The organism is Streptomyces sp. NPDC012935, from assembly GCF_042900345.1.
Lineage (GTDB): Bacteria > Actinomycetota > Actinomycetes > Streptomycetales > Streptomycetaceae > Streptomyces.
In genome coordinates, this window is the sequence record NZ_JBIBBC010000006.1 from 392,871 (window position 1) to 449,466 (window position 56,596).

At 71.1% G+C, this 56,596-nt stretch carries 52 protein-coding genes and 2 pseudogenes (2 of these 54 only partly in view); 30 read left to right on the top strand and 24 right to left on the bottom strand.

The annotated features are described in order from the left end of the window. A protein-coding gene (locus ACFY5C_RS18205; protein WP_389445344.1) for a hypothetical protein crosses the window boundary here: on the top strand, positions 1–166 show its end. It extends 422 nt beyond the left edge of the window; the window shows 166 of its 588 coding nt (coding positions 423–588); its start codon lies beyond the left edge, outside the window; it ends in the stop codon at positions 164–166. A gap of 1 nt (position 167) precedes the next feature. Here ACFY5C_RS18205 and ACFY5C_RS18210 read toward each other — a convergent pair whose 3' ends face one another. From ACFY5C_RS18210 to ACFY5C_RS18230, 5 genes are all read right to left on the bottom strand, one after another. Continuing rightward, a complete protein-coding gene (locus ACFY5C_RS18210; RefSeq protein ID WP_389445345.1) occupies positions 168–542 on the bottom strand; it encodes a hypothetical protein in 375 nt (124 codons plus the stop codon). A 14-nt stretch (positions 543–556) separates the two neighbouring features. Next, entirely contained in the window at positions 557–1,054 is a 498-nt protein-coding gene (locus tag ACFY5C_RS18215; protein ID WP_389445347.1) for a roadblock/LC7 domain-containing protein, read from the bottom strand. Between the two features lie 88 nt (positions 1,055–1,142). Continuing rightward, entirely contained in the window at positions 1,143–1,925 is a 783-nt protein-coding gene (locus tag ACFY5C_RS18220; RefSeq protein WP_389445349.1) for a transcriptional regulator, read from the bottom strand. After that, entirely contained in the window at positions 1,922–2,314 is a 393-nt protein-coding gene (locus tag ACFY5C_RS18225; RefSeq protein WP_389445351.1) for a hypothetical protein, read from the bottom strand. The genes ACFY5C_RS18220 and ACFY5C_RS18225 overlap by 4 nt, the downstream gene beginning before the upstream one ends. Before the next feature lie 182 nt (positions 2,315–2,496). Further along, the gene (locus ACFY5C_RS18230) at positions 2,497–3,903 is read right to left on the bottom strand and encodes a diaminopimelate decarboxylase (protein ID WP_389445353.1); all 1,407 of its coding nucleotides are present in this window, start codon (positions 3,901–3,903) and stop codon (positions 2,497–2,499) included. A gap of 164 nt (positions 3,904–4,067) precedes the next feature. On the opposite strand from ACFY5C_RS18230, the gene hutU reads away from it, so the two are divergent. The 4 genes from hutU (at position 4,068) to hutI (ending at position 9,716) form a co-directional block, all read left to right on the top strand. Continuing rightward, a complete protein-coding gene (gene hutU / locus ACFY5C_RS18235) occupies positions 4,068–5,732 on the top strand; it encodes a urocanate hydratase (RefSeq protein WP_389445355.1) in 1,665 nt (554 codons plus the stop codon). Positions 5,733–5,869: 137 nt separating this feature from the next. Continuing rightward, positions 5,870–7,078 carry an allantoate amidohydrolase gene (locus ACFY5C_RS18240; protein ID WP_389445477.1) on the top strand — a complete coding sequence of 403 codons (1,209 nt, stop codon included), beginning with the start codon at positions 5,870–5,872 and terminating at the stop codon, positions 7,076–7,078. Then, positions 7,069–8,424 (top strand): formimidoylglutamate deiminase, encoded by a 1,356-nt coding sequence (locus tag ACFY5C_RS18245; protein ID WP_389445479.1) that lies wholly within the window; start codon positions 7,069–7,071, stop codon positions 8,422–8,424. The genes ACFY5C_RS18240 and ACFY5C_RS18245 overlap by 10 nt, the downstream gene beginning before the upstream one ends. Then, complete coding sequence (gene hutI, locus ACFY5C_RS18250) at positions 8,421–9,716, top strand: imidazolonepropionase (RefSeq protein WP_389445356.1); 1,296 nt, start codon at positions 8,421–8,423, stop codon at positions 9,714–9,716. The genes ACFY5C_RS18245 and hutI overlap by 4 nt, the downstream gene beginning before the upstream one ends. 61 nt (positions 9,717–9,777) lie before the next feature. On the opposite strand, the gene ACFY5C_RS18255 is transcribed toward hutI, so the two are convergent. Both ACFY5C_RS18255 and ACFY5C_RS18260 read right to left on the bottom strand, forming a co-directional pair. Beyond that, positions 9,778–11,367 carry an RICIN domain-containing protein gene (locus ACFY5C_RS18255; protein ID WP_389445358.1) on the bottom strand — a complete coding sequence of 530 codons (1,590 nt, stop codon included), beginning with the start codon at positions 11,365–11,367 and terminating at the stop codon, positions 9,778–9,780. Between the two features lie 254 nt (positions 11,368–11,621). Then, positions 11,622–12,575, bottom strand: a complete 954-nt coding sequence (locus ACFY5C_RS18260; RefSeq protein ID WP_389445360.1) for an RNA polymerase sigma factor SigF — start codon at positions 12,573–12,575, stop codon at positions 11,622–11,624. A 237-nt stretch (positions 12,576–12,812) separates the two neighbouring features. Between ACFY5C_RS18260 and ACFY5C_RS18265 the strand changes: the two genes are divergently transcribed. The 3 genes from ACFY5C_RS18265 (at position 12,813) to ACFY5C_RS18275 (ending at position 14,337) form a co-directional block, all read left to right on the top strand. Beyond that, positions 12,813–13,199, top strand: coding sequence for an STAS domain-containing protein (locus ACFY5C_RS18265; RefSeq protein ID WP_328881197.1), 387 nt, complete (start codon positions 12,813–12,815; stop codon positions 13,197–13,199). Between the two features lie 238 nt (positions 13,200–13,437). Further along, positions 13,438–14,058: an ATP-binding protein gene (locus ACFY5C_RS18270; protein WP_389445361.1), complete on the top strand. Its 621-nt coding sequence runs from the start codon at positions 13,438–13,440 to the stop codon at positions 14,056–14,058. 129 nt (positions 14,059–14,187) lie between these two features. Beyond that, positions 14,188–14,337: a hypothetical protein gene (locus ACFY5C_RS18275; protein WP_389445363.1), complete on the top strand. Its 150-nt coding sequence runs from the start codon at positions 14,188–14,190 to the stop codon at positions 14,335–14,337. A gap of 1 nt (position 14,338) precedes the next feature. Here the strand turns inward: ACFY5C_RS18275 and ACFY5C_RS18280 are convergent. After that, positions 14,339–14,570: pseudogene (locus ACFY5C_RS18280) on the bottom strand (hypothetical protein); the annotation flags it as partial. 131 nt (positions 14,571–14,701) lie between these two features. Here ACFY5C_RS18280 and ACFY5C_RS18285 point away from each other — a divergent pair. From ACFY5C_RS18285 to ACFY5C_RS18310, 6 genes are all read left to right on the top strand, one after another. Further along, positions 14,702–14,887 carry a hypothetical protein gene (locus ACFY5C_RS18285; RefSeq protein ID WP_389445365.1) on the top strand — a complete coding sequence of 62 codons (186 nt, stop codon included), beginning with the start codon at positions 14,702–14,704 and terminating at the stop codon, positions 14,885–14,887. 164 nt (positions 14,888–15,051) lie between these two features. After that, positions 15,052–15,741, top strand: coding sequence for an LPXTG cell wall anchor domain-containing protein (locus ACFY5C_RS18290; RefSeq protein WP_389445367.1), 690 nt, complete (start codon positions 15,052–15,054; stop codon positions 15,739–15,741). Between the two features lie 31 nt (positions 15,742–15,772). Then, positions 15,773–16,627 (top strand): hypothetical protein, encoded by an 855-nt coding sequence (locus ACFY5C_RS18295; RefSeq protein WP_389445369.1) that lies wholly within the window; start codon positions 15,773–15,775, stop codon positions 16,625–16,627. Beyond that, positions 16,624–17,733: a hypothetical protein gene (locus ACFY5C_RS18300; protein WP_389445370.1), complete on the top strand. Its 1,110-nt coding sequence runs from the start codon at positions 16,624–16,626 to the stop codon at positions 17,731–17,733. The genes ACFY5C_RS18295 and ACFY5C_RS18300 overlap by 4 nt, the downstream gene beginning before the upstream one ends. Before the next feature lie 86 nt (positions 17,734–17,819). Beyond that, a complete protein-coding gene (locus ACFY5C_RS18305) occupies positions 17,820–19,124 on the top strand; it encodes a hypothetical protein (protein WP_389445371.1) in 1,305 nt (434 codons plus the stop codon). A gap of 179 nt (positions 19,125–19,303) precedes the next feature. Then, complete coding sequence (locus tag ACFY5C_RS18310) at positions 19,304–19,669, top strand: hypothetical protein (RefSeq protein ID WP_389445373.1); 366 nt, start codon at positions 19,304–19,306, stop codon at positions 19,667–19,669. A gap of 71 nt (positions 19,670–19,740) precedes the next feature. Here the strand turns inward: ACFY5C_RS18310 and ACFY5C_RS18315 are convergent, their stop codons facing one another. Further along, complete coding sequence (locus ACFY5C_RS18315) at positions 19,741–21,279, bottom strand: peptide MFS transporter (RefSeq protein WP_389445375.1); 1,539 nt, start codon at positions 21,277–21,279, stop codon at positions 19,741–19,743. A gap of 42 nt (positions 21,280–21,321) precedes the next feature. Further along, positions 21,322–21,459 (bottom strand): hypothetical protein, encoded by a 138-nt coding sequence (locus ACFY5C_RS18320; protein ID WP_389445376.1) that lies wholly within the window; start codon positions 21,457–21,459, stop codon positions 21,322–21,324. Between the two features lie 307 nt (positions 21,460–21,766). Here ACFY5C_RS18320 and ACFY5C_RS18325 point away from each other — a divergent pair, with 307 nt between their 5' ends. Further along, positions 21,767–22,444: a response regulator transcription factor gene (locus ACFY5C_RS18325; RefSeq protein WP_107905766.1), complete on the top strand. Its 678-nt coding sequence runs from the start codon at positions 21,767–21,769 to the stop codon at positions 22,442–22,444. A 42-nt stretch (positions 22,445–22,486) separates the two neighbouring features. Next, the gene (locus tag ACFY5C_RS18330) at positions 22,487–23,761 is read left to right on the top strand and encodes an ATP-binding protein (protein WP_389445378.1); all 1,275 of its coding nucleotides are present in this window, start codon (positions 22,487–22,489) and stop codon (positions 23,759–23,761) included. 154 nt (positions 23,762–23,915) lie between these two features. Here the strand turns inward: ACFY5C_RS18330 and ACFY5C_RS18335 are convergent, their stop codons facing one another. Then, entirely contained in the window at positions 23,916–24,485 is a 570-nt protein-coding gene (locus ACFY5C_RS18335; RefSeq protein ID WP_389445380.1) for a GtrA family protein, read from the bottom strand. Between the two features lie 197 nt (positions 24,486–24,682). Here ACFY5C_RS18335 and ACFY5C_RS18340 point away from each other — a divergent pair, with 197 nt between their 5' ends. From ACFY5C_RS18340 to ACFY5C_RS18360, 5 genes and pseudogenes are all read left to right on the top strand, one after another. Then, the gene (locus ACFY5C_RS18340; RefSeq protein WP_389445382.1) at positions 24,683–25,876 is read left to right on the top strand and encodes a 5-(carboxyamino)imidazole ribonucleotide synthase; all 1,194 of its coding nucleotides are present in this window, start codon (positions 24,683–24,685) and stop codon (positions 25,874–25,876) included. Between the two features lie 20 nt (positions 25,877–25,896). After that, positions 25,897–26,400 (top strand): 5-(carboxyamino)imidazole ribonucleotide mutase, encoded by a 504-nt coding sequence (gene purE, locus ACFY5C_RS18345; RefSeq protein ID WP_389445480.1) that lies wholly within the window; start codon positions 25,897–25,899, stop codon positions 26,398–26,400. 5 nt (positions 26,401–26,405) lie between these two features. Next, positions 26,406–27,590, top strand: a complete 1,185-nt coding sequence (locus tag ACFY5C_RS18350; protein WP_389445384.1) for a dipeptidase — start codon at positions 26,406–26,408, stop codon at positions 27,588–27,590. 42 nt (positions 27,591–27,632) lie between these two features. After that, positions 27,633–27,984, top strand: a pseudogene (locus tag ACFY5C_RS18355) (MerR family transcriptional regulator). 145 nt (positions 27,985–28,129) lie between these two features. Beyond that, positions 28,130–29,257 carry a dipeptidase gene (locus tag ACFY5C_RS18360; protein ID WP_389445385.1) on the top strand — a complete coding sequence of 376 codons (1,128 nt, stop codon included), beginning with the start codon at positions 28,130–28,132 and terminating at the stop codon, positions 29,255–29,257. A 30-nt stretch (positions 29,258–29,287) separates the two neighbouring features. On the opposite strand, the gene ACFY5C_RS18365 is transcribed toward ACFY5C_RS18360, so the two are convergent. After that, on the bottom strand, positions 29,288–29,674 hold the full coding sequence (locus ACFY5C_RS18365; protein ID WP_389445387.1) for a VOC family protein: 387 nt from the start codon (positions 29,672–29,674) through the stop codon (positions 29,288–29,290). A 34-nt stretch (positions 29,675–29,708) separates the two neighbouring features. Further along, positions 29,709–30,068, bottom strand: a complete 360-nt coding sequence (locus ACFY5C_RS18370; RefSeq protein WP_389445389.1) for a VOC family protein — start codon at positions 30,066–30,068, stop codon at positions 29,709–29,711. A 116-nt stretch (positions 30,069–30,184) separates the two neighbouring features. On the opposite strand from ACFY5C_RS18370, the gene ACFY5C_RS18375 reads away from it, so the two are divergent. Then, positions 30,185–30,685 (top strand): CGNR zinc finger domain-containing protein, encoded by a 501-nt coding sequence (locus tag ACFY5C_RS18375; protein WP_389445391.1) that lies wholly within the window; start codon positions 30,185–30,187, stop codon positions 30,683–30,685. A gap of 469 nt (positions 30,686–31,154) precedes the next feature. On the opposite strand, the gene ACFY5C_RS18380 is transcribed toward ACFY5C_RS18375, so the two are convergent. Continuing rightward, entirely contained in the window at positions 31,155–32,498 is a 1,344-nt protein-coding gene (locus ACFY5C_RS18380) for a UDP-glucose dehydrogenase family protein (RefSeq protein ID WP_389445393.1), read from the bottom strand. Between the two features lie 189 nt (positions 32,499–32,687). Here ACFY5C_RS18380 and ACFY5C_RS18385 point away from each other — a divergent pair, with 189 nt between their 5' ends. Both ACFY5C_RS18385 and ACFY5C_RS18390 read left to right on the top strand, forming a co-directional pair. Beyond that, positions 32,688–33,845, top strand: coding sequence for an acyl-CoA dehydrogenase family protein (locus tag ACFY5C_RS18385; protein ID WP_389445394.1), 1,158 nt, complete (start codon positions 32,688–32,690; stop codon positions 33,843–33,845). Positions 33,846–34,064: 219 nt separating this feature from the next. Continuing rightward, positions 34,065–34,427 carry a four-helix bundle copper-binding protein gene (locus tag ACFY5C_RS18390; RefSeq protein WP_389445396.1) on the top strand — a complete coding sequence of 121 codons (363 nt, stop codon included), beginning with the start codon at positions 34,065–34,067 and terminating at the stop codon, positions 34,425–34,427. A gap of 64 nt (positions 34,428–34,491) precedes the next feature. Here ACFY5C_RS18390 and ACFY5C_RS18395 read toward each other — a convergent pair whose 3' ends face one another. Beyond that, positions 34,492–35,766: an LCP family protein gene (locus ACFY5C_RS18395; protein WP_389445398.1), complete on the bottom strand. Its 1,275-nt coding sequence runs from the start codon at positions 35,764–35,766 to the stop codon at positions 34,492–34,494. 119 nt (positions 35,767–35,885) lie between these two features. On the opposite strand from ACFY5C_RS18395, the gene ACFY5C_RS18400 reads away from it, so the two are divergent. Next, positions 35,886–36,443 (top strand): acyl-CoA thioesterase, encoded by a 558-nt coding sequence (locus ACFY5C_RS18400; RefSeq protein ID WP_389445399.1) that lies wholly within the window; start codon positions 35,886–35,888, stop codon positions 36,441–36,443. A 48-nt stretch (positions 36,444–36,491) separates the two neighbouring features. Here the strand turns inward: ACFY5C_RS18400 and ACFY5C_RS18405 are convergent, their stop codons facing one another. Further along, complete coding sequence (locus ACFY5C_RS18405; RefSeq protein ID WP_389445401.1) at positions 36,492–37,835, bottom strand: LCP family protein; 1,344 nt, start codon at positions 37,833–37,835, stop codon at positions 36,492–36,494. A gap of 252 nt (positions 37,836–38,087) precedes the next feature. Here ACFY5C_RS18405 and ACFY5C_RS18410 point away from each other — a divergent pair, with 252 nt between their 5' ends. After that, positions 38,088–39,140: a glycosyltransferase family 2 protein gene (locus ACFY5C_RS18410; protein WP_389445403.1), complete on the top strand. Its 1,053-nt coding sequence runs from the start codon at positions 38,088–38,090 to the stop codon at positions 39,138–39,140. Between the two features lie 21 nt (positions 39,141–39,161). Here ACFY5C_RS18410 and ACFY5C_RS18415 read toward each other — a convergent pair whose 3' ends face one another. The 4 genes from ACFY5C_RS18415 to ACFY5C_RS18430 all read right to left on the bottom strand — a co-directional run bounded on the left by ACFY5C_RS18415 (position 39,162) and on the right by ACFY5C_RS18430 (position 45,531). Further along, on the bottom strand, positions 39,162–40,739 hold the full coding sequence (locus ACFY5C_RS18415; protein ID WP_389445405.1) for an LCP family protein: 1,578 nt from the start codon (positions 40,737–40,739) through the stop codon (positions 39,162–39,164). A gap of 446 nt (positions 40,740–41,185) precedes the next feature. Then, entirely contained in the window at positions 41,186–42,991 is a 1,806-nt protein-coding gene (locus ACFY5C_RS18420; protein WP_389445406.1) for an LCP family protein, read from the bottom strand. A 223-nt stretch (positions 42,992–43,214) separates the two neighbouring features. Next, positions 43,215–44,369: an LCP family protein gene (locus ACFY5C_RS18425; RefSeq protein WP_389445408.1), complete on the bottom strand. Its 1,155-nt coding sequence runs from the start codon at positions 44,367–44,369 to the stop codon at positions 43,215–43,217. A gap of 406 nt (positions 44,370–44,775) precedes the next feature. Then, positions 44,776–45,531 carry a TIGR03089 family protein gene (locus tag ACFY5C_RS18430; protein ID WP_389445410.1) on the bottom strand — a complete coding sequence of 252 codons (756 nt, stop codon included), beginning with the start codon at positions 45,529–45,531 and terminating at the stop codon, positions 44,776–44,778. Between the two features lie 141 nt (positions 45,532–45,672). Between ACFY5C_RS18430 and ACFY5C_RS18435 the strand changes: the two genes are divergently transcribed. Further along, on the top strand, positions 45,673–47,175 hold the full coding sequence (locus tag ACFY5C_RS18435) for an N-acetylmuramoyl-L-alanine amidase (RefSeq protein ID WP_389445412.1): 1,503 nt from the start codon (positions 45,673–45,675) through the stop codon (positions 47,173–47,175). A 250-nt stretch (positions 47,176–47,425) separates the two neighbouring features. Further along, positions 47,426–48,508 (top strand): sugar phosphate nucleotidyltransferase, encoded by a 1,083-nt coding sequence (locus ACFY5C_RS18440; RefSeq protein WP_389445413.1) that lies wholly within the window; start codon positions 47,426–47,428, stop codon positions 48,506–48,508. Between the two features lie 630 nt (positions 48,509–49,138). Here ACFY5C_RS18440 and ACFY5C_RS18445 read toward each other — a convergent pair. The 4 genes from ACFY5C_RS18445 to ACFY5C_RS18460 all read right to left on the bottom strand — a co-directional run bounded on the left by ACFY5C_RS18445 (position 49,139) and on the right by ACFY5C_RS18460 (position 53,054). Then, the gene (locus tag ACFY5C_RS18445; RefSeq protein WP_389445414.1) at positions 49,139–50,140 is read right to left on the bottom strand and encodes a DNA-3-methyladenine glycosylase family protein; all 1,002 of its coding nucleotides are present in this window, start codon (positions 50,138–50,140) and stop codon (positions 49,139–49,141) included. 118 nt (positions 50,141–50,258) lie between these two features. Beyond that, entirely contained in the window at positions 50,259–51,569 is a 1,311-nt protein-coding gene (locus tag ACFY5C_RS18450; RefSeq protein ID WP_389445416.1) for a coenzyme F420-0:L-glutamate ligase, read from the bottom strand. Further along, a complete protein-coding gene (gene cofD, locus ACFY5C_RS18455; protein ID WP_389445418.1) occupies positions 51,566–52,525 on the bottom strand; it encodes a 2-phospho-L-lactate transferase in 960 nt (319 codons plus the stop codon). The genes ACFY5C_RS18450 and cofD overlap by 4 nt, the downstream gene beginning before the upstream one ends. A gap of 34 nt (positions 52,526–52,559) precedes the next feature. Further along, positions 52,560–53,054, bottom strand: a complete 495-nt coding sequence (locus ACFY5C_RS18460; protein WP_389445420.1) for a cysteine dioxygenase — start codon at positions 53,052–53,054, stop codon at positions 52,560–52,562. 647 nt (positions 53,055–53,701) lie between these two features. On the opposite strand from ACFY5C_RS18460, the gene ACFY5C_RS18465 reads away from it, so the two are divergent. Together ACFY5C_RS18465 and ACFY5C_RS18470 are read left to right on the top strand one after the other, a co-directional pair. Then, positions 53,702–53,965, top strand: a complete 264-nt coding sequence (locus ACFY5C_RS18465; protein WP_003975777.1) for a WhiB family transcriptional regulator — start codon at positions 53,702–53,704, stop codon at positions 53,963–53,965. A gap of 219 nt (positions 53,966–54,184) precedes the next feature. Beyond that, positions 54,185–56,596: the 5' portion of a glycosyltransferase family 2 protein gene (locus ACFY5C_RS18470; RefSeq protein ID WP_389445421.1), read on the top strand. 1,218 nt of this gene lie beyond the right edge of the window; only the first 2,412 of its 3,630 coding nucleotides appear in the window; it begins with the start codon at positions 54,185–54,187; its stop codon lies off the right edge, out of view.

The window sequence follows — 56,596 nt, forward strand, 5'->3', positions numbered from 1 at the left end:
GCTGGAGCGGGCCGACGGCACGCTGCTGTGGGTGCGGGTCGACTGGCTCGACGGCCGCGCCGGCCGTCCCGCGGGCAAGGCCGTGAAGGGCTACCGCACCACGGGTGTCGCCGCGGGCGACGCGGCCCCCGGAGGGGCCCGCCGCCGCGCCGCGGCGCTCGTGTAGGTCAGACCTCCAGGTCCTCCTCGATCTTCTTCAACTGGTGCCTGGCCATCGCCAGGTTGGCGCGCTTGGCGTCGAGGACCAGGTACAGGAAGAGACCGTTGCCCCCGCGCCCGGCGATCAGCCGGATCAGGTGGTACTGGTCGCTGAGGGTGATCAGGATGTCCTCGATGCCGCCCTTGAGGCCGAGGTGCTCCATCGTGCGCATCTTGGCGCGGACGACGTCGGTGTTGCCGGCGGCGGCGACATTGAGGTCGAAGCTCTTGCTGCCGCCGAGCGTGCCGAGCGCCATTCCGCTGGTGTAGTCGACGAGCGCGACCCCGGTCGCGCCCTCGATCGAAGCGAGGCATTCCTTCAGCGTGGTCTCGGTGTTGGCCATGACGTGTGTTCCTCTCAACCTTCGGTAGTGGTACGCGCGTTGGTGTTGGTGCGTGCGGCGCGCGCGGTTCTCGTACGAGTGGGCATGGGTTTGGCGGGCTCCTTGGCGGCGCTCTTGGCGGGGGTGCGGCGCACGGGCGCCGCTTCCGCGTCGACGAGCTCCCCGATCCGGGCACCCGCGCGGCGGCCCTCCAGGTGCAGCCGGCCGACGTTGACGCCGTCCTGGGCGAGCAGCGTCAGCACGGCGGTACGGCCCGCGGCGTACGTCGCCACATAGCCCTCCGTGCCGCGCATGAGCAGTTCGCGGAAGTCGCCGCGGGCGGTCGCGTCCGTCACCCGCACCGCGACGCCGAGCGCGGCGGCGGTGAGGGCGGCGAGGCCGTCCGGTTCGACGCCGGGGGTGTCGTGGGCGAGGACGAGGCCGTCCACACCGGCCGCGAGTGCTCCGGTCAGCTGAGGCACGCGGGCTCTGAGCCGGCGGAATTCGTCGAGTATCGGGGCCTCGGCCGCCATCAGGTGTCTCCTCTCGGCGCGGGACCGCTGCGGCGGGCGCCGCGGCTCGGGCGGCCCGGGCGGCTCGCGGTCCTCGAAGGGTTTGCGGTCAAAGGGCCTCCAGCGCATCCCTGACCCTCTTCAGCAGCGCGATGTAGGGATCGGCTGTGTCGGACGGGGGGTCTTCGGCGGCCGGTGGCGGTTGTGGGGCCACGAGCCCCGCCGCGGCCAGCCGACGTATGTGCACCAGCGTGTGGAACGCCGGTCTGCCCAGCTCCCTCGCGATGTCCGTGGCCCGCCGCACGCCGTCCACCCGGGCGAGTACGGCGGCCTGCCGGGGCGGCACCGCGGGCGCCGCGACCGGGTCGGCCCGGATCAGTGGGGCGCCGTCCGTCGCGGGGTCGGGCCAGATGTGGAGCAGCAAGGCCCGGCGGCGCAACGTCTCGCGCTCCACGGCGACGACCGGCACGGGATGCACGGAGGCGAGCCAGTGCGCGGTGCCGTAGCGGAAGCGGCCGGGCGTGCTGCTGGGGGCGAGCGCGAAGTACGCGGCGTCGTACAGCGCGCTCACCTGCGCCAGCTCCAGCGCCCCCGGCGTGACACCGTGCCGCAGCAGCTGCCCCTCGTCGGCGCTCTCCTCGGCGTGCCGCCATGCCTCGGCGCCGAGGACGCCGTGGGCGGTGAGGAGCTCGTCGAGACCGGGAGCGAGCGGGCTCTCGGCGTGTACCACCCGGCCCTCGGCGAGGTGGAGCGTGCCGTGCTCGCGGTCCAGGACGCCGGTGGCCCGCTCGTCAGCGAGGCGGGTCAGCATCGGGGAGACGCCGCCCGCTCGCTGGTGCGCCGTCTGCCGGTCCCGTACCGGCAGCTGCGGTGGTGGTGTGACCACGGTCATCTCAGCACCAGCCGTTCGGCCATCTCGCCGAGCCGGATGCGGGCCAGCGCGAGGTTGCCGTCCGCGCGGGCCAGCCACAGATACAGGAACACACTGCTGTCGAACGTCGTCGGCACGAACCGGAGCACGTGATAGCTGTCCCGGTTGCTGAGGATCACGTCCTCGACGGGCGGATCCGTGGCGTCGGAGCCGTCCTCCGGCCCGAAGGCGTGCTGCTCGGCGGCCAGCCGTGCCAGCTCCGCCGCCTCGGCGGCCGCCGTCTCGTGGTCGCCGCCCGGAGGTTCGCCCACCGTGCCCAGGGCCAGCCCGCTCGTCCAGTCGATCAATGCAGCACCACGCGCACCTGGCAGCCGCATCGTCTCCAGCAAGCACTCGTCGATTCCGGGCACCGTCGCTCCCCTCCCGCCTCGGGGTCCGGCTGAGTGACCGCCAAACTACGCAACGTGTGTGCGGCGAGTGAGCGTTCGGGCATTTTCCAGTGGAACATGCGCCGAGTGACTAGGGTGGGTCAACTGACCCTGTTTTCACGTGGCTTGATCGCATATGGCGTACTGCTGCGTGCTGACCTACGTCAACGGCGCCCCGGCGTGGCCAGGGTGGTGAGCGAGTCCGCGTGCGCCCCTCCCGATTCGGCCACGATCTCTTCGAGCGTCTGCGGCTCGCGCACGGTCGCGAAGGCGATGCCCCCGGCGCCGTCCGGCACGAAACCGTGGATGCCGGGCCGGGCCAGGGAGTTGTACGCGTAGTGGTGCGCGAAGTAGTACGCCCCCGTGTCCAGCGCCGCCGCGAAGTCCCCCTGCTCCAGCAACGGCAGTGCGGCCCCCTCGGCCAGCAGGTCCCCCGAGAAGCAGGCCGGGCCGGCCACGTCCTGCACCACGGCCGGACCCTCCTTCGGGCGCCCCTTGCCGTCGTACGCGGCGATCCTGAGCGGCCAGCTCCCCGGGGCGTACACCGTCCGCGTGGCGACCTGCACACCCGCGTGCGTGACCGCCACCGGCCGCCCGCCCGCGCTCTTGGCGTACTCGACCCGCGCCACGACCGTCCCGTGCTTGGCCAGCAGCGACCGGCCGAACTCGGTGACCAGCCCGTACCGCCCGCCGAACAGCCCAGGCACCGCCTCGCCCAGCAGTCGCACGTACTGCGCATACGTCGGTGCCGTCACGTCCGAGGCGAAGTTCACCGGCAGCCCGCCGCCGATGTCGAGCGTGTCGATCTGCCGCCGCCCGATCCGCCGGTTGATCTCCTCGGCGAGCGCATACGCCTTGGCGACCCCCTGCGCCATGAGCGACAGCGGGATGCCCTGCGAGCCGGTGTGCGCATGCAGCCGCGTCAGCCACGGGCGGTCCTGATACGCCCGTACGACCCACTCCCGAGCCCCCTCGTCGAGCAGCGCCACCCCGAACTTCGACGTCGCCGTGGCCGTGGACGTCGCTTCGATGGAACCCCCGCCGACCTGCGGATTCACCCGGATCCCGAGCGGCGAGCGGCTGGCCGCCGACTTCATCAGGGCGTCGATGCGGTCCAGCTCCTGAGGGTTGTCCGCGTTGACGGCGATGCCCAGCGCCAGCGCCTCCCGCAGCTCGGCCGGCGTCTTGGCGGGCGAGTCCAGGACCGTCATCTCCGGACCCAGCCCCGCCGCCCGCGCCAGCGCCAGCTCACCCGGACTCGCCACCTCCGCGCCGATGCCCTCCTCGCGCAGCAGCCGCAGCACCGCCACCAGCGGGGTCGCCTTCACCGCGAAGGCGTGCAGCACGGGCGTGCCCGGCGCCACCACCGCGTCGAAGGCCGCCCGCAGCGCCGCCGCGGACTCCCGGATGCCGGTGACGTCGAGCAGGCCGACGATCGGGGAGCCGGGCCCGAGCAGCCCCTGCTCCACGGCCGCCCGCACCGCCTCGTCCCGCCGTGCCACCCGCACGGCGTCCTGCTCCGGCATCCCGGCTCCGCCGCCCGTTCCGTTGCCCACAACATCCCCCGTCATGTCGTCGCCCCCTGTCACGTCGTCGTAGGAGCCCACGCATCCAGCCAAACATCCGGGACGCGCCGATGCTGGCGCACGGATGTATTGACTAGCTCTATTCAGACGTCCAGGATGTGAATAACCACCTCAACAGTTCGCAGTCACAGTCCGCTGGGAGGCAGACCATGTCAGGACCCCGCCCCGTCCGAGCACCGCGCGGTACGGAACTGAGTGCCCTGGGATGGCAGCAGGAGGCCGCCCTGCGGATGCTGCAGAACAACCTCGACCCCGAGGTCGCCGAGCACCCCGACAAGCTCGTCGTCTACGGCGGCACCGGCAAGGCCGCCCGCGACTGGCGCTCCTTCGACGCGATGGTGCGCACACTGAAGGGCCTCAAGCAGGACGAGACGATGCTCGTCCAGTCCGGCCGCCCCGTCGGCGTCATGCAGACCCACGAGTGGGCCCCGCGCGTCCTCATCGCCAACTCCAACCTCGTCGGCGACTGGGCCAACTGGGAGGAGTTCCGCCGCCTGGAGGCCCTCGGCCTCACCATGTACGGCCAGATGACGGCCGGCTCCTGGATCTACATCGGTACCCAGGGCATCCTCCAGGGCACCTACGAGACCTTCTCCGCCGTCGCCGCGAAGAAGTTCAACGGCACCCTCGCCGGGACGATCACCCTCACCGCCGGTCTCGGCGGCATGGGCGGCGCCCAGCCGCTCGCCGTGACCATGAACGACGGCGTCGCGATCTGTATCGACTGCGACCCGCGTGCCATCGAGCGGCGCATCGAGCACCGGTACCTCGACGTGAAGGCCGACTCCCTCGACCACGCCCTGCAGCTGGCCACCGAGGCCCGCGACGCCCGCCGTCCGCTGTCGATCGGCGTCCTCGGCAACGCGGCCGAACTGCTCCCGCAGCTCCTGTCGATGGGCGCCCCCATCGACATCGTCACCGACCAGACCTCGGCACACGACCCGCTGGCGTACCTGCCGCTCGGCGTCGACTTCGACGACATGGCCTCCTACGCGGCCAAGGACCCGGCCGGCTTCACCACCCGGGCCCGCGAGTCCATGGCCAAGCACGTCGAGGCCATGGTCGGCTTCATGGACGCCGGCGCCGAGGTCTTCGACTACGGCAACTCGATCCGCGGTGAGGCCCAACTCGCCGGGTACGACCGCGCGTTCGCCTTCCCCGGCTTTGTGCCGGCCTACATCCGTCCCCTGTTCTGCGAGGGCAAGGGCCCCTTCCGCTGGGCTGCCCTCTCGGGCGACCCGGCCGACATCGCCAAGACCGATAAGGCGATCCTGGACCTGTTCCCGGAGAACGAGTCCCTCGCCCGCTGGATCAAGATGGCCGGCGAGCGGGTCCACTTCCAGGGGCTGCCCGCGCGCATCTGCTGGCTCGGCTACGGCGAGCGGGACAAGGCCGGCGAGCGCTTCAACGACATGGTGGCTTCGGGTGAGCTCGCCGCGCCGCTGGCCATCGGGCGCGACCACCTCGACTGCGGTTCCGTCGCCTCTCCCTACCGTGAGACCGAGGCCATGCTCGACGGGTCCGACGCGATCGCCGACTGGCCGCTGCTGAACGCCATGGTGAACGTGGCGTCCGGTGCGTCGTGGGTGTCCCTTCACCACGGGGGCGGCGTGGGGATGGGACGGTCCATTCACGCCGGGCAGGTGACGGTGGCCGACGGCACGAAGCTCGGCGGCGAGAAGATTCGCCGGGTCCTCACCAACGACCCCGGGATGGGCGTCATCCGGCACGTCGACGCCGGGTACGACATCGCGGAGTCCGTTGCCGACGAGCGGGACGTCCGCGTCCCGATGCGCGAAGGTGACGACGCGTGACTCGGCATTCGGGCGGGCACGGCACTTCTGCGGTGGAGGCTGAGGTCTCGTCGCCGGGTGCGGGTTCGGCTGTGCCCACCGGCTCCGCCCTGCGGAACGACTGCCCACGGCCTGGCCATGGCCGCTCGTTCCACGACATGTGGCGCGACCTGCTCCCCATCGGCCGGCACCCCGCCTCCCGCGGGTACCGGCGTTTCGCCTGGACCGGTGTGGACCTCGAGTGCCGGGCCTGGTTCCAGGAGCAGGCCGAGGCGCGCGGGCTCGCCTACGAGGTCGACCGCAACGGGAACCAGTGGGCCTGGCTCGGGGACCCCGCCGCCGGGGACGCCGTCGTCACCGGCTCACATCTGGACTCGGTGCCGGACGGGGGCGCCTTCGACGGCCCCCTCGGTGTCGTGTCCTCCTTCGCCGCGCTCGATGAACTGCGCGGCCGGGGCGCCGACTTCACCAAGCCCCTCGCCATCGTCAACTTCGGCGACGAGGAGGGCGCACGGTTCGGGCTCGCCTGTGTCGGGTCCCGGCTCACCGGCGGGCAGCTCACCGTCGAGGGCGCCCACAAGCTGACCGACGGCGAGGGCGTCAGCCTGCCCCGGGCCATGGAGGCCGCGGGCTACGACCCGGACACCATCGGCGCCGATCCGGAGCGGCTCGCCCGCATCGGGGCCTTCGTCGAGCTGCATGTCGAGCAGGGCCGTGCCCTCGACCTGTCCGGCGACCGGGTCGGCATCGCCAGCGCCATCTGGCCGCACGGCCGGTGGCGGTTCGACTTCCGGGGCGAGGCCAACCACGCGGGGACCACCCGGCTCGTGGACCGGCGCGACCCCATGCTGTCGTACGCCGAGACCGTGCTCGCCGCCCGCCGCGAGGCCGAACTCGCCGGTGCCGTCGCCACCTTCGGCAAGATCGCCGTCGAGCCCAACGGCGTCAACGCCATCCCCTCCCTGGTGCGCGGCTGGCTCGACTCCCGTGCCGAGGACCAGGCGAGCCTGGACCGCGTCGTCGGCGGCGTCGAGACGGCGGCCCGCGAGTATGCGGCAGCCCACGGCATCGACCTCGACGTCGTCCGCGAGTCCTTCACGCCGGTCGTCGAGTTCGACCACGCCCTGCGCGACGAACTCGCCCGCATCCTCGGCCAGGAGAGGGAACCCGAGCTCAAGGTCCCCGTCCTGGGCACCGGCGCCGGACACGACGCCGGAATCCTGTCCGGGAGCATTCCGACCGCCATGCTGTTCGTACGCAACCCCACGGGCGTCTCGCACTCCCCGGCCGAGTTCGCCGCCGAGGACGACTGTGTGGCCGGAGTCATCGCCCTCGCCGACGTACTGGAAGGACTGGCCTGCACGTGACGCCCGCCCAGCAGACCCGTACCTACTGGCTGGAACACGCCTGGCTCGGCACCCACGTCGAGCCGGGGGTGGCCGTCGAGGTCGCGGACGGCCGCATCGCCGCCGTCCGCACGGGCACGCAAACCCCGCCTCCGGGCGCCGAGATCCTGCGCGGCCTGACGCTCCCCGGCCTTTCCAACGCCCACTCGCACGCCTTCCACCGCGCCCTGCGCTCCACGGTCCAGGTCGGCTCCGGCACCTTCTGGACCTGGCGTGAGGTCATGTACGCCACCGCCGACCGGCTGACCCCGGAGACCTACCGCGAGCTCGCCCGCGCGGTGTACGCGGAGATGGCGCTGGCGGGGATCACGTCCGTCGGCGAGTTCCACTACGTGCATCACGCACCGGGCGGCACCCCCTACGCCGACCCCAACGCCATGGGCGAGGCCCTCATGGAGGCCGCCGCCGACGCCGGCATCCGCATCACCCTCCTCGACACCGTCTACCTGTCCTCCGGCTTCGGACAGCCCCCCAACGCCCACCAGCTCCGGTTCTCCGACGGCAGCGCGGAGGCCTGGGCCGAACGCTGTTCAGTTCTCAAGGACCGGGATCACGCACGGATCGGGGCGGCGGTCCACTCCGTACGGGCCGTGCCCGCCGACCAGTTGGCGACCGTGGCTCGGTGGGCCGAGGAGCGGGGGGCCCCGCTGCATGTGCACCTGTCCGAGCAGACCGCCGAGAACGACGCCTGCCGGGAGGCCCACGGCTGCACGCCCACCCGGCTGCTCGCCGACCACGGTGTCCTCGGGCCGCGCACCACCGGCGTCCACAACACCCACCTCACCGACGAGGACATCGCCCTCATCGGCGGCAACGGCACCGGCACCTGCATGTGCCCGACGACCGAGCGGGACCTGGCGGACGGCATCGGACCCGCCGTCGCCCTCCAGCGGGCCGGCTCCCCGCTCTCCCTCGGCTCCGACAGCCACGCCGTGATCGACCTGCTCGAAGAGGCGCGCGCCATGGAGCTGAACGAGCGCCTGCGCACCCGGACGCGAGGTCACTGGACGGCGGCGGCCCTCCTGCGGGCGGCCTCCGCCGACGGCCACGCGGCCCTCGGCTGGGACGGCGCGGGCGCCATCGAGCCCGGCGCGCTCGCCGACCTCACGACGATCGCGCTCGACACGGTCAGGACGGCAGGGCCGCTTGCGCGGCTCGGGGCCGAGACGGCCGTATTCGCTGCGTCGGCAGCAGACGTGTCGCATACGGTCGTGGGAGGCCGGCACGTCGTACGGGACGGGGCCCACACCCTCGTGCCGGATGTGCCCCGAGCCCTCGCGGACGCCGTCGAAGCCCTGCGCGGATGACGCGGGGCCGCCGACCCGAGCGGCCCGCCTCCGCCCCCGAACCCGACCCCACCGCCGACCAGGCCACCAAGGACGCCATGAGCAACGCGACGACCGTCAGCCCCGCCCACTCCGCGAGCACCGCAAGCACGCTCATCACCAACATCGCCGCCCTGGTCACCAACGACCCCTCCCTCGGTGACAATTCCCCCCTCGGACTGATCCAGGACGCGGCCGTCGTCATCGAGGGCGACCGCATCGCGTGGACCGGTGATCAAAGCAAAGCACCCGCCACTGACAATCGGGTCGACGCCGGTGGCCGGGCGGTCGTCCCGGGCTTCGTGGACTCCCACTCGCACCTCGTCTTCGCGGGCGACCGGACGCAGGAGTTCAACGCCCGTATGTCGGGGAGGCCGTACAGCGCCGGCGGCATCCGTACGACCGTCGCGGCCACCCGGGCCGCGAGCGACGAGGACCTGGAACGCAATCTCACCCGCTACCTCGCCGAGGCCCTGCGTCAGGGCACCACCACCTTCGAGACCAAGTCCGGCTACGGCCTGACGGTCGAGGACGAGGCCCGCGCCCTGCGCATCGCCGCCGCCCACACCGACGAGGTCACCTTCCTCGGCGCCCACATCGTCTCCCCGGACCACGCCGACGACCCGGCCGCCTACGTCGCCCTCGTCACCGGCGAGATGCTCGACGCCTGTGCGCCGTACGCCCGCTGGATCGACGTGTTCTGTGAGAAGGGCGCCTTCGACGGCGACCAGGCCCGTGCGATCCTCACCGCGGGCAAGGCCAGGGGCCTGCACCCCCGCGTCCACGCCAACCAGCTCTCCTACGGCCCCGGCGTGCAACTCGCGGTCGAGCTGGACGCCGCAAGCGCCGACCACTGCACCCACCTGACGGACGCGGACGTCGACGCCCTGGCGAACGGCAACACGGTCGCCACGCTCCTCCCCGGCGCCGAGTTCTCCACCCGCGCCCAGTGGCCCGACGCCCGCCGCCTCCTCGACGCGGGCGCCACTGTCGCCCTGTCCACCGACTGCAACCCGGGCTCGTCCTTCACCTCCTCCGTCCCCTTCTGCATCGCGCTCGCGGTACGGGACATGGGGATGACCCCGGACGAGGCGATCTGGTCGGCCACCGCCGGCGGCGCGGCGGCCCTGAGGCGCGACGACATCGGCCGCCTCACGCCGGGCGCCCGCGCCGACCTGCTCCTGCTCGACGCCCCGAGCCATGTGCACCTGGCCTACCGCCCCGGCGTGCCGCTGGTCAGCGAGGTGTGGCGGCGGGGCGTACGCGAGGCCTGATCCCGAAGGGACGCCCGGCCAGGGGCCCTTGCGCCTGGGCCAGGGCCTGTTGAGGACCGGCCTAGGCGGCCCCCGCCTTCCAGCGCTGGCCGCCACCGCCACTCACCGACTCCAAAGACAGCCCGTCCCCGGCACCCCCCTCCGGGGTCACCGCAGTCCCGAAGGCGATGGCGGGGCGGATCACGCCGTCGCCGTCCACCACGAACATCAGGTTCTGACCGTTGCGCCCTTCCACCGAGTCGCACGTCCAGATTCCGACGCCCCGGTCCGTCGAACCCCGGCTGTCCAGGCAGTAGTCGGGGTCGGCGGAGGACTGGAGCACACCGCGATCCGCGTCGACCCGCCAGCGCTGGGTGCCGGACGACGTGCACGGAGCCGTGATCACATCGGTCCCCTTGAAGAAGGCGCCGCCCACGTCCAGGCACAGCCCCGTGGCGAGATTCACGACCTGGGCATACGCGCCGCTCGGCGGGTGCGTGGGAGAGGGCGGCGGCTTGGGACTGGCCGTCTTCGTCGGCGTCGCGCTCTTCGTGGGCGACGGCGACTTGGAGCTGCGTGACGGGGACGGGGACGGCGAGGGCGATGAGGCCGACGGCGTCGCCGACACGGTGGCCGTCACCGTGACCGCCACCGGCGGCACGCTCACCTCGGTGCCGACCGCACCCACGGGCTCCTGCGACGAGGTCCCTCCCTGGGCCACCAGGAAGGCCACCAGCGGCAGCAGCGCCACGCCGAGGGCCGCCGACACCAGCACCACCCGGCGACGGTCGGACGGCCATCCGGGCACCGGCCAGCTCCTCTTCGCGGGGACAAGGCGTGTCCCACGCCGGCGCCGCAAGTCCTCCCGCTCTCCCGGAGCGCCCGCCGCATACGCCGTCCCGCCCCACGGCAGCAGCCCCTCCGCCAGCGTCGTGCGCGGCGAGTCCCGCAGCGCCGACAGTTCCTCGTACGCCGTAGTGCAGTGCGGGCAGCGCGCCATGTGGGCGTGCAGATCGGCGCTGTCGCGGGGACTGTCCGGCCGTACGGACTCCTCGATGAGGCGGCCGAAGTCGGAGCAGTCGGGGTCGTCGGAGGCCGTGAGACGGGCGCGCAGGCAGGACCGGGCCAGCTGCTGAAGCGCCGGGTCCGTGCCGTACGTGACGTCCTCGCGGGTGAGGCCGAGCAGGCCCGCTGTCCGGTCCGCCGGCTCCTGCTCCACCAGGCCGTACCAGATCAGGCCCTGGGTCCGGGACGGCAGGGACTGGTACGCCGTCAGCATGGGCGGGACCGGGCCGGAGGGACCGGACGTGTTCAGCACGAGCAGCAGGCCCGCGTCGAGGCCCGCCGCCCGTTCGTCCGTGGCCCAGGTGCCGGCCAACCGGGCGGTCAGCATCAGCAGTTGGTGCCGCCAGGGCAGTCCGGGGTCGATGCCGCGCGCCGTCTGACGGGCCGCCAGAGTGAAGGCCTGCGCCGCCAGCTGCCGGGCCGTGGAGTCGTTCGGGGTGCACAGGCGGGCGTAGGCGAGGACGGGCGCGTGATGGCGGGAGCGCAGCTCCTGGAGCGCCGGATACGCGGTTGCCGTGTCGGCGCGCAGCAGTTCGGTGAGCCGTGCGTCGGACGCGCCCGCGTGCATCCCGCGGTCACGGTCCCCACCGTCGTCGGCCCGAGCCATCCGCCTGCCTCCTTGCAGCCGTGCGACCCGTCCGGAGTTCTGACCTACCGGCGGGTATGACGGCTCATAGTGGAGGAAGGGAGGCCGTGGGGAAAGGGTTTCTGTGGGTAACCCCGTGAGTCGCGCACGCTTGGTCGGGCGGCAGGACGCATCCGTTCCCCGAACGCGCTGTGCCCGGTGTCCCGCCGACGGAATTCGGCGGGACACCGGGCACAGCGCAGGTCAGCGCGGAGGAGACGCCACTCCTGGATCGGTCACTCCTCGACCGTCAGCCCCTTCCGGAGCCGGATCAACGTCCGCGACAGCAGTCGCGACACATGCATCTGCGAGATGCCCAGTTCTTCGCCGATCTCCGACTGGGTCATGCCCGCCACGAATCTCAGGGACAGGATCTTGCGGTCCCGGGGCGGCAGTTCGGCGATGAGCGGCTTCAAGGACTCGACGTACTCGATGCCTTCGATCCCGTGGTCCTCGTAGCCGATCCGGTCGGCCAGCGCGCCCTCGGCGTCGTCCTCCTCGGGCTGGGCGTCCAGCGACGAGGCGGTGTACGCGTTCGACGCCGCCATGCCCTCGACGACCTCGTCGTTGGTCAGGCCGAGGCGTTCCGCCAGTTCCGCCACGGTCGGGGCGCGGTCGAGCTTCTGGGCCAGTTCGTCCCCGGCCTTGGCCAGGTCGAGCCGGAGCTCCTGAAGCCGACGCGGTACCCGCACCGACCACGACGTGTCGCGGAAGAAGCGCTTGATCTCACCGATGATGGTCGGCATCGCGAAGGTGGGGAACTCCACGCCGCGGCTGAGTTCGAAGCGGTCGATCGCCTTGATCAGGCCGATCGTGCCGACCTGGATGATGTCCTCCATCGGCTCGCTGCGCGAGCGGAAGCGGGAGGCGGCGAACTTGACCAGCGCGAGGTTGAGTTCGACGAGCGTGTTGCGGACGTACGAGTACTCGTGGGTCCCTTCCTCCAGCGACTCCAGCCGCTCGAAGAGGGTCTTGGACAGGGCCCGCGCGTCCACCGGCCCCACCTCGTCGTACGGGGGGATGTCCGGAAGCCCGGCGAGCGCGTCGTCCTGACCGAACTCCTGAGCGAAGTCCTGATCGGGGCGTACGTCGTTGCCCAACTCGATGGGATCCAGATGTTCCGGTTGGGATGCCGACGTCGCGCTCTGGGTATGCGATGCGTCGAGCCGGGGTGACATGATGTCCTCCATCGTTCTCGGCATTCGGCTGCCGAAGCCTGCGTGCACTGCGGTGTGCGGCGCCTCCAAAGCCGGCCGAGTCGGTTACGTGTCTCTACTAGCCCTACCCGCTTTCAGGAGCCCACCGCAAGTGCGCTCTGGTCCGAAATGTCCGATTCTGGGTGGATGTTCGGGTGTTGGGGGGCGCAGGGAGGGCGTAGTGTTCGACAGCGTCAGTCAGCAGTCACGACGTCGGGAGTGAGAGACGGCATGGACCGCGGGACGGTCGGCAGCGCACAGTCTGGCCGACTTCTGGTCGAGGTGCGGGAAGAGGGCGCCAGCGCCGTCGTGACCCCGGCAGGTGAGTTGGATCACCACACCGCCGATTTGCTGCGTGAGCCACTCGAGGACTGCCTCGAGAAGGGCTTCAGTCGGCTGGTCGTCGACTGCTCGCGGCTCGAGTTCTGTGACTCCACGGGTCTGAACGTGCTGCTCGGGGCCCGGCTGAAGGCGGAGGCCGCCGGTGGCGGGGTGCATCTCGCGGGGATGCTGCCCGTAGTCGCACGCGTGTTCGAGATCACGGGGGCCGAGGCCGTCTTCACGGTCCACGACTCGCTCGACGCCGCCCTGGCCGATGAGGCCGACGGGGCGGGCTGACCGCTCGCGTCCGGCCCTGCATCAGGCGTCACATGATTCATGCCGAATACAGGGGTGTTCCCTCGGCTCGGTCGGGCAGGAGACATCCTGAAACCCGTCGGCTGTGATGTCGGCCACCGGGGGCGGGGGACTGTGACCGACGTATCAGGCAAGGACCGTGTACTGGCGTACTGACTCTACGTACTGACTTCTGAATCGTGTGAACGTTGAACTGGTGAATCGGTGAGGTGAAGCGCTGATGAGCACCACCCGGCCTTTCTCGCCGGGCGACCGCGGCCCTGAGCCCAGCGGCGCTTCGGGGGCGTCCGAGAGCGGCGTGCCGGCCACGGGGGGCTCCGATGAGGGCCCTGCGGCGGCTGGAGAGCCCGGCGGGGGCGCCATGCCGTCCCTAAGGCCCATGGAGCCCGTGGAGCCCGTGGAGTCCGCGGCGTCCGCCGAGGTGTCGGCGGGGCGGCAGGTCCGTCGGCTGGTCTTCGAGGGCCAGAGCGGCGTGGTCCCGCTCGCCCGTGACTTCGCCCGCCAGGCGCTGTACGCGTGGGGCTGGCTCCCCGCGGCCACCGCCGACCAGCGGGCCGCCGCGGAGGATGTGCTGCTCGTCGTGTCCGAGCTGGTCACCAACGCCTGTCTGCACGCCGACGGGCCGGACGAGCTGTGGATCGCCTGCGACAACAAGGTGATCCGCGTCGAGGTCTCCGACAAGGGCACGGGCCAGCCGGCCCCGCGCACACCGCACCGCGCGGGGCGTCCCGGCGGCCACGGCATGTTCATCGTGCAGCGGCTGTGTCTGGACTGGGGGGTCATGCGGACGCCGGGACTCGCGGGCAAGACGGTGTGGGCGGAACTGGGAGCACCGGCGTAGGTCACCCGTTCGGCCTGCCGTACGAGAAATTCGTTTCCGTACCGCCGAGGCGCCGCTCCAGGGCTGCACTATCGCGTCACCAAGCTCGCCGCCGGCGACACCAGCCCGGCGCAGGCCAAGACCTACGACGTGGAGGTCTGGCTGCCCAGCCTGGGCGCGCACGCAGAGGTCAGCTCGGTGTCGAGCGCCCGTGTCTACCAGGCTCGCCGCGGCGGCGTCCGGTACCGCCCGGCCGGCGGCGGCAAGGCGGCGTACGTCCACACCGTTCCTATTCATTGAGCGACGAGACGCCCGTCAGGTCCCGCTTGCTGGCCGCCCACGTCTCGGCGGGGCTTCCGGCCGTCAGCGCAACGCGCTTTGAGGTCCTTCGAGGCCAGCGAGCCCAGGTGCGCACCCACCAGGCGCAGAACCTTCTCATCCTCGGGCGTGAGGCCCCCCAGCCGGGTACGGACCGATACACCACAAGGGCCGAGAGCGACGAACGGCACCGCCACCTCACGCAGCCCGCCCATTCCCCCCACCCCGCCCGATGTCGTAGAACCCTCTACCGCACCCAACGAGCCTTTCCGGTCAAGGTCACGCATTCGATGCAAGAACTCCCGTTCCACCCCGAATCCGCACGCCGCAGCAGCAACACTCACGCATGCACGCTCCAACGCGCCTAGGCAAGGTCAAGCAACAGCAGTTCCCAACCCTCAACGCCTCGGGCCTCGCCACCAGCCGGCTGCTCCCCGCGATCCTGGAGCAGCACCAGCGGGCGGACGGGACGGTGCTCGTGCCGGAGGTGCTGCGGCGCTGGGGACTGCCCGAGCTGCTGCGCCCGGTCTGAGCCTGGGTTACCCAGGGTCACCCTGAGGGGTCGGCTCTCCACTCGAACCCCCTGCGGTGCACGCCGGATCGTCACAACTCCGGCGTGCGCCGTGTCTTCCCTCCTCAAGGCGCCGGGCGTACCTTGACGGCCGATCTGATGTGCCGTCAGGAAATGAGGGGACCGTGTCGAAGCAGAAGCGAACCGCCGCGCTCGCGACGGCCGCGGCCCTGGCCGGCTCGGCGGTGCTGATGGCCGCCCCCGCGGCCCGGGCCGAAGTCGTCGACGTCAACTACGCCTGCAAGACGCCGATCGGCGACAAGAGCGCCGTCTCGCCCATCGACATCAAGGGTGTCAAGAGCGGCAGCGGCTACAAGATCACCATGTCGTGGCAGAAGGGTGTCTCGTCCAGCCCGGTCGAACTGGGCAAGGGCGCGATGAACCCGAGCGCCACCATCAAGCTGGGCGGCGCCGACAGCGGCACCCTGGCGGTCACCGGCCCGGCCAACCAGGAGGCGATTCCCGCCAACACCCCCATCAAGATCAACGACTTGACGGGTACGTACACCCCGAAGAAGACCGGCAAGGTCACCTTCACGGCGGGCGTGCTCACCATCAAGGCGCTCGGCACGACGACCACCTGCACGCCCGGCAACAGCCCCGGCCCGTCGCTCACCCTCGACGTGACGGCGGCGTCCGGCGGCGGCAGCACGGGCGGCTCCGGCCAGGGCGGCTCCGACTCCGGCGCCGAACTCCCGCAGACCGGCCCCGAGGACTCGGCCATCGCCCTGGGCACTCTCGGCGGCACGGTGCTGCTCGCGGGCGCGGCAGGCGCGCTGTGGCTGACGCGCAGGGGCCAGGCGGTACGCCGCTGACCCGCACGCCTGATCACTGCTGGAGCCGCCGATGTCGTCAGCCGTCCGTGTCCTGTGCCTGTCCCTGCTGCTCCTCCTGGCGGCCGCTCCGGTGGCGACCGCCGCCGAGGCCTGGACCGTCGCGCCGTCCGGCGGCGGGCGCCCGTCCTTCTACGCCGAGGGTGCGCCCGGGACGGTCCAGCAGGACACGGTGTCCGTGACGAACAGCGGCGGCGAGCCGGTCACCGTACGGCTGCGCGGCGCCGGCGTCCCGCTCGCCTTCGCCGACAGCGTGGTACGCGTGCCGGCCCGCACCCGCGCCGAGGTTCCGTTCACGGTGACCGTCCCGCCGGGCACGGCCCCCGGCGACCGCTCCGGCGAGATCGTCGCGCGCGACGCCGACGGCCGCGCGCGAACGGTCCCGCTCCGCCTGCGCGTGACGGGCCCGGAGCTGTCCGCGCTGACGCTGGAACACGTCCGGGTGCACCCCGGCGGCATCACATACGAGCTGGTCAACCGGGGTACGACCGCGCTGGCCCCCAGCCTCGCGATCCGCGCCGACGGTGTCTTCGGCCGCCTCCTCGACCGTGCCCCGCGCCCCCTTTCAGTCGACCTGCCCCCGGGCAGCCGTACGAAGCTCACCGAGCCGTGGCCCGACCGGCCCGCGCTCGACGCGGTCGACGTGCGCCTGACGGTGACGGCGGCGGGCGGGGCGAGCGACACGGCCGGGGCGTCGGCGCGGTTCGTGCCGTGGGATGCGGTGGCCGCGGTCGCGGGGTTCGTGGTGGCGGCGGTGGGCGCCTTGTTCGTCGTACGGCGTCGAGCGCGCCGTAGGCCGGGCGGCGGCGCGTCGGCCGCAACGGAACAGCCCCACAGGCAAGTCGAGTTGACGGGAGCGGGGACGTGAACGCCACCAGGGTGCGGATTGCGGTGTCGGCGGCCCTGCTGGCGCTGCTGTCACCTGTGACGGCAGTGAACGTGTCGGCCGCGGACGACCCGCCCACCGTCAAGCTGTCCAAGTCGCAGGCGGGGACGGGTGGTTCGATCACCGTGACCGGCAGCGGCTGGCGGGACCGCACCCTGTTGATGATCCTGATCTGCGGTCAGTCCGTGCCGTCGACCGGTGTGAGCGGCGGCACCAACTCCTGCGCCAACGCGGAGGGCCGGGCCGTGACGACGGACGCGGACGGACGTTTCAGCCGGAAACTCCCGGTGGCCGAGCCGCCCGTGCCGTGCCCGTGCGTGGTGCACGTGGCGACGGTGACCGGAGCGAAGGCCGAGGCCGACGCGATCTTCCAGGTGGCCGGACACGCGGTCGAGCCGCTGCCCGCCGAGCCGGCCGGGGGACGCCTGTCGGTCCTCACGGACACCCGGCTGGACGGTTCGAGCGGCCTGCTCACCTGGTTCGGCGCGCCACCGGCGAGGACGCTGACGTTCACGGTCGGCAATGTCGGCACCGCACCCGTCAGGAACCCGGTCTTCCAGGTCGGCACCTCCCACGGCGTGTTCGCACCGCAGTGGCAGGAACAGCAGTGGCGCGGCACGATCCAGCCGGGCAGGAAGGCGCGGATCGAGCTGCCGGTGGAACTCGCGGCCGGCGCGCACGGCGACTACACGGTCTCCCTGAAGTACGGCGGCAAGGTGATGGCCGAACAGCCCTGGGGCGTGGGGCGGCCCTGGGGCGTGACGCTGTTCTGGACCCTCGTCTGTCTGGTCGTACCGGCGGCGGTGTTCCGCGTCGGGCTGGCGGTCGTCGACCGGGTTCGGCCGCGCCAGACCACCCGCCGGCGCAGGCTCCGGCTACCCGAACCGGCGCTGCGCCTGCCGGGGTTGAAGCCCCGCGAAGAGGCGAGGCACGCCCTGCCCTCTTCCTCCTCCTCGACCCTGCCGTGGTTCGCCCCGGACAGCGATCCGGGCACGGCCGGTCGGCTCTCCGCACCGCACGACGACAGCCCGACGAGTCCGACGGGCCCCACGACTCCGTCGACTCCGACCAGGAAGGGACCCCCGTGAGCAAGCGAAGGAGAGTCACACCGGCACGCCCGAGAACCCGCCCGCGAACACGCCCGGGAAGAGGAGGCGCGGCCGGCGTCGCGCTGATGCTCGGCGGCGCGGGCATCCTGCTCGGCGTGTCCGCCGCGCCCGCCCAGGCCGCGGAGGTGGCGTACGCGACCGAGTGCATCCCGCCCGCCATCTCAGGGCTGCCGCCGGTGCAGGGCACGACGAAGGTGGAGATCACCGCGCCCGCGGAGGCGAAGGTCGGCGACGAGGTGGAGGTCGTCTGGAAGTTCGTCCAGGCCGCGTCCAAGAACCCCGACATCCTTGACCTCCAGGCGAACACGGTCCAGCCGTCGGGAACGCTGAAGGCGGCCGGTGCGCAGACCGCGGACGTCGCCATGCAGGGGCCCCGGGAGAACCCGGCGATCCCCAAGGGCGGCGACATGAAGCTGTCCGACATGAAGGGCAAGCTGAAGCTGACGGCACCGGGTGAGGTGACCCTGACGCCGGGCGCGTACAACATCAACGTCAGCAAGCCGATCTCCACGGACACCAAGTGCGCGCCGGAGGAGACCGTGCAGAAGGCCGCGACGATCAAGGTGACGGACGGGGGCGGGACTTCGGGCGGTACGACGGGAGGCCTGCCGACGGTCGTCCCGACGCTGCCGACGAGCGTGCCGACCGGTCTGCCGACGGGCTCGTCGAGCCCTTCGGACCCGGCGCCGAGTGAGAGCGAGACGGGCGGGGACACCGGCGGTACGAGCACCGGGGGCGGCGACGGCGGCCAGACCGACTTCACGGGCAAGGAGGTCCAGGTCCCGTACAAGTGCAAGACGCCCATCGGTGACAAGGAGGCGACCTCGCCGGTCCAGATCAACGCCAAGAAGAACGGCGGGAGTTTCGATCTGACGGTGCAGTTCAAGAAGTCGGTGATGGACAGCCCCGCCGACATCCCCAAGGACTCGGTCAAGCCGTCGATGGAGGTCGCCCTGGGCGGCGCCGACAAGGGCACGGTCCACGTCGAGGGGCCCACCAACTCCGAGGCCATCAAGTCGGGCGACCCGATCGAGATCCCCGACCTCACGGGCACCTACAAGCCGGGCGCGAGCGGCGAGTCGACCCTCTCCCCGGGAGTGCTGACCATCGAGGCCCTCGGCACGACGACGACCTGCACACCCGCCAAGTCGCAGGTGTCACTGACGCTGGACACGAGCGAGCAGGCGAGCGGTGCGTCCGGCGGCGGCTCGGCGGGCGGTTCGGCGGGCGGCTCGTCGACGGACGGCGGTCTGGCGGCGACCGGCGCTCAGGGCCAGGGGTCCCTGAAGGCGCTGGGCCTGGTGGCGGGAACGGCACTACTGCTGGGAGGGGCGGTGTTCACGTTCATGCCGCGCCGCAACGTGCGCTGACGTCGTCCTCAGGCCCTCGTCTGGTCTGGTTCCAGCACGCATTTGCCGCAAGATCAAAAAACGCATAGTGTCCGCGCCGTTCGCGCAAGCAAGTGTGCGACGGTGTTGCGCGCCAGGCATTCGAGCATTTCAGAAACGACCAAACGGTGCTCGTTGCCCGGTGCGGGAAAGAGGAGCAAATGATCTGGGGGAAGAAGGCGGCCGTAGGCGCGCTGGCGGCTGTTCTCATGGCGACGGGGGTGGGCGTGGCCACCGCGGGTACCGCGCAGGCGGCCGGGGCCAGGTACAAGTGCACGTCTGAAGTGCACCTCGACCTCGGCCGTCCGACGGCGACGTCCAGCTGCAAGAAGTCGAGTTCGGGCAAGAAGGTGACCAAACACCGGGTCAAGCTCGTCTGCGATGTGATCCGTGGCACGGGGGCCGGCTCCGAGCACACGATCCCGTGGACCCTGTGGGGCCCGTGGAAGAAGCCCGGTGAGAAGTCGACTGTGAAGTGCGGACTTCGCAGCTTCACCCGCTCGTGGACGGTGGAGACTCGGGCCTGACCGGAGTCCCACATACGGCGAGGGCCGCCGCACCCCGGGTGCGGCGGCCCTCGCCGTTGTGCGAAGGGATGTCAGTGGACGTCGCCCATCAGCGCCTTGACCTTCTTCCGGTACATGTACACCGCGAAGCCCGCGAGTACGGCCAGCACCGCCTCGGCGGCGACCGCGCCGGTGCCGCTCAGGTCCACCCCACCGACCGCGGGGTTGGACAGCAGGCCCGTGACGGAGTCACCCGCGGTGACCGCGAGGAACCACACACCCATCATCTGGCTGGCGTACTTGGCCGGTGCCATCTTCGTCGTCACCGACAGGCCGACCGGCGACAGGCACAGCTCACCGACGGTCTGGATGAGGTAGATGCCGACCAGCCACATCGGGCTGACCAGGGAGCCGTCCGAGGCCACGCCCAGTGGCAGCAGGAAGAAGAAGAACGAGACGCCGATGAAGAACAGGGCGGCCGCGAACTTGGCGACCGTCGACGGCTCCTTGCCCTTGCGGTTCAGCCACATCCAGATCCAGGCGAAGACCGGGGCCAGCGCCATGATGAACAGCGGGTTCAGCGACTGGTACCAGGACGAGGGGAACTCGAAGCCGAGCAGCGAACCGGAGCCCTTGGTCTCGCCGAACGCCTGGACCGTGGAGCCACCCTGGTCGTAGATCATCCAGAAGGCGGCGGCCGCCACGAAGAACCAGATGTAGCCGGTCATCTTCGACTGCTCCGGCGCGGACAGGTCCTTGTCCCGCTTGATCCGCACGAGCACGCCGATCGGGATGATCAGGCCGATCAGGGTCAGCGGGATCATCGCCCAGTTCAGGGTGAAGTGGCCGGTGAAACCGACGACGCCGTAGAAGACGGCCGCGATGATGAGCCAGGTCAGGCCCTTGCGCAGCCAGGTGGTGCGCTCCTCGGCCGACAACGGCTTGGGCACGACGTCGCTCTGCGGGCTCAGGTTGCGGGTGCCGATGAGGAAGGCCGCGAGACCGATCGCCATACCGATGGCGGCCATGCCGAAGCCGAGGTGCCAGCTGACCTGCTGGCCGACGGTGCCGATGGCCAGCGGCGCGAAGAAGGCACCGGCGTTGATGCCCATGTAGAAGATCGTGAAGCCACCGTCGCGGCGCGGGTCCTCCGGGCCGTCGTACAGGTGGCCGACCATGGTGGAGATGTTGGCCTTGAGCAGACCCGAGCCCAGCGCGACGAGCGCGAGACCGGCGAAGAACGGGGCCTGACCGCCGGGCAGCGCCAGCACCAGGTGACCCGCCATGATCGTCACGGCGGCGATGGCCACCGTCTTGCGCGGACCCCACAGGCGGTCACCGAGCCAGCCGCCGGGCAGGGCGAGCAGGTACACCATCGACAGGTAGACGGAGTAGATCGCCGTGGTGGTGGCCAGGTCCATGCCCAGGCCGCCGCCCATGCTCCCCTCCTTGGCGTCCGGGCCGCCGGAGAGCAGATAGACGACTAGAAGAGCCCTCATGCCGTAGAAGCTGAAGCGCTCCCACATCTCGGTCATGAAGAGAGTGGCCAGTCCGCGGGGGTGGCCGAAGAAGGTCTTCTCGGTGCCGGGGGTGCCCGGGCGGCCCGAGTCCTTCGTCAGGCTGGACGCCATGGTCGTTCCTTGCTGGTCGGGACGCGCATCGACGTAGAACGGTCACGCGCCCGGTGGGGGGCGGCCGGCACCGGCGGACACGGCCGTCCGCCCCACGCCCAGGGGCAGTCCGCTCCGGGTCTCGGAGGGGAAGACGGCGACCGTCGGGATCCACGCCCCCGCCTTCGGGGGCCCGGCCACAGGTCATTCCTTGTGCAGTGCGCACACAAAAGAGACCCTCAGCGTCAAATGCGCCGAAGGTCCCCGCGTGCTAAAGGCGTGGAGTCACCATACGTCAGGACACCGCCTGAAATGGAAGGACTTGAGACAGGGATCACAGGTGTCGAGGGAACCGCAGGCACCCTTTCCAAGGTCCTTCCCAGGATCGCACTTCACAGACATGGTCTGTACCACTGCGGCCGAAGGTAAGAGATTCACCCGAGCCGGGTAAGAACCAAGGCGTCCGATCACACCCCGGCTCTTGTCATGGGCGGACTACCATCAGCTCATGACCCGTGTACTGCTCGCCGAGGACGACGCGTCCATTTCGGAGCCGCTGGCCCGCGCACTGCGCCGGGAAGGGTACGAGGTCGAGGTGCGGGAGGACGGCCCCACCGCGCTCGACGCGGGAATGCAGGGCGGGATCGACCTGGTCGTGCTGGACCTCGGCCTGCCCGGCATGGACGGCCTGGAGGTGGCCCGGCGACTGCGTGCCGAGGGCCACACCGTGCCGGTCCTCATCCTGACCGCCCGTGCCGACGAGGTGGACACCGTAGTGGGCCTGGACGCGGGCGCCGACGACTACGTCACCAAGCCGTTCCGGCTCGCCGAACTGCTCGCGCGGGTCCGGGCCCTGCTGCGGCGCGGTGCCGCCGAGCCGCAGCAGCCGCCGGCCACGCACGGGGTGCGGATCGACGTCGAGTCGCACCGCGCGTGGATGGGTGACGAGGAACTCCAGCTCACCGCCAAGGAGTTCGACCTGCTGCGGGTGCTGGTGCGCGACGCCGGACGGGTCGTCACCCGGGACCAGTTGATGCGGGAGGTCTGGGACACGACCTGGTGGTCCTCGACCAAGACGCTCGACATGCACATCTCCTGGCTGCGCAAGAAGCTCGGCGACGACGCGGCGAACCCCCGCTACATCGCGACCGTGCGAGGCGTGGGCTTCCGCTTCGAGAAGAGCTGAGCCACTGCCGTACCGGCATGGCACACAGGTAAGTAAGAGGACATGCGCCGCCGACTGATCCAGTCCACCCTCGCCGTGGTTCTCGTGGTGATCGCCGTCTTCGGCGTCTCGCTCGTTATCGTCGAGACCCGGACCATCACCAGCACTGCCCAGGAGCGGGTGGACACCGAGGCGGTGCGGCTGGTCAGCATCGTGGACAGCCGGCTGCTCGGCGACGAGACCGTGAACGCCGCGGTGCTGCGGGACCAGATCCAGGGGGACCGGTACGCCGAGATCCGCATCCCGGGCAAGCCCCTGATCGAGGTGGGCGAGCGGCCGACCGGTGACGTCATCAGCGCCAGTGAGACAGGCGAGGAGGGCGAGACGGTCACCGTGCAGGAGCCGCGCTCGTCGGTGACGCGCGAGGTCGGCCGTACCCTGCTGATCATCGGGGCGGTCGCCCTGCTGGCGGTGATCGCGGCGGTCCTGCTGGCGGTGCGCCAGGCGAACCGGCTGGCCTCGCCCCTCACCGACCTCGCCGAGACGGCGGAACGTCTCGGCTCGGGCGATCCGCGGCCACGGCACAAGCGCTACGGCGTCCATGAGCTGGACCGAGTGGCGGACGTCCTCGACTCCTCCGCCGAACGCATCGGACGCATGCTGACGGCGGAACGCCGCCTCGCCGCGGACGCCTCCCATCAGCTCCGCACCCCGCTCACGGCACTGTCCATGCGCCTGGAGGAGATCACCCTCACCGACGATCCCGACACGGTGAAGGAGGAGGCCACGATCGCCCTGACGCAGGTGGAGCGCCTCACGGACGTCGTCGAACGCCTCCTCACCAACTCCCGCGACCCCCGCACCGGCTCCGCCGTCACCTTCGACCTCGACGAGGTCATCCAGCAGCAGCTGGCGGAGTGGCGCCCCGCCTACCGCAGCGCGGGCCGGGCGATCGTCAGCTCGGGCAAGCGGCACCTGGAGGCCGTCGGCACGCCGGGCGCGGTGGCGCAGGTCCTGGCAGCCCTGATCGAGAACTCCCTCATGCACGGCGGCGGCACGGTCGCCCTGCGCACCCGGGTCACCGGCAACCAGGCCGTCATCGAGGTCACGGACGAGGGCCCCGGCATCCCGGCGGACCTCGGCGCCCGGATCTTCGAGCGCGCCATCAGTGGCCGCAACTCCACCGGCATCGGCCTTGCGGTGGCCCGAGACCTGGCCGAGGCGGACGGCGGCCGCCTGGAAATGCTCCAGACCAAGCCCCCGGTGCTGGCCCTGTTCCTCTCCCGCACACCCCCACCGAAGAAGCCGGGCCAGGAATCGGGCCCGACGGTCCGCTGACGACACCAGGGGGGCGGACGGTGCCGTTCATCGCCGGGCCAGGCAAACCCGGCCCGTCCGGCGTTTGAGGACGAAGCCCATTCAGGGCCGAAAGCGGGGGCTGGGGGACGGAGGTCCCCAGGGGCTGCCCAAGGAGGCCGGTGACGCGTCAGCGTCAGCCCACCCGCACCGGCGGCTTCTCCGGCTTCTGCGCGCGCCGCGCACCCCGCCGGGGCGTCTCCAGGAACGATTCCGCTCCGGCCACCGTCTCCTGCGAAGGAAGCGCGCGGAACACCCACGTCCGGTAGGACCAGAACCGGAACAGCGTCGCGATGCCGATGCCGAGGAACTTGAAGATGTTGCTCTGCAGCGGGCTGTCCCAGCCGAAGCCGTACGTCGCCGCGTACAGCACGCCGTTCTCGATCACCAGGCCGACCACGCTGAACAGCAGGAACAGGCCCAGTTCCTTCGTGCGGCGGCCCTTGTCGCGATCCCGGTAGGTGAAGTACCGGAAGCCGAGGTAGTTGAAGATGATCGCGACCACCGTCGCGATGACGCTCGCGCGCACCACCTGCAGGTCGGTCACATGCCGTACCAGGTTGAACACGAGCAGGTTGACCAGGAGTCCCGCTCCACCCACCGCACCGAACTTGGCGACCTCACGCACCAGCCGGTCGAAGCGTTGCCGCACGGCACTGCGGGGTGCCGGAGGCGCCGTATGAAGCCCCGAGGAACCACGTCCCATGGTCGTAAAGGCTCCTGTCGGTCGGTTTGTCGGTTGGTTTCGTCAACTCAGCCATGCTAACCACCCCCCTCGACGATTGCCTGTGCGCAAGCTCATAGGGCGGGAAGAGACCCGGAAAACTCGGGTCAGAAGCCCGGCGAGGGTCGGCGGCGGGGGACGGAAACCGGCCGCCGCGAAGTGGCCGATACCCTAGGGGCGTGACGTTCCCGGTAGTCGGCATGGTCGGCGGGGGTCAGCTCGCTCGTATGACACACGAGTCGGGCATCCCGTTGGGCATCAGGTTCAAGCTCCTCAGTGACACCCCTCAGGATTCCGCGGCGCAGGTCGTCAGTGATGTCGTCATCGGCGACTATCGCGACCTCGACACGCTGCGCGACTTCGCGAGGGGCTGCGATGTGATCACTTTCGATCACGAACACGTTCCCACCGAGCACCTCAGGGCTCTGGAGGCGGACGGCATCCCCGTCCGCCCGGGCCCCGACGCGCTCGTGCACGCCCAGGACAAGGGCGTGATGCGGGCGAAGCTCGACGCGATCGGCGTGCCGTGCCCACGGCACCGCATCGTGACCGATCCACAGGACGTGGTCGCCTTCGCGGCGGAGCTCGAAAGGGGCGGGCACGAAGTGCCCTCCGGCAAGGGCGGTGGTGGGCGACGGGCGGGCGGCTTCCCGGTCGTCCTCAAGACCGTCCGCGGCGGCTACGACGGCAAGGGTGTCTGGGTCGTCGACTCGGCCGAGGAGGCCGCGGACCCCTTCCGCGCCGGCGTGCCGGTCCTCGCCGAGGAGAAGGTCGACTACGTCCGCGAGCTCGCGGCGAACGTCGTCCGCTCCCCGCACGGCCAAGCGGTCGCCTACCCCGTGGTGGAGTCCCAGCAGGTGGCCGGCGTCTGCGACACGGTCATCGCGCCCGCCCCCGGCCTCGACCCGGCCCTCGCGCTCAAGGCCGAGGAGCTCGCCCTGACGATCGCCAAGGAACTGGACGTCGTCGGGCACCTCGCCGTGGAGCTGTTCCAGACCCGCGACGGCCGCATCCTCGTCAACGAGCTGGCGATGCGTCCGCACAACTCGGGCCACTGGACCCAGGACGGCGCCATCACGTCCCAGTTCGCCAACCACGTCCGGGCCGTCCTCGACCTCCCTCTCGGCGACCCGCGCCCGCGCGCCAGGTGGACCGTCATGGTCAACGTGCTCGGCGGCGACTACCCGGACATGTACTCCGCGTACCTGCACTGCATGGCCCGCGACCCCCAGCTCAAGATCCACATGTACGGCAAGGACGTGAAGCCCGGCCGCAAGGTCGGTCACGTCAACACCTACGGCGACGACCTCGACGACGTGCTGGAGCGCGCCCGTCACGCTGCCGGCTACCTGAGAGGGACCATCACCGAATGAGCCCTGTTGTTGGCATCGTCATGGGGTCTGACTCCGACTGGCCCGTCATGGAGGCCGCCGCCCAGGCCCTCGACGAGTTCGAGATCGAGTACGAGGTCGACGTCGTCTCCGCGCACCGGATGCCGCGCGAGATGGTCACGTACGGCGAGCAGGCGGCCGAGCGCGGTCTGAAGGCGATCATCGCCGGCGCCGGAGGTGCCGCCCACCTGCCCGGCATGCTCGCCTCGGTCACGCCGCTGCCCGTCATCGGCGTCCCGGTGCCGCTGAAGTACCTGGACGGCATGGACTCCCTGCTCTCCATCGTGCAGATGCCGGCCGGCGTCCCCGTGGCCACGGTCTCCGTCGCGGGCGCACGCAACGCCGGCCTGCTCGCCGCCCGCATCCTCGCCGTGCACGACGAGGACCTGCTCCAGCGGATGCGGGAGTTCCAGCAGGAGCTGAACGACCAGGCCACCGAGAAGGGCAAGCGCCTGCGCGCCAAGGTAGAGGGCGCAAACGGCTTCGGCTTCGGCTCGGGGAAGTGACGCCGATGACCTCCCTGGAGGCAGCCCGGGACCTCCTGCGTGAGTTCCCGGTCGTGGACGGCCACAACGACCTGCCGTGGGCCCTGCGCGAACAGGTCCGCTACGACCTCGACGCCCGCGACATCGCCGCCCACCAGGGCGCCCACCTGCACACCGACATCCCCCGCCTGCGCGAGGGCGGCGTCGGCGCGCAGTACTGGTCGGTGTACGTGCGCTCCGACTACGCCGGCGACAAGGCGGTCAGCGCCACCCTCGAACAGATCGACTGCGTACGGCAGTTGCTGGCCCGCCACCCGGCCGACCTGCGCCCCGCGCTGACCGCGGCGGACATGGAGGCGGCCCGCGCCGAGGGCCGTATCGCCTCCCTGATGGGCGCCGAGGGCGGCCACTCCATCGCCAACTCCCTCGCCACGCTGCGGGCGTTGTACGCGCTCGGCGTCCGCTACATGACCCTCACCCACAACGACAACATCGCGTGGGCCGACTCGGCGACGGACGAGCCCGGGGTGGGCGGTCTGTCGGCCTTCGGCCGCGAGGTCGTACGGGAGATGAACCGCGAGGGCATGCTCGTCGACCTCTCGCACGTGGCGGCGACGACGATGCGCGACGCGCTGGACACCTCCACGGCCCCGGTGATCTTCTCCCACTCCTCCTCCCGCGCGGTCTGCGACCACCCGCGCAACATCCCCGACGACGTCCTGGAGCGCCTGCCCGGCAACGGCGGCGTGGCGATGGTGACGTTCGTGCCGAAGTTCGTGCTCCAGGCGGCGGTCGACTGGACGGCCGCGGCCGACGAGAACATGCGCGCGCACGGCTTCCACCACCTCGACACGACCGCCGAGGCGATGAAGGTGCACCGCGCCTTCGAGGAGAGCAACCCGCGCCCCATCGCCACGGTGTCCACGGTCGCCGACCACCTGGACCACATGCGCGAGGTCGCCGGCATCGACCACCTCGGCATCGGCGGCGACTACGACGGCACCGCCTTCACCCCGGACGGTCTGAACGACGTCTCCGGCTACCCGAACCTGATCGCCGAGCTGCTGGACCGCGGCTGGTCGAAGCCCGACCTGGCCAAGCTGACCTGGCAGAACGCGGTACGGGTGCTGGGCGCCGCGGAGGACGTGGCCCGCGACCTTCAGGCCAAGCGCGGCCCGTCCAACGCGACCCTCGAGGCACTGGACGGCTGACCGTCGAGGGCGGGGTAGTCGGCGTAGCCGGTCGCCCCGCCCGTGTACATCAGGCACCTCTCCCGCACCGGCGTGAGCGAGCGGTCGCTGCGCTACTACGAGGCCCAGGGGCTGCTGCGTGCCGAGCGCCCGGCGGGCACCGTGACTACCCCGCGGCGGCCGTCGACCGGGTCGTCCGGATCCAGGAGCTGTTCGCCGCCGGGCTGCACAGCGGCAGGATCGCGCAGTCGCTGCCTGCATGCGGGACATCGACGGCGGGCCCTCCGCGATCGCCACGCCCCGCCTGGTCGAGGACCTCACCGCCGAGCGCGACCGCATCGACGGCATGATCGCCGGCCTGGTCCGCTCTCGCGACACCCTGGACGAGGTGATCCAGGCGGCGCGGGAGAGCTGACGCGCGCGATACCCCCGCCTGCGCCGTTCCATGCCCGTCGGCGCGCGATACCCCCGAACGCCCCGTCCACCAGGAAGCCGGTCCGGGTCCGTGCGACGGTGAACCGTACTGCTGATCATCACGCCGATCACGTACGGAGACCGCCATGGCAGACCTCAAGTACGAAGCGGACACCAGCCCCGAGGTCGGCGAACTCGATGACCTGCCCGCGCCGCTGCCCGAGGAGCCGTCCGAATCCGTCACCGGCCCGGGTGAGGGCACCGACGCGGGCCTCCTCGACCGAGCCCACGCCCTCCTCGCCGCCCATCCCGTCGCCGACGGCTACAGCGGGCTGCCGTGGGCGCTGCGCCGTCTGCCCTGGTTCGACCTGGAGCTCGGCGAGAGCGCTGTCGACACCGACGTACCGCGCATGCGCGAGGGCCACGTCGGGGCGCTGTTCTGGGCCCTGCACCTGCCCGACGGGCTGACCGGCGACCGGGCCGTGGGTGCCACGCTGGACCAGCTGGACCTGGTGAAGACCGTCGTACGGGCCCACCCCGAGGGCCTGCGCCTGGCCGACAACCCCGGCCCGGTCACCGACGTCCGCCACTGCGGCCGTATCGCCGTCCTGCCGGGCCCGGCAGGGGCCGCCGCCCTCGGTGACTCGCTCGGGATCCTGCGCTCCCTGCACGGGCTGGGGCTGCGCGCCCTCACGCTGTCCGGCGCGGCCTGGGCCAGCGAGGCGGGGCTGACCCGGTTCGGCGAGGAGGTCCTGCGCGAGATGAACCGCCTCGGCGTGCTGGCCGACCTCTCCGGCGCCTCCTCGGAAACCGTGCGCCGGGCGTGCGCGGTCTCCAAGGCCCCGGTCCTGTGCGCCCGCTCCGCCGCGCGCGCCCTGCGCCCCCACCCGGCCAACCTCCCCGACGACCTGCTCGCCGAGCTGGGTGCCGTGGGCGGCCTGTGCATGGTGCCGCTCACCGCCGAGCAGACCGGTCCGTCCGTCCGGGACGTCGCCGACCATCTCGACCACGTCCGTCAGGTCGCCGGCGCGGAGTCCGTCGGCCTGTCCGGCACCTACGACGCCGGCACCGCCCACCCGCAGGACCTCACCGACGCCTCCTGCTACCCGCACCTCGTCGCCGAGCTGCTGCGCAGGGGCTGGTCCGAGGCCGACATCGCGCTGCTGACCTGGGGCAACGTCCAGCGCGTCCTGCGCGAGGCCGACTTCACCGCCCGGGAGGCACAGCGACGCCGGGCGCCGTCGACGATGAAGATCGCCGAGCTGGACGGGTAGCGGGGGAGACGGGGGAGCAGGCCGGCGGGCTCAGGGTTCCTCGATCCGGCAGAGGCAGAACGGATGCCCCGCCGGATCGGCGTACACCCGGAAGTCGTCCTTGTCCTCCGCGTGCAGCAGACGCGCTCCGAGGGCCAGCACCTTCTCCTGGGCCGCCTCGACTTCCTCCCAGGTGGACCCCGCGTCGAAGTCCAGGTGGAACTGCTGGGAGTTGCGGTCCGCCCGCGGCCACTCCGGCGGGGTGTACCCGGGCGCCGGCTGGAAGGCGAGCCGAGGGCCGCCGGGGAGCTGGACCACGACCCATTCGGGGTCGTCGTCGTCGACCGAGCCGCCGCCGACGCCGGCGTAGAAGCGGGCGAGGGCGCGTGGGTCGGGGCAGTCGATGACGACGGAACGCAGCCGGGTCACGCGGGCCATGGGTTCCTCCCGAGGGTCACAGGATGCTCGGCTCTCAGCAGGCGCACAGGCAGAACGGGTGCCCTGCCGGATCCGCGTAAACCCGGAAGGTCCGCGAGCGGTCCTCGGTCTCCAGTGGCTTCGCACCCAGGGCCAGCACCTCCTTCTCGGCGGCGTCCAGGTCCTCGACGGTCAGGTCCAGATGGAACTGCTGCGAGTGCTCGGGCGACGGCCACTGCGGCGGTACGTATCCGGGGGCGGCCTGGAACGACAGCGTCGGCGCGCCCGGCACCTTCACGTCCACCCAGTCCTCCTGCTCCTCGATGCTGCCGCCGAGCACGCGCGCGTAGAAGTCGGCGAGGGCGCGGGGGTCGGGACAGTCCAGGACGACGGCTCCCACTTCTGCGACGGCCATGGCTTCCTCCTCGAAGCGATGGTTACCTGTGTCCGGCATCAACAGGTAACGCGGTTACCGCATACTCCCGCATTGGCGGTAACGTCGCAAGGGGATTCGGGAGGTAGCGTGCAGCCATGAGTGAGAGATCGCCCGCGCCCGGGGGCCTGGAACTGGTCGAGTCCCTGGTCAACACGCTGGACCTGGAGTCGGGCGCGGACTCGCTGGACACGGCCGAGGGGCGGGCGCGCCTCGGGCTCGCCGAGGAGGACATACCCGCCGCGCGGGAGTTGCGGGAGTCCCTGCGCGTGGCCCTCCTCGCCCACGCGGGACATCCGCCGCACCGCGCGGCGACGCCGCTCGGCGAGCTGCTGGCGGCGGGTCCGCTGATCGTCACGGTCGACGCGGCCGACGGCTCCGCCGAGCTGCTCGCCGCGGACGGTGGCTCGCTGCTGTCCCGGGTGGCGGTGGCGATTGCCCGGGCCCTCGGAGACGGGACCTGGGTGCGGCTGAAGGCGTGCGAGGCGGTCGACTGTCACTGGGCGTATTACGACCGCAGTCCGGCGGGGCGGGGGCGCTGGTGCTCGATGCAGGTGTGCGGTGCGCGGGCGAAGATGCGGAGGTATCGGGCGAAGTAAGCCCTTTCTCAATGGGCTTGAGCATGCGCTCGGCGCCGAGCGGTCCGTGTGGGGCAGAATGCGACAAGACGCCGTTTCGGCCGACTGAGCCTCGGCCGAAACGGCGTCGCCTGTCTCGTCGGGGGAGTCATCCCGGCGCCGGGGGTGGGGTGGTGCGGCGAGGTGGGGCAGGGCCTTCCCGGTCCCGCGGGTCAGGGCCTTCCGGTCCCGTGGCTCAGGGCCTTCCGGCCCTTTGGCTCAGGGCCTTCCGGGCCTTGGCTGCGGTTGCCCTGCCTCTGTGGCTCACGGTGTTCCGGCCGCGTGTCCGACGGCGCTCGGGCCTCGTGGCTGACGGCGCCCCGGCCTGCGCGTCGGAGCGGTCCGGTCCCCTACTGCGGACTGCGGCCTGGGGACCGCGGCCTGCGGACTGGGGCCTGGGGACCGCGGCCTGCGGACTGGGCCGTCGGCCCGTGTGTCCGGGTCCCGCGGTCTAGGCGGTCGGCCGTCCCATCGCCCGGTAGTTCCAGCCGGCCTTGCGCCACACCTCAGGGTCGAGCGCGTTGCGCCCGTCCAGAATGACCCGCGCCGCAGCGACCTCACCGAGCGCCGCCGGGTCCAGCTCGCGGAACTCCCGCCACTCCGTCAGGTGCAGCACGACGTCGGCGCCGCGCACCGCGTCGGTCGCGGTGTCGGCGTAACCGAGCGTCGGGAAGAGACGGCGGGCGTTGTCCATGCCCTTGGGGTCGTACACCGTGACCTGGCCGCCCTGGAGGTGGATCTGGCCGGCGACGTTGAGGGCGGGGGAGTCGCGGACGTCGTCCGAGTCGGGCTTGAAGGTGGCGCCGAGCACGGCGACGCGCTTGCCAAGGAAGGGACCGCCACCCAGCGCCTGCCGGGCGAGCTCCACCATCTGCCCGCGCTGGCGCATGTTGATCGAGTCGATCTCCCGCAGGAAGGTCAGCGCCTGGTCGGCCCCCAGCTCACCGGCGCGGGCCATGAAGGCCCGGATGTCCTTGGGCAGGCAGCCGCCGCCGAACCCGATACCCGCCCGCAGGAACTTCTTGCCGATGCGGTCGTCGTGGCCGATGGCCTCCGCGAGCCTGGCCACGTCGCCGCCGGCCGCCTCGCACACCTCCGCCATGGCGTTGATGAAGGAGATCTTGGTGGCGAGGAAGGAGTTGGCGGAGGTCTTCACCAGCTCGGCGGTGGGGAAGTCGGTGACGACGAAGGGGGAGCCGGCCGCGATCGGCGTCGCATACACCTCGCGCAGCAGCTTCTCGGCCCGCTCGCTGCGCACGCCGACCACGATCCGGTCCGGGTGCAGGGTGTCCTGGACGGCGAAGCCCTCGCGCAGGAACTCGGGGTTCCAGGCGAGCTCGACCTCACCGCCGCCCGGGGCGAGCTCCAGGATGCGGGCCGCGAGCCGGTCCGCGCTGCCGACCGGCACGGTCGACTTGCCGACGACGAGGTTGGGCCCGTGCAGGTGCTTGGCGAGCGACTCGACGGCCGCGTCCACGTAGCTCATGTCGCAGGCGTACTCGCCGTGCTTCTGCGGGGTGTTCACACAGACGAAGTGCACGTCGCCGAACTCGGCGACCTCCGCCCAGTCCATCGTGAAGCGCAGCCGCCCGGTGGAGCCCTCGATGCCGGCGACGTGCTTGCGCAGCAGCTCCTCCAGGCCCGGCTCGAACATCGGGACCCGGCCCTCGCCGAGCATCTCGATCTTCTCGGGCACCACATCGAGCCCCAGCACCTCGAAGCCGAGCTCGGCCATGGCCGCGGCGTGGGTCGCGCCGAGGTAACCGGTGCCGATCACGGTGATCTTGAGGGCCATGGGGACTCCAGAAAAGGGGACGGTGCGGTGCGGCCCCGAGCATAGTCGGAGGGTCTGACGGGCAACTTCCCCGCTGTCGCCAAGCTCACGTATCACTCCCGTGGGCCGCCCCCTAAAATTTGAGTTACTTAACGGTAATTAGCGCCAGCTTCGCACTGACCACACAGCGTCCTTGGAGCGTGAGAGACCTTGGCCGGATCGGCTGACTTCGACCTGTACCGCCCGTCGGAGGAGCACGACATGCTCCGTGACGCCATCCGCTCGCTGGCCGAGGCGAAGATCGCGCCGTACGCCGCCGCCGTGGACGAGGAGGCCCGCTTCCCGCGGGAGGCGCTGGACGCGCTGGTGGCCAACGACCTGCACGCCGTCCATGTGCCCGAGGAGTACGGCGGCGCGGGTGCGGACGCCCTTGCCACGGTGATCGTCATCGAGGAGGTGTCCCGCGTCTGCGCGAGCTCCTCCCTCATCCCCGCGGTGAACAAGCTGGGCTCGCTGCCGGTGATCCTCTCCGGCTCCGAGGACCTGAAGAAGCGGTACATGACCCCGCTCGCCAAGGGCGAGGGCATGTTCTCGTACTGCCTCTCCGAGCCCGACGCCGGCTCCGACGCGGCCGGCATGAAGACGAAGGCCGTCCGCGACGGCGACCACTACGTGCTGAACGGCGTGAAGCGCTGGATCACCAACGCCGGCGAGTCCGAGTACTACACGGTGATGGCGGTCACCGACCCGACGAAGCGCTCCAAGGGCATCAGCGCCTTCGTCGTCGAGAAGTCCGACGAGGGCGTCTCCTTCGGCGCCCCCGAGAAGAAGCTCGGCATCAAGGGCTCCCCGACCCGCGAGGTCTACCTGGACAACGTTCGCATACCGGCGGACCGCATGATCGGCGAGGAGGGCACCGGCTTCGCCACCGCGATGAAGACGCTGGACCACACCCGCATCACCATCGCGGCCCAGGCCCTCGGCATCGCCCAGGGCGCCCTGGACTACGGCAAGGGCTATGTCCAGGAGCGCAAGCAGTTCGGCAAGCCGATCGCGGACTTCCAGGGCATCCAGTTCATGCTCGCCGACATGGCCATGAAGATCTCGGCCGCCCGCGCCCTGACCTACCAGGCCGCCGCCGCCTCCGAGCGCGGTGACGCCGACCTGACGTACCTGGGTGCCGCCGCCAAGTGCTTCGCCTCGGACGTGGCGATGGAGGTCACCACGGACGCCGTCCAGCTCCTCGGCGGTTACGGCTACACCCGTGACTACCCCGTCGAGCGCATGATGCGCGACGCCAAGATCACGCAGATTTATGAGGGCACGAACCAGGTCCAGCGCATCGTCATGGCGCGCAACCTGCCGTAACCTCACGGGATTTGACGGCGAAGGGTGCCCGGTTCTCCGGGCACCCTTCACTCATTTGGACCTGTTTCACCACCTTGCGGCGGAACACGGGCGACCGTGCCCTGTGCGGCATCTGGTGGGAATTGTTCACGTCCGCCCGATGGCGCGGCGCGGCGGGCGGGCGTAGGACGGAAGGGCACGGGGCCCGCTCCCGGGCTCCCGCACCCCCCAGGAGGAGCCATGACCCAGCCCCAGACGATGCCCGCGATGAGCAAGGAGATGCAGGACTGCGTCGACGCGTGCATGACCTGCCACAGCATGTGCGAGGAGACCATGAGCTCCTGCATGCAGATGGGCGGACAGGCCCAGATGCAGATCATGCGGGCGCTCATGGACTGCGCCGAGACGACCCGTATGTGCGCGGACATGATGATGCGCCGCTCGCCCATGTCGGCCGAGATGTGCGCGATGTGCGCCAAGGCCTGCGAGATGTGCGCGGAGGCGTGTATGTCCATGCCGGACGATCCTCAGATGATGCGCTGCGCGGAAGCGTGTCGCCGCTGTGCCGCGACCTGCCGCGCGATGGCGGGCGCCACGATGTGACGACCGCCTGACAACAGTCGAGGGCACCCCGCCGGGGTGCCCTCGAACTGCTGCCGTCGGTGCCTCAGTTGCCCGAGACGGTGACCTTCTCGTCGTTGTTCAGCTGCTCCACCAGCGTCTTCACCTTCGCGGTGTCCCACTGGAGGTTGCCGTTCGCGGAGTTGCCCGAGATCGGCATGTTCATGGACTTGCCCTCGCCGCCGCTGACGCCCTTCATCGCCCAGAACATGGATGCCAGGTCGTACAGGCCCATGTCCTTGTCGACGATCAGCGAGTCCAGGCCGGCGCCCATCGTCGGGTACAGCTTGAAGGGGTTCAGGACGGTGCTCGGGGTCGCCACCTGGTTGGCCAGGGCCGAGAGGAACTTCTGCTGGTTCTTCGTACGGTCCAGGTCGGAGCCGGCCAGCGCGTACCGGGTGCGGACGAAGGCGAGCGCCTCCTCGCCGTTCAGGGTCTGCTTGCCCTTCTTGAAGTCGGCACCGGACTTGGAGTCCTTGATGTCCTGCGGGATGTCGATCTCGACACCGCCGACGGAGTCCACGATGTTCGCGAAGCCCGCGAAGCCGATCTCGACGTAGTGGTCGATGTGCAGACCGGTATTGGCCTCGACGGTGCGCACCAGCAGTTCGGGGCCGTCCTCCGCGTAGGCCGCGTTCAGCTTCGTCTGCCTGCCGGTGCCCTCGAAGAACTTCCCGGAGTCCGAGCCCTTGAACGACGGGATCGTGACGTTCGAGTCGCGGGGCAGGGAGATCAGGGTGTCGCCGTTGCTGCCGGTGTGCAGGATCATCATCGAGTCCGTGCGCTTACCGTCGGCGGACCCGGTGTGCAGCTCCTTCTTCTGGTCGTCGGACAGCCCCTCGCGGCTGTCGGACCCGACGATCAGGTAGTTGGTGCCCTCGCCCGCCTCCGGCCGCTCGATGACCTTTGACAGGTCGACCTCGCGGTTGAGCTTGGAGTCGGCCCAGAAGTAGGTCGCGACGGACGTCACAAGCAACACCGTCACCAGCGTGAGAGTCGTCACCTTGATACGGCGCCGCCAGTTCGGCGCGGGACGCGGCTCGCGTATCCCCCCGCCGTCGCGGCCGCCCCCGCCACCGCCGTACACCTGGCCGGTGTTGTAACCGCTGTCGTACCCGTCGTCGGCGTAGCCACCGTGGCCCTGGCCGTTCACGTACGACTGCTGCTGCGGCACCCCGCCGTAGCCCTGGCCGGGCGGCGCCGCCTGACCGCGGCGAACCTGCCGCATCACGCGCGCGCTCTCGGGCTGTGCGCTCGCGCTGCCGCGTCCGTACCGGTTGCCGCGGTTGTCGTCGGACCATGCCTGGGGCCAGTCATTCATGCGCCCCAGTGTGCAGGGCATGGCCAGGTCACTTACAAGGTTCGGCGGAAAATAGAGGCACGGCTGTTGCGAACCCAACACAAAGTCCGCGAATGTCGACGCGGCATAAGGTGGAGGCCATGACAGACCAGGTCACCGCCGCAGAGTCGGGCACTCCGGAGATCCCGGGCAAGCCCACCTCCGCATCCCGCACCACGCTCAGCCACATCATGACCCACAGCGACACCAACCTCCTGGGAACGGTGCACGGCGGTGTGATCATGAAACTCGTCGACGACGCCGCGGGCGCGGTGGCCGGCCGGCACAGTGGCGGTCCCGCCGTCACCGCGTCGATGGACGAGATGGTCTTCCTGGAGCCGGTCCGCGTGGGAGACCTCGTCCATGTGAAGGCCCAGGTCAACTGGACCGGCCGGACCTCGATGGAGGTCGGTGTACGGGTCCTCGCGGAACGCTGGAACGAGTCCGCGCCGCCCACCCAGGTCGGCTCGGCCTACCTGGTCTTCGCAGCGGTCGACGCCGACGGCAAGCCACGCCGGGTCCCCGAGGTGCTCCCGGAGACGGAACGTGACAAGCGTCGCAACCAGGAGGCCCAGATCCGTCGCACCCACCGCCTGGCCCGTCGGCGAGCCATCAAGGAACTCCGCGAGAAGAGGGTGGCGGAGGGGTACGAGGACTGAGGGTGCCGGCGAGCGTGGTCGCCGGGATGCGGGGGCGCTGCTCGCGAGCTAGGCGCACCCCGCCTCGTCGCCCCGCACCACCGTCGCCTGGCCCTGTGTCGGGTCCTCGGCCCGTACCTTGCGCACCTTCTTGAAGTCCGTTCCGGCGATCACCTTCAGGGTGGGGCCCAGCCCCTTCACCGGCCGTAGTTCGCTTCCCGGGAGTGCGGCTGCCAGGGACTTCGCCGAACGGTCCCAGCCGGGGTCGTGGGCGACGACCGTGCGCTTCACGGAGCGGTCCGCCGCGGCCACCGGCCGGCCCGTCGTACGGAACCCGGCCGCCGCGAGCGCAGCGTCGACCCGCTTGCCGAGGTCCGCCGTGGCCGTGCCGTTCTCCACCTGGACGCGGATCTGCTGCGGGGCGACCTCCACCGGGACGGCCCTCCGCTTCGGCCGTTGCGCGGCCAGCGGCTTGTCCTCGCGCAGCGCCCGGAAGAGGCGTTCGGCCTGTGAGGTGTTCCACTTCACCGTGGAGCCGAGGCCCTTCACCTCGTATGCCAGCTGTCCGATCGGCACCGTCGTGAACTCCGACGAGGACGGTGAGAAGTTCCGCATCGCCCGCCCGAGGTCGAGCAGTTCACCCGTGCCGAACCCCTTGTCCGCCCGCACCGACCCCAGCACCGCCCGCGTCACGTCCCGGAACCGCATCGGGTTCAGCAGGATCCCGGACGACGTCGCCCGCTCGATCAGCGCCGCCATGAACCGCTGCTGACGGTGCACCCGGCCCAGGTCGGAGTCGCTGTCGACGTGCCGCGCGCGGACGTACTGCAACGCCTCCCCGCCCATCAGCCGATGCGTGCCGGCCGGCAGGTCAAGCCCGGTGTAGGAGTCCTTCAGCGGCTCGGCCGTGCAGATCCGTACGCCGCCGACCACGTCGACCGTCTTCATGAAGCTGGTGAAGTCGACCTCCAGATAGTGGTCGATCTTCACGTGCGTCATGTGCTCGACCGTGCGCACCGTGAGATGCGGCCCGCCCTCCGCGTACGCGGCGTTGATCTTGATGGGGTGTGCCTTGCGCCCCTCACCCGCGGGCACCTCGGCGTAGGAGTCGCGCGGCAGGCTCACCACGCTCGCCCGCTCCCGGTCCTCCGAGATGTGCACGATCATGATCGTGTCGGTGCAGTGACAGGGGGCGCCACCGAGCCGGTACCTGCGCCGCTCCTCCTCGCTGATGCGGTCGCGGCCGTCCGTGCCGACGAGCAGGACGTTCATCCCGTGCCCGGCCTGCGGCCGGTTCTTCATGTCCTTGAACGGGTCCACCCGCGCGATCTTCGCGTCCAGGCTGGTGACCACCGCGTGCCCGATCCCGGCGGATGCGAGGACCACGACGGACAGCGTGGTCACCGCCCGCATGGCCCACCGGGGCCGCCTCCGCCGTACGGGCGCGACCGGCCGTGCTCCGCCACGAGGCGGCTGCGCGCGGCGCTGCGGCGGGGCGGAAGAGCGGCGGGGCGGCGTGGGCATGGGGGGATACCTCCGCTGGGGTTGCCCTGGGGGCCGTACGTGGGATCCGTGAGCACCGTAGGCCCATACGATCTGCTGCCCGGAGCACCGGCCCCGGCGGGGCGCACCGGTGTCCCCCGTTCGCGGTAACGTGAGGCCCCTATGAACGCCAATCCCGACGTGCAGCTCCCCGCCGTGTCCGTGATCATGCCCGTCCTCAACGAGGAGCGGCATCTGCGCGGAGCAGTCCAAGCGATCCTCGCGCAGGAGTACGCCGGCGAGATGGAGGTCGTGATCGCCCTCGGTCCGTCCACGGACCGCACGGACGAGATCGCCGCCGAGCTCGTGGCCGAGACGGCGGCTTCGCAGAACAAGCGCGTCCACACCGTCCCGAACCCGACCGGCCGCACCCCCGCCGCCCTCAACGCCGCGATCAAGGCCTCCCGCCACCCGATCGTCGTCCGCGTCGACGGCCACGGCATGCTCTCCCCGAACTACATCACCACCGCCGTACGGCTCCTTCAGGAGACCGGCGCGCAGAACGTCGGCGGCATCATGCACGCCGAGGGTGAGAACGACTGGGAGCACGCCGTCGCCGCCGCGATGACCTCGAAGATCGGCGTCGGCAACGCCGCCTTCCACACCGGCGGCGAGGCCCAGCAGGCCGAGACCGTGTACCTCGGTGTGTTCCGGCGCGAGGCCTTGGAGCAACAGGGCGGCTACAACGAGGAGTTCATCCGCGCCCAGGACTGGGAGCTGAACTTCCGGATCCGGGAGGCGGGCGGGCTGATCTGGTTCTCGCCCGAGCTGAAGGTGTCGTACCGCCCGCGGCCGTCGGTGAAGGCCCTCGCCAAGCAGTACAAGGACTACGGCCGCTGGCGTCACGTCGTCGCCCGCTACCACGCCGGCTCCATCAACCTGCGCTACCTCGCCCCGCCGACGGCGGTGTGCGCGATCGCGGCGGGCCTCGTGCTGGGCGCCCTGGTCACCCCGTGGGCGCTGGTCGTCCCCGGCGGCTACCTCGCGGCCATCACCGCCGGGTCGCTCCCGGCCGGCAAGGGCCTCCCGCTGAAGGCGCGCCTCCAGATCCCGGTCGCCCTCGCCACCATGCACATGTCCTGGGGCTACGGCTTCCTGACCAGCCCGCGGGCCCTGGCGAGGAAGGTCATCGCCTCCCGCCGCCCGGCCGTGCTCAGCGTCGACAGCGCCGGCTGAGCCCGCCGGGCGGGGCGCCCGTCACCACGTGAAGTCCGGGTCGACCTTCATGCAGGCCTTGGTGTCGGAGGCGTTCAGCGCCTCCGCCGTGTCCGGCGTCTTGTCGTCCTGCTTCGGGGCCTCGTACGCCGTCCCCTCCCGCCAGTCCGCGCCGACGACGAGGGTGACGCCGGAGACGTCCGTGGACCTTTCGACGGCGTCGGCCGGGATGCCGAGGGCCTTGGCGAGCCGCTGGGCGTCGCCCTCCAGGTCGGCGCTCGGGTAGCGGATGAGCGTGGTGTCCGCGGTCGGCGTGGTCGAGGAGTCCGCAACGGCCTGTGTGAAGCCCTCGTCGACGAGCAGTCCGGCGACGGTCGTCGCGCGGCCCTGGGCCGGGGCGAGGACGTCGGTGCGGGTGCCGTTCTGCACCTGCACGGCGATCTCGTCGTCCGCGGCGGCCGGATCGGTGGAGGTCTTCTCCTCGGTGGCCTTCTTCTTGTCCTTGCCGTCGAGGGCGATGTCCTCACGCACCAGCCGGAACAGCTTGGTCGCGTCCTCGGTGGGCTCGACGCGCGAACCGACGTAGCGGTTGGGCATCGTCGTCATGGTGATGCGCGAGGTCGGCACCTTCTTGAGCTCGCCGGCCAGGTCGTAGAGCTTGGCCACCGTGCCCAGGCCCGGGTCGACGGTCAGCGCGTCGGTGGCCGCCTCGGCGAGGGCGCGGAGCTTGCCCGGGTTGCTCAGCTTGGCGTTCTTGCGCAGCTCGCGGACCATCGAGTTCATGTACTGGTGCTGCGCCTTGGCGCGGGCCAGGTCGCTGCCGTCCTCGAAGCCGTACCGGGTGCGCAGCCACTGCAGGGCCTGCTCGCCCTTGACGTACGTCGTGCCCTTCTCCAGCTTCAGCCCGGAGCCGTGGCCCTGGCTGTCCTTGGAGTGGATGTTGGCGTTCACACAGACCGGGACGCCACCGATGGCGTCCGCCATCGACACCACGCCCGAGAAGTCGATCATCATGAAGTGGTCGATGTGGATGTCGGTCAGCTTCTCCCACGTCGCCACGGTGCACCCCGGGCCGCCCCGGCCGAGCGACTGGTTCGTCATCGCGCGTTGGCGGGCCTGGTAGACGTCCCCACTGTCCGGGTCCGTGCACTTGGGGATGTCCACCAGCGTGTCGCGGGGCATGCTCACCACTGACATGTTGGTGCGGTCGGCCGAGACGTGCAGCAGCATCTGGACGTCGGCGAGGGGGATGCCGCCGAACGTCTCCTTGGCGCCGCCGAGCTTCTGGTTCTCCTTGCTGTCCCGGGCGTCCGAGCCGATCAGCAGGATGTTCAGTGGCGTCTGACCGGCCGCGTTCGCCTCGGTCTCGGCAGCGCGGTCCTTGGCGTCGCCGATGTTGAGGTCGTCCTTCTTCAGGTTGCCGTTGAGGTGCTGGTAGTAGAGATACCCGGCACCCGCGGTGCCCAGTATCACCACCGCCAGAACCGTCGCCGACCAGCGCAGCGCCCGCCGTCTGCGGGGCCTGCCGTCGGTCCCACGGCTGCCTCCGGAACCCCCGCCACCGTGCCGGCCGCCCTGGTCGGCCGGCGTGTCCTGGTCGGCCCGCGGGGTGAGGGACATGGTGTCCTCCACCGCGGGGGCCTCCCCTCGCACACTGCTCTGCGCCAACTGTCTGCCCTTCCCCACCCTTTGCCCGACACGGCTCCGCCCCGCGCCGGACCTCCCTGTCCGGTGTGGAGCGAACCATGTCGGACCACCCTGTCCGACGCCGGTTCGCAACCTGTCAGACCCTTGTGGGTCCGAGCCCGGTTGGCCAGGTGTCGGCAAAATCCACGCCCGGCACGGCCGCGTGGTGTGTCGGGCCAACGCCGCCTGACACAACCGTGTCTTGTGTCAGACCAACGAGAGTCGGCCACAGTTGCGTTCCCCGCCGGAGTTTCCGTACCGGAGATTGTGTGCCGCGGTGCCGCACCGCGGATGCGGGCCACGGACGCCCTGCCGAGGCTTCCGAGCGGAACGGGCCCGCCGCACGGCCGAGCAGGCGGTGGGACGGGCCCGTTGAGCGACTACTTCGCGCACTCCACCTTGTCGGCAGTGGACTTCTCCACGTCGGGCGCCTTGCTCGGAGCCGTGAGCGATACGCCCGCACCCTTGAAGTCCTTGCCCAGCGTCAGCGTCATCGTGGGCAGGCCCTGGGAGTTGGTCACGCTCTTGCCGGGCTTCATCGCGGACCCGGACAGCCCCATGATCGCGGCGAGCCGACGTGCCTGGTCCGCCTGGTCCGGCCCGTACTCCAGCGTCGTCTTGGACAGCGTCGCCGGGGCGTTGCCCGCGTTCTCGGACTTCTCCACGCCCTCCTCGGTCTGCAACCAGGTGAGGGTCTCCTGGGCGCTGCCCGCGGGCGCTCCGCCGTTGTAGACCTGCACCCGCACGTCGGAGGGGTCGGCCTTGGTGCCCTTGAGCCGGGCGGCCACGGCGGCGGCTTCCTTCTTCTTCTGCTCCTTGACGGCGGTGAAGGAGACGTCGTTCTGGATCGCCTGGAAGACCTGGGGGGCCGTGGTCGGGTTGGGGACGACCGTCGCCCTGACCTTCTCCGTCGGGTTGTCTATCACCGGAATAGTCGTGAAGGTCAGGTTCTTGGTGTCGAGCTTGCCGAGCTCCAGGCCGAGGTCCTTCAGCTTGTCGATGCTGTCGAGCGCCGAGTCGACGGTGAGCGCCTTCGTGCCCGCCTCGGCCAGCTTGATCATCTTCGACGGGCTGGTGAGGGTGTCGTTCGACTTCAGCTTGCGCATCAGCGCGCTGAGGAACTGCTGCTGGAGCCCGATCCGGCTCAGGTCGCCGCCGGTGCCGACGGCATGCCGGGTGCGGACGAAGGCCAGCGCCTGCTCGCCCTCGATCACGTGCTCGCCCTTGGGGAGGTCGAGCTTGGAGTCGGGGTCCTTGATGTCCTTGGCGAGGCACACCTCGACGCCGCCGACCGCCGACGTCAGCGTCTTCACGGCGTTGAAGTCGGCCACCATGAAGTTGTCCGCCTGGATTCCGGTCAGCTCGGTGACCGTCCGCACGGTGCAGCTGGGCGTACGGCCCTCCTGGCCGAGGCTGGTGTTGAAGCGGACACCGGTCTCGCCCGCGATGACCTTCGAGGAGCCGTCCTCCTGCGTGGTCGGGCAGTCCGGGATGTCGACGATCAGGTCACGCGGGATGCTCAGCGCGGTCGCGTTCGAGCGGTCCTTGGAGACGTGCAGCAGGATCGTGGTGTCGGCGTGCCCGGCGCTGCCGGAGTCGCCGTACTTCTCGTTGCCCGCGCCCGTGCGCTTGTCCGTGCCGATGAGCAGGATGTTGATGGCCTTGTCCTTCGAGAAGCCACCGGTGCTCGCGCCGTCGTCGGAGACGGACTGGATGTTGCCGTTGAGGTGCTCGATGTAGAGATACGCGCCCGCGGCGGCGGCGACCACGACGAACGCGGTGATTCCGCCGGTCCACAGCAGGGCCCGCTTCGCCTTGTTCTTCTTCACCGGCCGCCGGCCACGTCGGCCCGGCGGTTCCTCGGGCGCCCCCCTGCGCCTGCGCTGCGACGGGACCTCACGGCCCGGCGCGGGACGCGTCTCGCGTGCGGGTGCGGCGGTGCGATTGCGTACGGCACCTCCCGCGCCCGCGCCGCTACCCGCACTCCCGGCGGTCGCACCCCCGGCGGTCGCGCCGCCGGCACGGGAAGCCGCTCCTGCCCGGGAGGCGGATCTGCGGGGTCCGGGCACCGACGACTGCGCTGCGGAAGGAGCCAGTCGCAGTTCGTATTCGCCGGTGTTCGGATTGAGCACCCATTGGTCTGCGGGATCGATGTCGTCCGCCCGCCCACGGCCTTGCGCGTCCACGGTTGTCTGAATCCTCCGTCGGGGCCACGCGGCGCCTACCCCTCCAAGGCGCTCGGGTCTCGGTCAAACAGTGCGCAAGCCTAACTACGGCCGGGTGCACCGGATCGCTCACACTATCCGCCCAGTTCAGCGTCGAGCGACGACGGTGACAAATTCCACGTCCCTACAACTGGGCAATCCGGCTCATTTCTTTGAACTGGGGTTCGTCGACTTGGTGAGCGCTTTACCCGCAGGGGTTCTGGGCGGCGGTGTTGCCGCGGAAGGTGGGTGCCGGGGAACTGGGATCCGAGGGCTCGGGCCCCTGGGACGTTTCGGGCGAATTCACGACTTCCACCGGGGCGTCGACGCGCAGTCGCTCGAAGAGCCGCTCGGCTTCGGGTTCCACGAGTTGGTCGCGATTGGCGTTGTAGATGTACGACTCCCTCGGGACCGTGAGGAATTGCACGCGTTCGGTGGGGATGTCGCGCACCCCGCGCGCAAGTTCGTACAAACCACGCAAGCTGGCCAGGGCCGGGTCCGTGGTGAGGGAGGAGGTGGCGGCGTCCAGGACCGGATAGAGACGGACCGGGTTCAGCAGTACGTCGTTGCTCTGCACCTTGTGCACGAGCGCGGCGAGGAAGCGCTGCTGGCGGTCCATGCGGTCGGTGTCGCTGCCGTCGCCGAGGGTCTTGCGGGCGCGGACGTAGCCGAGGGCCTGCTCACCGTTGAGGGTGACCTTGCCGGCCGGGAGTCTCAGCTTGGCGGCCTTGTCGTTGATGGGTTTGCCGAGGCAGATCTCGACGCCGTCGACGGCGTCGACCATCTCCTTGAAGCCGTGGAAGTCGACGACCATGTGGTGATCGACCCGGATGTCGGTCATCCGCTCCACGGTGCGGATGGTGCAGGCCGAACCGCCCATCTGGAAGGCGTAGTTGAACATCGCGAACATGGGCTCGCTGCGGGAGCCGTTGGACTTCCGGCATCCGGGGACGTCGACCATCAGGTCGCGGGGTATCGAGACGGCGGTGGCGCTGCGGCGCTTGCCGGAGATGTGCAGCAGGATGGTGGTGTCGGAGCGCTCGGTGCCGGAGTCCCGTCCGTAGCGGCGGTTTCCCTGGCCCGCCCTCGAGTCCGACCCGATGAGCAGGATGTTCTGGGCGCCGCTGACGAGTGCGGTGGGGCGCTCCTTCTCATACCGGGCCAATTCGGCCGCGGCGGCCTCGTCGGGCGTGATGTTGGAGTTGAGCTTCGCGTACACGGCCCACCCGGCCCCACCGGCGGCAACGACCACCAGCCCGAGCGCCAGGGCCCCCCGCCGCACCCACCGCCGTACGGACCTCTTGTCCCTGCCCGCCTTACTGCCCGAAGCCCCGGGGCGCGCGCGTGCGGAGTCGGTCACGGCTGGGTCCACCCCTCAGTGCGTAGAGCGTGCGGTGTGGGCTGCTGTTACCACCGTGGCGCGGATGGAGGGTGAGGGGTGGGTGGTGGGGGTCCGAATGGGTGACGGGGCCTCCGGCGGACCTGGATGGACTGGGCGTGGGGCGGGGGTGCATGCGGAGGCCTGTGCGGTGCCGGTCCCGGCACTTCAGCTGTCCGGCACTTTTCGGTGCCGGTCCGGGCCTTTCAGCCCGTCCGGCGTTTGAGGACGAGGCCGTTCAGGCCGATGGGGGGTCCAGGGGGCGCAGCCCCCTGGCGGGGTCAAAGGGGCGGAGCCCCTGGGGACGGGACGGGTAGGGGCGGCGGGGGCGACGAAGATGGGGGCTCGTCGCAGGGCCGGATGACGAGACCCCCAAAACCGCCGGAGGCTACCGCGCGGTCGCCGTCACCCGTTCGGCCTCGATCCGCTTGGCCAGGGCATCCTCGCCCAGGGATTCGAGGTGCCGGCACAGCACCACGGACCCCCCGGTCGCAAGCGCCGCGTACAGCCCGGCATTGAGCCCCTCCCAGGTGTCGTAGGGAAGGGCGGACAGAATCCGCGACCCCGGCCCCGTAAGCCCCAGCCCCGTCGCCTCGGCCTGCGCCCGCTCCACGACCTCGGCACCGCTGAACTCCCGCCCGGCGACGATCAACGCGGGATCCTCGGGATCGACCGGCACGTACGGCACGAAACGGTCGCCCTGACTCGGCACCTCGACCGCATAGTCGGCGAAGCCGGCCGGCGGCTGCGGAAAGCGGCCCCCCAGCGGCCGCAGCGCCAACGCGACCCGTTCCCCCCGGCACGCCCGCGCCACCTCAAGCCCGTCCGGCCCGCTCACGACCACGTCGGCCGCCGCCGGATCCCCGCCCACGTCCGCGATCGTGCCGACCGACGAGCAGGCCAGCAGCCAGACCGCCGTCTGCCAGTGGGCGGGCAGCAGGAGCGTGACGCGGTCACCCGGACCGGCTCCCAGGTCTCCCTGGAGCAGATTCGCGGTCTTGGCCACCCAATTGGCGAACGTGGCCACGGACAATTCGACGCGTTCCCCGGTGGTGTCGTCGTAGAAGGTCACCAGGGGGCGGCTCGGATCCGCGGCCAGCGCGGAACGCAGCAGGTCGGCAGGGGTGCGATCGGTGGCATTCACCCGCGCAAGCGTACGCGGACACGCACCCGCGCACCCCCCGCAGGGCCCGGCCGGCCACCACCGGTTCGGACGAATCGCAGGCCGACGCCCCGTCAGCTCCCCGATGGACAGGTCTGTATGACTATGTCCAACATCGTTGGTATGCGTGGATTCCTTGCTTCCTCAATCGGTGTCACGTGCGCGGCCGCTCTGGCTCTCCCGCTCACCCCACCTGCCGTCGCGGCGACCGCGAGACCGGCGCTCGGAGCAGAAGCCGCCACGAGCGCAGGGACGGTGGCCGGGACGACGACGCGTCAGCCGGGTGACGAGTCGTACGTCCCCGGCAGCACCCAGTCGCTGCCCCTCGCCCCCCTCGACGGTGACCGGGCCAGCGGCGCCCCCGCCGAACAGGGGCTGTCCCCCCGAGGCGTACGGCACTTCTCCCTCGTCGGCGTCATCTGGGACGACCCGGACGCCGAACTGCACGGCCGCGTCCAGGTCCGCACCCGCGCGGTCGGTACGGGCACCTGGTCCGGCTGGCAGGACGTCGAGACGCACAACGCCGATCACGCGGCCGACCCGGGCACCGACGAACCCAGCTCGGGCCGGGTCCGCGGCTCCACGGCGCCGTTGTGGGTCGGGGAGTCGGACGGCGTGGAGGTACGAGTCACTCCGGAGGTCACCGGGCCCGCCGGGCCGGGGCCGACCGAGGAACCCGAGAAGGCCTCCGAGGAGCCCGAGGACGGCGTGGGAGGCAGTGGTGCCGACACGACAGCCCGCCCCGAGGCCGCCTCGACGCTTCCCGACGGCCTCCGTCTCGAACTCGTCGACCCCGGCGACCCCGCCCCCGCGCAGGGCGACGCCGCCGGCGCCCCCCGCCCCGGAACCCTCACCCCCGAGACCCTCGAGACCGCCGAGTCCCTGGCCGCCTCCGCCGCCAACGTCGAACTCGCCCCCGTCGGTGCCGCCGAGATCCCCGAGCTCGGCCGGGCCGCCACCGAGCGGGAGCTGTTGGCGCTGCGCGGTACCGAGTTGACGCAGGAGCAGCGGGCGAAGCCGTACATCGGGCCGCGGCCGCGCATCGTCACGCGGCGTGGCTGGGGCGCGAACGAGAGCTGGCGGGAGCGGAGTTTCGTCTACACGAAGAAGGTGCAGGCAGCCTTCGTGCACCACACGGCGTCCGGCAGCAAGTACTCCTGCTCACAGGTCCCCTCGCTCATCCGCGGTATCTACCGCTACCACGTGGTGAGCATGGGCTGGCGTGACGTCGGCTACAACTTCCTCGTCGACAAGTGCGGAAACATCTACGAGGGGCGTGCCGGGGGAGTGGCGAAGCCGGTCCTGGGTGCCCATACTCGCGGTTTCAACACCAACAGCATGGGGATCGCCGTCCTCGGCAGCTACGGCGTCACCAAGCCGACCGCCGCCTCGGTGAAGGCCGTGGCGCGGCTCACGGCCTGGAAACTGGGGCTCTACGGTGCCAATCCGCGCGGAAAGACATACCTGAAGTCCGGCGGTGGCAATCTCTACCGAAAGGGAAAGAACGTACGACTGAATGTGATCTCCGGCCACCGGGACGGCTTCTCCACGGAGTGCCCCGGCAAGCAGCTCTACAACAAGCTCGGCTCCGCCCGCGCTTCGGCGGCCCGCTACCAGGGGCGCTGAGAGCGCGCGGAGTTCAGGGGGGCGGGGCAAGCGTCCGGGTACCTGCGGGGCCCACGCGAGGACCATGGGGGGACTCGTAGCACTCGTAGGGCTCGTAGCCGGACGTGGGGGGCATGGGGTCGCATTCACCGCCGTCGGGGGGCATGAGGCGGACTGCCGCACTGCCGTCGGGGGCGTCGCACAACGGTCTGCATACACTGGCCGGCCGAAAGACAGTTCGGCCGGTCCCGGCAGGAAGCAGAGACGACAGGTGACAGAAGCGATCCTCCTGGTCGGCGGCAAGGGCACTCGGCTGCGTCCGCTCACCGTGCACACGCCGAAGCCCATGGTCCACGCGGCCGGGGTCCCGTTCCTCACCCACCAGTTGGCGAGAGCGAGAGCGGCGGGCGTAGAACACATCGTCCTGGCGACGTCGTACCTGGCCGAGGTCTTCGAGCCGTACTTCGGGGACGGCTCGGCGCTCGGTCTGCACCTGGAGTACGTGACGGAGGAGGAGCCCCTCGGCACGGGCGGCGCGATCCGCAACGTGGCCTCCCGGCTCCACTCCGCGCCCGACGACCCGGTGCTCATCTTCAATGGCGACATCCTGACGGGCCTGGACATCAGGGCCCTGGTGCGTACGCACGAGACGACCGGCGCGGACGTCTCCCTCCACCTCACGCAGGTGACGGACCCGAGGGCCTACGGCCTGGTACCGACGGACGACACGGGCCGGGTGACGGCGTTCCTGGAGAAGCCGCAGACCCCCGAGGAGATCGTCACCGACCAGATCAACGCGGGGGCGTACGTCTTCCGCCGCTCGGTCATCGACACGATTCCGGCGGGCCGGCCGGTCTCGGTCGAACGCGAGACGTTCCCCGACCTCCTGTCGGCCGGCGCTCACCTCCAGGGCATGGTCGACTCGACGTACTGGCTCGACCTGGGCACCCCCGCGGCCTTCGTCCGCGGCTCGGCGGACCTCGTCCTGGGCAGGGCGCCGTCCCCCGCGGTCCCCGGCCGCTGCGGCGACCGCCTGATCCTCCCCACGGCCAGCGTCGCCGCCGACGCCAAGCTGACCGGTGGCACGGTGGTGGGCGAGGGCGCCTTCGTGGCCGAGGGCGCGCGCGTCTTCGGCAGCACGATCCTGCCCGGCGCCGTCATCGAACCCGGCGCGATCATCACCGACTCCCTCATCGGCACCCGCGCCCGCGTAGGCCAACGCTCGGTCCTCACCGGCACGGTCATCGGCGACGGCGCGGTGATCGGCGCCGACAACGAGCTGAGGGACGGGGTACGGGTGTGGTGCGACGCTCGGATTCCGGCGGGGTCGGTACGTTTCTCGCCGGATCTGTAGGACCGGCGATGCCAGACAGCCACTTACCGGCGCCGGGCTGGCATCCCAGCCCGTCCGGCGTTGGAGGGCGGGGCCTGCGCCGTCCCTAGCCCCCGCCCACCTGCCGGGGGCTGGGCGCCTTCGAAGGGTGCCTCGCGGCGCAGGTGCCCGGGCATCCCAGCCCGTCCGGCGTTGGACGGCGGGGCCGTGCCATCCCTAGCCCCCACCCACCCGCCGGGGGTTGCGCGCATATAGGCGGTGGCTCTCGGCGCCGGTGCAGGCAAAGTCAGCCCGTCCGGCGTTGGAGGGCGGGGCCTGCGCCGTCCCCAGCCCCCGCCCACCCGCCGGGGGCTGGGCACCTTCGAACGGTGCCTCGCGGCGCCGGTGCCCGGGCATCCCAGCCCGTCCGGCGTTGGAGGGCGGGGCCGTGCCATCCCTAGCCCCCACCCACCCGTTGGGGGCTGCGCGTATATAGGCGGTGGCTCTCGGCGCCGGTGCAGGCAAATTCAGCCCGTCCGGCGTTTGAGGACGAGGCCGTTCAGGCCGATAGCGGGGGTCTGGGGGCGGCAGCCCCCAGGGGCCGGGGTAGAAGGGGCAGCGCCCCTTCAAGGACGGGAAGGGTAGGGGCGGCGGGGGCGACAACCCCGCCCCCTACAACCGCCCGATATCCCCCACCGGCATCCGCGGAGCCCGCCGCGCCGGCACCCGCCCGCTCAACAGAATCAACCGAGCCGCCCGATGCCGCTGCCCCGCATAGGGCTCCAACAACTCCAGCATCACGGAGTCATCCGCATCCCGATCCCCGGCAAGCGCGAACCCCACGATCCCCGGCAGATGCAGATCCCCCACGGTCACCGCATCCGCCGCCCCATGACTGCGCTGCACAACCTCCGCCGACGTCCACGGCCCGATCCCCGGCAAGACCTCCAACCGAGCCTGCGCCTGAGCCGGAGCCATCCCCACCGCTTCCTCCAGCCGCGCAGCGACCCGTACGGCCCGCAGAATCGTCGACGCCCGCTTGTTGTCGACCCCGGCCCGATGCCACTCCCAGGACGGAATCATCCGCCAGGTCGCCGCGTCCGGCATGACACACATCCGCCCGGGCGCGGGCCCCGGCGCCGCCACCCCGTACTTCCGGACCAGCAACCGCCACGCCCGATACGCCTCATCGGTCGTGACCTTCTGCTCCAGAATCGACGGAATCAACGACTCCAGCACCAACCCGGTCCGCGTCAGCCGCAGCCCCGGCCGCCGATGCCGAGCGAGCGCCACCAGCCGATGGCGCGGCACGAAGGCGGAAGGATCATCCGCGGCCCCGAGCAACTCGGGCAACTGCTCCAGCAGCCACTCGGCTCCCGGCCCCCAGGCCTCGCCCCGCACTTCGGCACCCCGGACACCGACCCGCAGCGTCCCGGGCCCGGCAGGCGTGAGGCAGGCCCGCCACACCGACCCGTCCGGCATCGCCCGGAACGTCGGATCCCCTGGCCCACGCCGCAAGGGCCCGAGCACCAGCCCGAGATCGAGCGGCCACTCCGGCACCCAGGTGCGCACCCGCCCGGGGGCCGGCGCCTGCCGTGGTACCCCTGCGGGCACGGGGACATGCCCGCCGCGCACAGTCGTACGCGTGGAGTGCGGAGTGAAGCGTCCTGCCACGAGTGAAGTCCTAGGGGAACCGGAGGGTCTGCGAGCGTCGGGAAGGCCGGCAAGCGTCGGTAGGTCTACGAGCGTCGATCAGGTAGGCACTACGAGCGTAGGCGCTGCACGGCGCGTATCAGCGCACCGTGATGAAAGCCCCCGCATCCCGCTCCGCCCGAGGCCTCGGTTCCTCCGCCGCATGCCCCACCGCCACGGCCCCCATCGGATCCCAGTCCTCCGGCAGCCCGAGCACCTCCCGCACCACATCCCGGCAGAACATCGTCGACGACACCCACGCCGACCCCAGCCGCTCCCCGGCCAGCGCGACCAGGAAGTTCTGCACCCCGGCCCCGGTGGCGACGACGAACATCTCCCGCTCGGCACCGTCCCGCCGCGCGTCGCCGTAGGTGTGCGAACCGTCCATGACCAGGCACGGCACCACGAGGTACGGCGCGTTGCGCAGCACGTCCCCGCGTCGCACCCGCTTGGCGATGGACTCCTCGCTCTTGCCGTCGCGCCGCAGGTCGGCGATCCAGGCGTCCCGCATGGCATCCAACAGCCGCGTCCGCGACTCCTGCGACTCCAGCAGCACGAACCGCCACGGTGTGGTGTGGTGCGGCGCCGGTGCCGTGACCGCCGCCGCGACCGCTCTTCGTACGGCCCCGGCGTCGACCGGCTCGTCCGTGAAGGCCCGTACCGTACGACGCAGGGTCACCGCCTCCCGTACCGCCTCCGACGTGCCCAGCCGGAACATGTCGTCACGGGCGGCGCGGACCATGGCCCGGGCACCCTCCCCGTGGTCCTCGGCCACCGTGTGCGCCAGCCCGCGCACCACGGCCACGGGCAGCCCGGCGGCCTTGCCCTTCACGAGGTCACCGGCGGCGGCGAGTTCGTCGGCGGTCGCCACGACGGTCGCGCTGAGCGGATTGCCGTACGCGTCCGTGCCGCCGCGCAGATCGTCGAGTACGCGGATGCCGGCGGCGCCGATCGCCACATCGGTGAGCCCCGCACGCCAGGGGCGGCCGAAGGTGTCGGTGACGACGACCCCGACCTCGATACCGAGGGCGTCCCGCAGCCCGTCCCGGATCGCCCGCGCGGACGCGTCGGGGTCCTCGGGCAGCAGCAGCACGGTGCCGGCAGGGGTGTTGGAGGCGTCGACCCCGGCGGCGGCCATCACGAGCCCCTGCCGGTTCTCGACGATGCGCAGGACGCCGCGGCGCGCCACGACCCGTACGGTCTCCGCGTCGATGGCGGCTTCCCGGTCGGTTGCCTCCACGATCCGGCCCTCGGCCTTGGAAACGATCTTCGAGGTGACCAGGAGCACGTCCCCGTCGGCGAGGCCGGGTTCGGCGGTGGCGATCAGTTTCGCGAGGTCGTCGCCCTGCTGGACCTCGGGAATCCCGGAAACGGCCCAGACGCGGTAGCCGTCGGCAGACACGTCGCTCAAGACGCTCGCACCTCCTCGGCCAGCGTCAGCGCCTCACGGGCCATCTGTGTGGTCGCGTCGAGGTCGGTCATCATCAGCGGTACGGCCCGGCAGCGGATCCCGGCGGCCTCGACCTGGTCCACGGAGCCCGCGTCCACGGTGTCGACGAGCCATCCGTCCAGGAGCCCCGAGCCGTAGTGCTCGGCGACCGCCGACGCCGTCGACTCCACTCCGACCGCCGCGAGCACCTTGTCGGCCATCCCGCGCACGGGCGCGTCCCCGACGATGGGGGACAGGCCCACGACCGGCACGCCGGCGTCGGCGATCGCCTCGCGGATGCCGGGCACGGCGAGGATCGTGCCGACCGAGACGACCGGGTTGGACGGCGGGAAGAGGATGACGTCCGCGTCCGCGATCGCCTCCAGGACACCCGGCGCCGGCTTGGCCTGCTCCGCGCCGACCGGCACGATCGCCTCCGCCGGCACCGAGGCGCGCAGCCGCACCCAGTACTCCTGGAAGTGGACGGCTCTGCGTTCGCCGTCCACCTCGACCGCGACGTGCGTCTCGACGCGGTCGTCGGTCATGGGGATGAGCCTCACGCCGGGCTTCCAGCGGTCGCACAGCGCCTGCGTCACCGCGCTGAGGGGATACCCGGCGCCGATCATCTGCGTCCGCACGATGTGGGTGGCGAAGTCCCGGTCACCGAGCCCGAACCACTCGGGCCCGACGCCGTACGCCGCGAGCTCCTCCTTGAGATGGAAGGTCTCGTCGGCCCGCCCCCAGCCCTGCTCCTCGTTGATGCCGCCGCCCAGCGTGTACATCACGGTGTCGAGGTCCGGGCAGACCTTCAGCCCGAAGAGGTGGATGTCGTCCCCGGTGTTGCCGATGACCGTGACGTCCGCGTCCGGCGCGGCCTGCTTCAGACCGCGCAGGAACCGGGCACCACCGATGCCGCCTGCCAGAACCACAATGCGCATGGGGGCAAGTGTTGCAGGCGGGTACGACAGCGCGTCACGCAGTCACGGCACGCGCCTCGCAGGCAGGGGTGGTGTGCATCGGCATCTCGGTCAGGCCCGGGTAGTAGACGTGCAGGCTCACCGCCGGCTCCAGCGCGTCGTTCACGACCTCGTGGGCGTACCCCGGCGCGAACACCCGCTGCGCTCCCGCCGGCAAGGCGCGCGTGGCGCTCTGTGTGTGCTCGGTGAGCGTGCCGTCCAGGACGGTCAGCACGCCGGCGGAACGGCCGTGGTCGTGCAGTCCGCTGCCCTGTCCGGGCACCCAGGACAGCAGCCACACCTCGTAGCCGGGGCCCGTGCTCAGCCGGTGGTACCAGCGCGTGGTGGCGTCGTACCGGACGAGGTGCTCCCACTGGGAGCGGTCGGCGGCGATGGAGCGGGCCAGGCCGGCGAACTCGGCGACGGTGGCCGGGTGCTCGCGCGGTGTCTGGAGGAGGTGCGGGACTTCGAGGATGTCGCCGGCGATCTGAAGGTCGCTGTCGCTGTTCATGGGGTGCGGTGGTTCCTCAGTGAAGGAAGGTCAGAGGGAACGAGAGCCGAGAAAAGGGTGGCTCGGCCTACAGCTGGAGCAGGTGTGGCTCAACAGCTGGGACAGCAACAGCTACAGCGAGCGCGGGCAGCACCGTGGGACCCGGCGGTGCGGGTCGAGGTGAGTGCCGAGTTCGCGAGCATGCCCACAAGGACATCGGTTCGCACCTTCGGTGTCAACTCGACGCCCGTTATGTGGGACATGTTTCACCTCATCCGGTTCATCTCCGTGGCGAAAGGTTTGTTCATGGGGTGGCCGGGACACATGGCGCACAACCGGGCGCGCGGCGTCGTTGTGATCCTGTGATCCGACTGTGATCCGGTTCGCATTCGCGCGTGTGTGCAACGAGATCGAACTTCTGGGCGTCCTTTTCCGTACAGGCTCTGAGCGGGGTTGGATGCCCACCCGGGCCTCGTCCGCCTGTCAAGGTTTATGCCGATTTGAACACTTTCCGCTAGGCCTTGGTTCCGCAGAGTGAATAAGGGGCTCAATAGCAGATCTCGGCTTGACTCGCCCGGAGCAGCACACTTGTAATTTCACTCGTGTCGTTCAGCCGGAATCGGTAACGGCTACATCACGGGGACGCGAAAGACAGACGAGGGGCGCACATGACCGAGCTGGTGCAGCAACTGCTGGTCGACGACGCGGACGAGGAACTCGGCTGGCAGGAGCGCGCGCTGTGCGCCCAGACCGACCCCGAGTCCTTCTTCCCCGAGAAGGGCGGTTCCACCCGCGAGGCCAAGAAGGTCTGCCTCGCGTGTGAGGTCCGCTCCGAGTGCCTTGAATACGCCCTCGCCAACGACGAGCGCTTCGGCATCTGGGGCGGCCTGTCCGAGCGGGAGCGCCGCCGGCTGAAGAAGGCTGCCGTCTGAGCGTCGTGCCGACCGCCCGACCGACGGTCGCCGCACGCACACAACGCACGCACATACGTCTCGAATACGTTTCGAACGGCCCGTCGCGGGTGGGTTATCCACAGGCGGCGGGCCGCCGTGATGCCCAGCCGATAGTGTGGTCGCTCGTCCGAGACGCCGCACTGCCCCCACGGGGCACGGGCGTCCACCGCAGTCCATCGAACCGGGGCCCGTACCTCGATGTCCGTGCACAGCCACACGGCAGCCCATCACGACGTCGCTGCCACACCTGAGTTCCCGCGTCATGTGGTGACCGCGGTCCTCGTCTCCCACGACGGCGCCCGCTGGCTGCCCGATGCGCTCGCCGGGCTGCTGAGCCAGGAGCGCCCCGTCCAGTTCGCCATGGCCGCCGACACCGGCAGCGCGGACCACTCCGCCCAGCTGGTCACCGACACCCTCGGTGCCGACCGCGTACTGCACCTCGCCCGGCGCACCGGATTCGGCCAGGCCGTCGAGGAGGCCAACCGCACCGCCCCCGTCCTCACCCCGGACGAGCTGGCCTATCTGAAGCGGCCGAGCGGCTGGGACCCCGTCACGCGCACATGGCGCGACGACGCCTACGACATGCCCGAACTCCCTCACGGGGAGCCGGTGCAGTGGCTGTGGCTCCTGCACGACGACTGCGCCCCCGAACCCGACGCCCTGGCCCAGCTGCTGCGCGTCGTGGAGAACGAGTACGAGCTGGGCCGCGACGACGTCGCCGTGGTGGGCCCCAAGCTGCGCGGCTGGTACGACCGCCGGCAGCTCCTCGAGGTCGGCGTCACCATCGCCAACTCCGGCCGCCGCTGGACCGGCCTCGACCGACGCGAACAGGACCAGGGACAGCACGACCACGTACGGCCCGTGCTGTCCGTGTCCACCGCCGGCATGCTGATCCGCCGCGACATCTTCGAACAGCTCGGCGGCTTCGACCGACGGCTGCCCCTGATGCGTGACGACGTCGACCTGTGCTGGCGCGCCACGGCCGCCGGCCACCGCGTCCTCGTCGCCCCCGAGGCGGTCGTACGACACGCCGAGGCCTCCTCCCGCGAGCGCCGCACCGTCGACTGCGTGGGCCGCACCTCGGCCTCGCCGCACAAGGTCGACAAGGCGGGCGCCGTCTACACCCTGCTCGTCAACACACGTACGGCCGCGCTTCCCTGGGTGCTGCTGCGCCTCCTGCTCGGCACGGTCCTGCGGACTCTCGCCTACCTCGTGGGCAAGGTCCCCGGGCAGGCCCTCGACGAGATCCGCGGCCTCATGAGCACGTTGCTGCGGCCCGAGCGGATCATCGCCGGGCGGCGCAGGCGCGGGAGTCCCGTCATCGACAAGGGTGAGCTGCGGGCGCTGTTCCCACCCCCCGGCGCGACCGTGCGGGCCACCGTCGAACAGGTCGCGGGCAGCCTCGTGGGTCGCTCCGATCCCGAGGTGACCTCCGGCGCCGGACGGCACGGCAGCGCGATCGAGTCCGGACCGGGCGGCGACGACGCCGACTTCCTGGAGATAGAGCAGTTCGCACGCCTCAAGCGCATCGCCCGCAAGCCCGGTCCGGTGCTCTTCCTGGTGCTGCTGTTCGTCTCGCTGATCGCCTGCCGGCAGCTCCTCGGCGGCGGCGCGCTCGCGGGCGGTGCCCTGCTGCCCGCTCCGGCCGACTCCGGGGAGCTGTGGTCGCATTACCTGGACGCCTGGCACCCGGTGGGCGCCGGCGGCACTCCGGCGGCGCCGCCGTACCTGGCGGTCGTGGCGATGCTCGCCTCGGTGCTGCTGGGATCGACCGGGCTCGCGGTCACCGTCCTGCTCGTCTGCTCGGTGCCGCTGGCCGGCTTCACCGCATACTTCGCCTCCCGCCCGCTCGTCGAGTCGCGCCTCCTGCGCGCGTGGGGCGCCGTCGTCTACGCCGTCCTGCCCGCCGCCACCGGCGCGCTCGCCGGCGGCCGCATCGGCACCGCTGTCCTCGCCGTCCTGCTGCCGCTCGTCGCCCGCGCGGGCATCGCGGCGAGCGGCCTGACGAACAGCTCCGGCGCACGCGGCAGTTGGCGCGCGACCTGGGCGTACGCGCTACTGCTGACGATCACCACCGCCTTCACGCCGATCGTGTGGCCCATCGCCCTGCTCCTCGGGCTCGGGGTGCTGGCGGTGCGGCGCACCGACATCACCGCGTACGGGCTGCGCTTCCTGGCCCAGCTCGGTGTGCCCCTGCTGGTCCTCGCGCCCTGGTCGCTGTCGCTGCTCCCGTTCGGCTTCTTCCAGGAGGCCGGTCTGGAGTACGGCTCCTCCGCCGCGTCGGCCCTGGATCTGCTCGGCGCCAGCCCCGGCGGGCCCGGCACGGTCGACGGTCTGATGCTCATCGGCATCGTGCTGGCCGCGCTGGCCGCCCTGTTGCGCTCCGAGCGCCAGTTCGGGATCCGGACGGCCTGGGCGGTCGCCCTCGTCGGTCTCGTCTTCGCGGTCCTGTCCAACAGCTCCACCTGGGCCGGCCCCGCGACCCTCGTCTACGGCATCGCCCTCCTGGCCGCCGCCCTGCTCGGCGCCGACGGGGCACGCGCGCGGGTGGCCGAGCAGAGCTTCGGCTGGCGCCAGCCGGTCGCCGCGCTGATCGCCTTCGCCGCGGCC

Coding starts and splice junctions, on each gene's coding strand:
- ACFY5C_RS18210 (WP_389445345.1), bottom strand. CDS start 542: ATGGCCAACACCGAGACCACGCTGAAGGAATGCCTCGCTTCGATCGAG.
- ACFY5C_RS18215 (WP_389445347.1), bottom strand. CDS start 1,054: ATGGCGGCCGAGGCCCCGATACTCGACGAATTCCGCCGGCTCAGAGCC.
- ACFY5C_RS18220 (WP_389445349.1), bottom strand. CDS start 1,925: ATGACCGTGGTCACACCACCACCGCAGCTGCCGGTACGGGACCGGCAG.
- ACFY5C_RS18230 (WP_389445353.1), bottom strand. CDS start 3,903: ATGACGGGGGATGTTGTGGGCAACGGAACGGGCGGCGGAGCCGGGATG.
- hutU (WP_389445355.1), top strand. CDS start 4,068: ATGTCAGGACCCCGCCCCGTCCGAGCACCGCGCGGTACGGAACTGAGT.
- ACFY5C_RS18240 (WP_389445477.1), top strand. CDS start 5,870: ATGTGGCGCGACCTGCTCCCCATCGGCCGGCACCCCGCCTCCCGCGGG.
- hutI (WP_389445356.1), top strand. CDS start 8,421: ATGACGCGGGGCCGCCGACCCGAGCGGCCCGCCTCCGCCCCCGAACCC.
- ACFY5C_RS18255 (WP_389445358.1), bottom strand. CDS start 11,367: ATGGCTCGGGCCGACGACGGTGGGGACCGTGACCGCGGGATGCACGCG.
- ACFY5C_RS18260 (WP_389445360.1), bottom strand. CDS start 12,575: ATGGAGGACATCATGTCACCCCGGCTCGACGCATCGCATACCCAGAGC.
- ACFY5C_RS18265 (WP_328881197.1), top strand. CDS start 12,813: ATGGACCGCGGGACGGTCGGCAGCGCACAGTCTGGCCGACTTCTGGTC.
- ACFY5C_RS18270 (WP_389445361.1), top strand. CDS start 13,438: ATGAGCACCACCCGGCCTTTCTCGCCGGGCGACCGCGGCCCTGAGCCC.
- ACFY5C_RS18285 (WP_389445365.1), top strand. CDS start 14,702: ATGCACGCTCCAACGCGCCTAGGCAAGGTCAAGCAACAGCAGTTCCCA.
- ACFY5C_RS18295 (WP_389445369.1), top strand. CDS start 15,773: ATGTCGTCAGCCGTCCGTGTCCTGTGCCTGTCCCTGCTGCTCCTCCTG.
- ACFY5C_RS18305 (WP_389445371.1), top strand. CDS start 17,820: ATGCTCGGCGGCGCGGGCATCCTGCTCGGCGTGTCCGCCGCGCCCGCC.
- ACFY5C_RS18310 (WP_389445373.1), top strand. CDS start 19,304: ATGATCTGGGGGAAGAAGGCGGCCGTAGGCGCGCTGGCGGCTGTTCTC.
- ACFY5C_RS18315 (WP_389445375.1), bottom strand. CDS start 21,279: ATGGCGTCCAGCCTGACGAAGGACTCGGGCCGCCCGGGCACCCCCGGC.
- ACFY5C_RS18325 (WP_107905766.1), top strand. CDS start 21,767: ATGACCCGTGTACTGCTCGCCGAGGACGACGCGTCCATTTCGGAGCCG.
- ACFY5C_RS18330 (WP_389445378.1), top strand. CDS start 22,487: ATGCGCCGCCGACTGATCCAGTCCACCCTCGCCGTGGTTCTCGTGGTG.
- ACFY5C_RS18335 (WP_389445380.1), bottom strand. CDS start 24,485: ATGGGACGTGGTTCCTCGGGGCTTCATACGGCGCCTCCGGCACCCCGC.
- purE (WP_389445480.1), top strand. CDS start 25,897: ATGGGGTCTGACTCCGACTGGCCCGTCATGGAGGCCGCCGCCCAGGCC.
- ACFY5C_RS18350 (WP_389445384.1), top strand. CDS start 26,406: ATGACCTCCCTGGAGGCAGCCCGGGACCTCCTGCGTGAGTTCCCGGTC.
- ACFY5C_RS18360 (WP_389445385.1), top strand. CDS start 28,130: ATGGCAGACCTCAAGTACGAAGCGGACACCAGCCCCGAGGTCGGCGAA.
- ACFY5C_RS18365 (WP_389445387.1), bottom strand. CDS start 29,674: ATGGCCCGCGTGACCCGGCTGCGTTCCGTCGTCATCGACTGCCCCGAC.
- ACFY5C_RS18370 (WP_389445389.1), bottom strand. CDS start 30,068: ATGGCCGTCGCAGAAGTGGGAGCCGTCGTCCTGGACTGTCCCGACCCC.
- ACFY5C_RS18375 (WP_389445391.1), top strand. CDS start 30,185: ATGAGTGAGAGATCGCCCGCGCCCGGGGGCCTGGAACTGGTCGAGTCC.
- ACFY5C_RS18380 (WP_389445393.1), bottom strand. CDS start 32,498: ATGGCCCTCAAGATCACCGTGATCGGCACCGGTTACCTCGGCGCGACC.
- ACFY5C_RS18390 (WP_389445396.1), top strand. CDS start 34,065: ATGACCCAGCCCCAGACGATGCCCGCGATGAGCAAGGAGATGCAGGAC.
- ACFY5C_RS18395 (WP_389445398.1), bottom strand. CDS start 35,766: ATGAATGACTGGCCCCAGGCATGGTCCGACGACAACCGCGGCAACCGG.
- ACFY5C_RS18400 (WP_389445399.1), top strand. CDS start 35,886: ATGACAGACCAGGTCACCGCCGCAGAGTCGGGCACTCCGGAGATCCCG.
- ACFY5C_RS18405 (WP_389445401.1), bottom strand. CDS start 37,835: ATGCGGGCGGTGACCACGCTGTCCGTCGTGGTCCTCGCATCCGCCGGG.
- ACFY5C_RS18410 (WP_389445403.1), top strand. CDS start 38,088: ATGAACGCCAATCCCGACGTGCAGCTCCCCGCCGTGTCCGTGATCATG.
- ACFY5C_RS18415 (WP_389445405.1), bottom strand. CDS start 40,739: ATGTCCCTCACCCCGCGGGCCGACCAGGACACGCCGGCCGACCAGGGC.
- ACFY5C_RS18435 (WP_389445412.1), top strand. CDS start 45,673: ATGCGTGGATTCCTTGCTTCCTCAATCGGTGTCACGTGCGCGGCCGCT.
- cofD (WP_389445418.1), bottom strand. CDS start 52,525: ATGCGCATTGTGGTTCTGGCAGGCGGCATCGGTGGTGCCCGGTTCCTG.
- ACFY5C_RS18460 (WP_389445420.1), bottom strand. CDS start 53,054: ATGAACAGCGACAGCGACCTTCAGATCGCCGGCGACATCCTCGAAGTC.
- ACFY5C_RS18465 (WP_003975777.1), top strand. CDS start 53,702: ATGACCGAGCTGGTGCAGCAACTGCTGGTCGACGACGCGGACGAGGAA.